The following is a 57,671-nucleotide window of genomic DNA, read 5'->3' as shown; positions in this document are numbered from 1 at the left end:
CGTCCACGCTGTCGTCACCGGCCAGCGCGAAGACGTCGAAGTACGGCCAGCAGGCCGCCGACAGCAGCGCCGCCGCCCCCGTCAGCGCCCACCGCCCGACGACCGCGCCGTGCCGGCCCCGCTGCCACCCGGCCACCAGCGCCACGCCGCCCAGTGCCGCCGCCACCGCAGTGATCGGGTGGATCAGCAGGATCAGCCCGTACAGGACGCCCAGCCCCGCGTAGCCGCCGAAGCCGTGCAGCCCGCTGGGCCCCACGTACCGCACCCGGTGCGCGTCGCGGGCCAGCGTTCCGGTCAGCGCCCAGGCCCAGAAGGTGAGGCCGATCGCGAAGGCGGACGGGTAGCCGAGGTTGCCGGTCATCGACATCAGCCCCAGGTAGCCGCTCCACCAGGCCCGCTCGGTGCCCCACAGCAGCGTCATCGCGCCCAGCGCCAGTACGGGCGCCCACGGCCGCGGGCTCAGCACCCGCACGAAGCGGCCCAGGCCGGTCAGCAGCACCACCAGATTCAGCGGTCCGGCGAGCCGCACCACCTCCCAGCCGCCCAGCCCCGCGAACCGGGCGAACAGGCCCTGCGCCACCGCGTACGGCGAGTAGTAGGCGCTGCCCGCGCCCGGCAGGTCGGCCATCGGGTGACGCGGACGGAGGAGGTCGGCCTTCAGGCGTTCCACCACCGCCGCGTGCTGGCCGGCGTCGCAGCACAGCGGCACCCGCCAGTACGCCAGCGACATCACCAGGAAGAACAGGAAGCCGGCGGCCTGGAACGGGGTGGGACGCCAGGAGCGGCCGCCGCGCAGCGCCGTCGCGCCGCGCACGGCCCGCCGGACGAGGACGCCGGCGCTCACTGGAGGACGGAAAAGGGGGACATCCGGGGCATTTGCCGTATGTTCCCGCCGACGTCAACGGCTTGACGTCACTTCACCTCAACGGGTGAGCGCCGGGTTCAGCTGACCGCGCGCTCCCGGTCGGCGTGGCCCTGCGCGGGCACGGCCACCCGGCTCCGCAGCACCGGCTCCAGCAGCAGCGGGACGCCCACCACCGGCAGCAGCCAGGCCAGCACGATCAGCCGCTCGCCCCAGATGTTGATGTCCGGGTGCGCGGCCTGGGTGAGGACGCCGGTGAACGCCGCCGCGACCACGAAGACACCGACCGTGCGCCCCCGCCGCAGCGAGCCCCACGCCCCGGCGCCCAGGGCCGCGACGAACAGCGGCTCCCACGCCTGCCGCCGCAGCCACTCCACCCAGAAGTTGCCCTGCAACTGCCAGAACTCCGGCCACGGATCCTCCCGGTCCGGCCGCGCGAAGTGGCCGGTGAGCAGGTCCTGGAGGCTGTCGGACTCGGACGGGTAGTGCAGCAGCCGGGCGAGCGTCATCGTGACCAGCGCCCCGGCCAGGCCCAGGGCCGCGAGCGCCAGCACGTCCCGGCCCGGGAGCCGGCCCCGCCGGCGCCGCCGCAGCGCGATCGCCGCGCCGGCCGCCGCCAGACACACCCCGAGGAACAGCGCCTGGGAGTGCTTGACGGCGAACAGCGCGAGCAGCGATCCGGCGACCAGGGCGAGACCCGCCCGCTCGCGCCCCGCCCGCAGCACCAGCGCACAGCCCCACACCACCGCCAGCGTCAGCGCCATCAGCAGCCCCTCGGCCATCGGGCGCATGGCGGTCGTGCCGCTCGGCAGCACGTAGTACAGGGCCTGCCCGGTCAGCGCGAGGGGCACCGGCACGGACAGCGTGCGCAGGATCAGGAAGGCGAGGACGCCGCCGGCGCACGCGATGACCACGCCCGCGGCCCACAGCCCCCACGTCGCCCCCAGCGTGGTGACGAACGGCACCAGGAACACCGGATAGCCGGGCCGCACCTCGAAGATCCGCATGAAGCGCTCCGGCATGTACGGCACGGTGTGCCCGCCGGTCTGCCCGGCCGCCAGCCGCGGCTCCACCTGCCCCCACTCCCGCTTCCGGCAGTCCGCCACGACCCGGTCGGTGGGGTCGGGGCGGTGGAAGCGGACCACGTGCACGCCCTGGTCGCGGCGGGCCACCGACGCCTGGCTCGCGCACACGTAGTCGATGGTGGCCGCCGCCGCCCCGCGCTTGCTCTCGCCGGACAGGCTCAGGGCGTACGCCAGGTAGTTCTTGGTGTCGGGCGTGTCCCGGCCGGTGACGTTCGCGAGCTGGAGCACGGAGAACACCGCGGCCAGGGCCAGCACCCAGGTGCGCGGCCTCACGAGAAGGTCAGCAGGTCGCGGCCGTCGGCGGGGACGGCACGGGCCGCGGGGACGGTGACCGCCGGGTCCGGTGCCGGCATCGCCTCTCCCAGCATCAGCGTCCGCACGACCCGCTCGGCGGCCCGCCCGTCGTCGTACTCGCCGAACCGCGCCCGGAACGCGGACCGCAGCCGCGTCGACTCCTCGTCGCGCCACGCCCCCGACTCCAGCAGCCACGCCAGCTCCCGGTAGGAGCGCGCCACATGGCCCGGCGCGTCGGCGGTGATGTCGAAGTAGGCGCCGCGGCTCGCCGCGTAGGCGCCCCAGTCGTCGGCGTGCACGACGATCGGCCGGTCCAGGAGCGCGTAGTCGAACATCAGGGCGGAGTAGTCGGTGATCAGCAGGTCGGAGGCGAGCATCACGTCCTCGACGTGCGGTTCGTCCGTCGCGTCGACGACCACGCCCCGCCGGTGCAGCTCGGACAGGCCCATGCCGCGGGCGTGCCCGGTGGCGAGCGAGGGATGCAGCCGGACCACCAGGGTGTGGTCCTCGCCCAGGTCGGCGGCGAGGCGGGCCAGGTCGATCCGGTCGACGTGCCCGCCCCGCCGGTAGTCGCGGCGGGTCGGCGCGTACAGCACCACCGTGTGGCCCTCGGGCACACCGAGCCGCTCGCGCACCCGGCGGCCGTGCTCGGGACCGGCGCCGACCAGGACGTCGTTGCGCGGACTGCCGGTCCGCACGGACGTGAAGTGGCACGGGTACGCCCGCTCCCACACCAGCTCCGAGTGCCGGTTGGCGACCAGGCTGTAGTCCCAGCGGTCGGCGCGGCGCAGCATCTGCGGCACGTCCAGGCCGTACCGGGCACCCGGCTTGCCCAGCAGGTCGGCGCCCATGAACTTGAGCGGGGTGCCCTGGTGGGTGTGGATGTGGACGCTGCCGGGACGCTTGGCCAGCGAGCCGGGCCAGTTGACGTTGTTGACGAAGTACGTGGCCCGCTCGGTCACCCGGCGGTAGGCCGAGCTGCCCAGGAGCACGTGCTCCGTGCCCGGCGGCAGCAGCCTGACGTCCTCCTCGTCGCGCACCACCCACACCCCGCGCAGGTGCGGCGCGATCTCGCGGGCCTTGTGGTAGACCGCCGCGGGGTCGCCGAGCACGCCCCGGTGGGAGAACGCCGAGTACACGGCGAGGTGCGGGTCCAGGGGACGGCGGCTGTTCACCGCGGAGCGGACCCGGCCCAGACGCCCGGCGGCGGCGCCGCCCGCCTGCCGCGTCCGCCGCACCAGTTCCCGGCCGACCCGCCCGGACTGCCGCCGCAGCCGGTACGCCGTCCAGCCCCGCTCCAGCACCCGCAGACCGGGCGGGACCGGGGCCCCCTCCGGCCGGTGGGCGCGGAACATCTCGGCGGTGCGGCGGAAGAACTCGGCCTTGTCGGACGGGGGCAGCCGGTCCGGCTTGGACAGGATGTCCAGGCAGTGCTCGCCCATCTTGGCGTGCAGGAACGGCCGCCAGCCGGCCAGCTCCGGGCGGGCGTCGACGAACGCGAAGACCCGCTCGTACTGCTCGTGGATGTCGAAGTGCTTGCGGCTGGTGGTGGACAGGATGTTGCCGCTGCGCCGCTGCCGGTAGTTCAGGCAGATGCGGTCCAGCGCGGCGATCCGCCCGGCGCTGAACATCACCGGGAACGTCCAGGGCGTGTCCTCGTAGTAGCCCGGCGGGAACGTGAAGCCCTCCCGCTCGGTGAAGTCGCGCCGGTAGACCTTGTTCCACACCACCATCAGCAGCTCGAGGATCTCCGGGTGCTCGGCGGCCGTGAAGGTGCCGCCGCCGGCCTCCGCGAGGACCCGGGCGAGGACGTTGCGGCGGGTGCCGCCCCACCAGTAGGTGCGCGCGTAGTCGAAGACCAGGACGTCCGGGTCGTCCGTCTCCGCGAGCCGGTCGGCCATCGCCCGCAGGGCGCCCGGCGTGAGGGTGTCGTCGCTGTCCAGGAAGAAGAGGTAGTCGCCGGTGGCGTGCGGCATCCCGGCGTTGCGGGCCCGGCCGAGGCCGACGTTCTCCTCCAGGTGCAGCACGCGCATCCGGTCGTCGCGGGCCGCGTACTCGTCGAGGATGGCGCCGCAGCCGTCCGGCGAACAGTCGTTCACGGCGATCACCTCGATGTCCCGGTAGGACTGGTCCAGGACCGAGTCGAGGCACTCGCGCAGGAAGCCCTGCACCTTGAAGCAGGGGATGATGACGCTGAAGCGGGGCACTGCGGGGTCAGCTCCTTACGAGGGTGGCGGCGGCGGGGGCCGGGACGCGCTGCGCGAGCGGGGTCACGGGCGCGATCGCCTCCGGCGGCTCGCCGAGCAGCACCCGGCGCACCACGCGCTCGGCGGCCCGGCCGTCGTCGAACTCGCAGAACCGCTCCCGGAACGCCGCCCGCAGCGCCGCCGACTCGGCGCCCGCGTACGAGCCGTCGCGGAAGACGCGGGCCAGCTCCTCGGGCGTGTGCGCCACCGGTCCGGGCGGGGCCGCGGTCAGGTCGAAGTAGACGCCGCGGGTCTCCCGGTACACGTCCCAGTCGTCGGCGTACACGACGATCGGCCGGTCGAGGTTGGCGTAGTCGAACATGATCGACGAGTAGTCGGTGACCAACGCGTCGGCGGCCAGGCACACGTCCTCCGAGGAACGGTGCCCGGTGACGTCGATGATCCGGCCGCTGCCCTGGCGCCGGTCGCCCCGGTCGTAGAAGTAGTGGGCGCGCAGCAGCACCACCACGTCCTCGCCGGCCGCCTCGCAGAACGCCTCCAGATCCAGGCCGCCCGCGCCGAACCCGGTCTCGTGGTCGCGGTGCGTGGGCGCGTACAGGACGGCCGTCTTCCCCTCCGGCACGCCCAGTTCGCGCCGGACGCGGGCGACGTCGTCGGCGGTCGCCGTGTAGTAGACGTCGTTGCGCGGATAGCCGTACTCCAGGTGCTCGTACGAGCCGGGGAAGGCGCGCTCCCACATCTGGGTGGAGTGGCGGTTGGAGGACAGGTTGTAGTCCCAGCGGTCCACGCGGCCCAGCAGCTTGGCGAAGCTGCCGCTGGCCGCCGCCACCACCGGGTACGTCGACTGGTCCACGCCCATCGTCTTCAGCGGGGTGCCGTGCTGCGTCTGCAGGTGCACGCTGCCGGGGCGCTTGACGACGCCCTCGGCGAAGTTGGCGTTGTTCACCAGGTACGTCGCCCGGGCCAGCACCTCCCAGTAGCGCCGGCTGCCGATGACGGCGTGCTCGACGCCCTCCGGCAGGGTGTGCGCCTGGTCGGGCTCGACCAGGAACACCCCGCGCAGGTGCGGGGCGAGTTCACGGGCCTTGGCGTGGATCGCGGCCGGATTGCAGGCGTAGCCGCGGCCCCAGTACGCGCAGTACACGACGAGGTTGGGGTCCAGCGGACCGCGCAGCCGGCGCCGGTAGCGCAGGCGGGTCCGCAGCCCCTGCGGGCGGGGCACCCGGCCGAGGAGCCCGGCCGCCGCGCGGTTGGCGGCCCGCAGGGCACGAAACGCCGTGTACGACCCGGACGCCAGCAGCCGGTGCTGCACGCCGAGCCGGCCGCCCGGCGCGCGGAAACCGGCGGGACGGTGACGCCGGTACAGGCGGCTCGCCCGCCGGAAGAAGACGCGGCGCCCCCGGGTCAGCCGCCTCGGGTGGGCGGCCGTCTTCAGGATCAGGGCGAAGAGATGCTCGAACAGTGGCCCGCGCCGCTCGGCCGGCAGCCCCCGCCCGGCGGCGTACGCGAGCGCCAGCTCGGCCTGGTCCAGCAGCTCGGCGTGGTGCTCGCCGGGCTGGTTCAGCCGGCTGCCCTGGCGCCGCACCAGGTGCCGTACGACGACGGAGCGCAGCACCGTCATGCGGTCGGCGTCCGCCGCGGCCCGGGTGGCGAAGCCGATGTCCGTGTAGTGCCCGGCGGGGAACTCCAGCCGCCGTTCGGCAAGGAAGGCGCGGCGGTAGACGGCGCTCCAGGCGGGCAGCTGCACGCCGGTCAGGTGCGGGGCGCGGCCGGGGGAGAAGGCCCCGTCCGGGGCCTTCGCCAGCAGCGGGGCGGCCGGGTTGGCCGGCTCGCCCTCCCACCAGGGGACGCGCTCGTGCTCGAAGTACAGCACGTCGGCGCCGCCGGTCTCCGCCAGCCGCGCGTCCAGCGCCGCCAGCGCGCCCGGCACCAGGACGTCGTCGCCGTCGAGGAACAGCAGATAGGCGCCGGTCGCCGCCCGCGCCCCGGTGTTGCGCGCCCCGGCGGGGCCCGCCGACGGCGGTGAGTGCACGGGCGCCACCCGGGAGTCCCGCTCGGCGCGGTCGGCGGCGATGTCCGCCGCGGCGCAGTCCGGGGCGTCGCAGACGGGGATCAGCTCGAAGTCGCCGAAGGACTGGGCGAGGACCGAGTCCAGCGCCTGGGACAGCCGCCCTGCGACCCCATGGGACGGGACGATGATGCTGAAGCGGGGCATACTGCTCTTTCTCTCGTTGTCCTGGTCCGACGGGAGACCCCCGCCGCTCGGGCCGCCTGGCGGCCCGGCCGTCCGGTCGGCCGCCAGGTGGGCGGCCGGGTCGGAGTGGGCCGCGACGAGCTGCGGGGCATGCGAACTCCCAGTGGACAAACGGCGATCAGAGGCTGTCGGTGACGGTGCGCGGCCCGGCGGGTTGCGGCACGGTGGCGAGCGGGGGCCGGGAGAGGGCCGATGCGGAGGAGGGGGCGGGGCGCCGTTCGGCGAGCGGCACGACCGGCGGGAGGTCCGTCTCCTCCAGCACGACGCGGCGGACGACGCGCTCGGCGACGCGGCCGTCGTCGTACGGGCAGAACCGCTCCCGGAAAGCGGCCCTGAGCTGGGCGGACCGCGGACCGCACCAGTGGCCGCCGGCGAAGACGCCGATCAGCTCGTCCTCGTCGCCCGCCACCGCGCCCGGCGGGAAGGAGCGGAGGTCGACATAGGTGCCGACGGCTGCCTCGAACGCCTCCGGTTCGTCGGCGTGGAGCACGATCGGCCGGTCCAGGCCCGCGTAGTCGAACATCAGTGTCGAGTAGTCGGTGATCAGCGCGTCCGAGGCGAGGCACAGCGCTTCCACGCTCGGATGGCCGGTGACGTCGACGATCCGGTCGTGCCGGGCGGTGGTGAGGGGGCCGCCGTGCCGGGGGTGGGCGCGGGCCAGCACCATGAAGCGCGGGCCGAGACGGGTGACGAGACGCTCCAGGTCGAGGCCCGCGCGCTGGGTGCGGCGGTAGTCGCGGTACGTGGGCGCGTACAGCAGCGCGACGGTGCCCTGGGGGATGCCGAGCGTCTCGCGCAGCCGGGCCACGTCCGCCGCCGTCGCGCGCTGGAGCACGTCGGTGCGCGGCCGGCCGTACTCCAGCGTGGTGTAGCGGCCCGGGTACACGCGCTCGCAGGTCAGGGTGGAGTGGCGGTTCGCGGAGACCAGGTGGTCCCAGGAGTCCACGGTGTCCAGGAGCCGGGCGAGGTCGGTGCCGCGGGCGGCGGCCGGGCGCTCCCGGAGGTCCAGGCCCGTGTACCTGAGGGGTGTCCCGCCCTGGGTCCGGACCACCACCTGGCCCCGGCGCTTGACCAGGCCCGCGTCGAGACCGGTGTGGTGCACCAGGTACCGGGAGCGGGCCAGCGCCGTCCAGTACGCGGCCGTGTCCGGGGTCAGCCGGCGGGTGCCGGGCGGGACCGTGTGGTGGTGCGCCGGGTCGGCGGCCCACGCGGTGCGGACGTGCGGCGCGAAGGTGCGGAACGCCTCCTCCAGCGCGGCCGGGTCGCCGCCGTACCCCTGGCCGCCGCCGTCGGCGAAGAGGGCGCGGTCGGCACGCAGGGGGAGGCGGCGCTGGATCCGGTAGTGCAGCCGCAGGACGGCGGTGCGTGCCGTCCCCAGCAGCTTGGCGCAGCCCTTCAGCGTCCGGCGGCGCAGGGCCGACACCAGCCGCAGGGCCTCGTAGGTGCGGCGCAGGCCCAGGCGGAGCAGGCCGTGGCGCAGCCGGACGGCCGGCGGGACGGGGGCGCCGGGGACGCGGTAGCGGCGGCAGTGGACGCGGGCCCGGCGCATGAACTCGCCGCGCAGGGAGCGCGGGAGGCGGTCGGGCCGGGTGAACACCGTCGCCAGGTGGTCGGCCATGCGGCGGAACAGCACCGGCCGCCAGCGGGCCAGCTCCGGGTCGGACTCGACGTACGCGAAGACCCGGTCGTACTGGGCGAAGACGTCGAGGTGGCGTTCGCTCGGGGTGCCCAGGATGCTGCCCCGCCGGCGCTGCCGGTAGTGGACGCAGACCCGGTCCAGCGTGGCGATCGACTCCGCGGCCATCAGCACCGGGTAGGACCACGGGGTGTCCTCGTAGTGGCCGGGCGGGAAGACGAAGCCCTCGCGCTCGGCGAACTCCCGCCGCACGGCCTTGTTCCAGGCCACCATCAGCAGCTTCATGAGCCCCGGCCGGTCGGTCAGCCGGAAGGGTGCCGGTCCCTGCTCGGTGAGGTGCGCCGCGGCCCGGTTGCGGACCGTCTCGCCGGTCCAGTGGGTGCGGGCGTAGTCATAGACCAGGACGTCCGGCTCGCCGGTCTCCTTGATCCGGTCGGCGATGCTCCGCAGCGCGTCCGGGGCGAGGGTGTCGTCGCCGTCGAGGAAGACCAGGTAGTCACCGGTCGCCCGCTCCATCCCGGCGTTGCGGGCGGGGCCCAGGCCCTCGTTGCGCGGCAGGTGCACGGGCCGCACCCGCGCGTCGCGCTCCGCGAACTCGTCGGCGATCTCGCCGCAGGCGTCCGGGGAGCAGTCGTCGACCACGATCAGTTCGAGATCCGGGCAGGACTGGGACAGCACCGAATCCAGGCACTCGTGCAGATACGCCTGAACCTGGTACGCGGGGACGATGACACTGAACCGGGGCACGGGGACATCCATGGGTCGGCGCGGGCGTTCGGCCCGGGAACGGCCCGGAGGGCGCCTTGGTTACGGCCGTCGCGGCATTCGGGGGACCTCGCGCGCGCGAAGAGGGGGCGGACCGGTTTCCGGCCCGCCCCCTCAAGGGTGATGCGACGGCGGCTACTTGACGGCGCCCGCCATCACGCCGGAGACGAACTGCCGCTGGAAGGCGAAGAACACGGCCAGCGGAATCACCATGGAGATGAACGCGCCCGGTGCCAGCACGTCGATGTTGTTGCCGAACTGCCGTACCTGCGTCTGCAGGGCGACCGTGATCGGCTGGCTCCCGGAGTCCGAGAAGATCAGCGCGACCAGCATGTCGTTCCACACCCACAGGAACTGGAAGATGCCGAGGCTCGCGATCGCGGGCCCGCCGAGCGGCATCACGACCCGCACGAACAACCGCAGTTCACCCGCTCCGTCGAGCCTGGCCGCCTCCAGCAGCTCCCTCGGGATCTCCGCGAAGAAGTTCCGCAGCAGGAACACCGCGAACGGCAGTCCGAAACCGACGTGGAACAGGATCACTCCCAGGATCGACCCGAACAGGCCGATCTTGCCGAAGAGTTCGGCGATCGGGATCAGCGCCACCTGGACGGGGACGACCAGCAGCCCGACCACGGCCAGGAACCACCAGTCGCGGCCCGGGAAGTCCATCCACGCGAACGCGTAGCCCGCGAGCGAACCGATGACGACGACCAGGACCGTCGCCGGGACCGTGATCAGCACGGTGTTGACGAGGGAGGACGTGATGTCGCCGTTCTTCAGCAGCTCCTCGTAGCTCTGGAAGGTGAGCTGCGACGGCTCGGTGAAGACCTTCCACCAGCCACTGGCCGCCATGTCCCTCGGGGTGCGCAGCGAGGACAGCAGCAGTCCGATGGTCGGGACCAGCCAGAACAGGCCCACCACGATCAGGAACACCCGGACCAGACCGCCGCTGACGCCCTCGGCGAGCCGCGAGCCCAGCGACGGCTTCGCCTTCACGGTGGTCCCGGACGGCTCGGCGGCCGCCTTGGTGAGAGAACCCGCGTCCGCGGTCATCGCCGCACCTCCCGCCGCAGCCGCCTTACGTTACTGCGTCCTCCCGGGGGACGACCCCCGGACCCCCAGCCGTCACACGGCGGACGCTCCGTCATCGCCGCACCTCCCGCCGCAGCCGCCTTACGTTGAACCACATCACCGGGATGACCAGGAGCAGCAGGAACACCGCGATGGCGCTGGCGACGCCCGGCTGGTCCGAGGCGAAGCCCTTGCGGTACAGCTCCAGGGCGAGCACGTTCGCGTCGTCCTGGGAGGAGCCGGGGGCGATGATGAAGACCAGGTCGAACACCTTCAGCACGTTGATCATCAGGGTGACGACCACGACCGCGAGGACCGGCGCGAGGAGCGGCACCGTGACCCGGCGGAAGACCTGCCACTCGTTGGCGCCGTCCACCCGGGCGGCCTCCAGGAGTTCCCGGGGGACGCCCGCCAGCCCGGCCGCGATCAGCACCATCGCGAAGCCCGCCCACATCCACACGTACGACCCGATGATGGCCGGGGTGACGAGCGAGGGGCCGAGCCAGTTCAGGCCGTTGTAGGCCTCCTTGAAGTTGTCGGCGGGCAGCCTGAGCAGCGCCCCGTCGGCCTCGGCGGGCAGCGTGAACGTGCCGTCGCCGGCGGCCTTCGTCGACGCGACGACCTTGCCGTCCTTGACGGCCTCGATCGTCATCCCGGCATAGCCCAGCTCGGCGGCGTCGACTCCGTTGAGTTTCCCGACGCCCTTGCCGCGGGTGAAGTCCTGCCAGGTGGTGCCGGTGATCTTCCCATCCTCGGGCCGGGCGGGTACGGCCTTCTCCGCGCCGTCCGGCATCTGGTCCGGGGCCACGCCGACGAGCGGGAGCGTGACGACCTGGCCCGCGCTGACCGGCTGCTTGGTGACGAACGCGCCCCCGCCGGCAGGCTTCAGCGGCGACTCGCGGCCCGGGTGCGCCTTCGGGAACGCCGAGGACTCGGCGAAGGTGTCGTGCACCCCCACCCAGACCGCGTTCGCCACGCCCTTCTCCGGCGCCTGGTCGTACACCAGGCGGAAGATGATCCCGGCGGCCAGCATCGAGATCGCCATCGGCATGAAGACGACCAGCTTGAACGCCGTGCCCCAGCGCACCCGTTCGGTCAGCACCGCGAAGATCAGACCGAGCGCGGTGGCGACCGTGGGCGCGAACACCACCCAGATGACGTTGTTCTTCAGGGCGGTGCGGATGCCGTCGTCGGTGAACAGCGCCTGATAGTTGTCGAGTCCGGCGAACGAGTCGCCGGACTGGTCGTAGAAGCTGCGGACCAGCGAGTACCCGATCGGGTACACCACGAGCGCGCCGAGCAGCACCAGGGCGGGCAGCAGGAACAGGGCCGCCACGGTCCGGCGGGTGCCGGTCACGCTCTTGCGCGACTTGGGAGCGGCAGGGCCCGGTGAGGACCCTGCCGCCGTGGCCGACGCCATCGCGTCAGCCTCCGTAGGCGGCGGCCGCGTCCGCCTCCAGCTTCGCCTGCGCGCCGGCGACGTCCTTCGGGTTCTTCAGGAAGTCCTGCAACGCCTTCCACTCGCCCTTGCCGGGCGTGCCGCCGAAGGCCTGCGGGGCCTGGTCCGACATGTCGAAGCGGAAGTCGTCACCGGCCGCGATCAGCGCGTCGGCCATCTTCTTCTGCACCTCGTTCGGGTACGCGCTCGTGTCGATGGCCTTGTTGGGCGACAGGAAGCCGCCCAGCTTCGCCTGGATCGACGCCGAGTCCGGGGAGGCCAGGAAGGTGGCCAGCGCCTGCGCCGCCTTCGAGTCCTTGAGGATCACGGCCGCGTCGCCGCCCGAGACCACCGGCGCGGTGTCACCGACGGCCGGGAACGGGAACACCTTCGCGTCCGTGCCGACCTTCGCGTCCGTCTCGCCGATGTTGACCTGCACGAAGTCGCCCTCGTAGACCATGCCGGCCTTGGGCTGGTCGCCGCCGGTGAAGGTCTGCGTCACCGAGGCCGGGAACTCCGTCTGCAGCGCGCCGGACGCGCCGCCCGCGACGTAGTCCTTCTTGCCCCAGATCTGGGCGAGTGTGGTCAGGGCCTCCTTCACGGAGGGGTCCGTCCACTTGATCTCGTGCTTGGCCAGCTGGTCGTACTTCTCCGGGCCCGCCTGCGAGAGGTAGACGTTCTCGAACCAGTCGGTGAGCGTCCAGCCGTCCGCGCCGCCCACGGAGAACGGCGTGACGCCCGAGTCGTAGACCGTCTGCGCGGTGCTCAGGAGCTCGTCCCAGGTCTTGGGCTCGGCGGCGCCCGCGTTCTCGAAGACCTGTGCGTTGTACCAGATCAGGGACTTGTTGGCGGCCTTGTAGTAGACGCCGTACTGCTTGCCGCCGACCTTGCCGATGTCCTGCCAGCCCGGCGAGTAGTTCTTCGTCAGCTCCTTGGTGGCCTCCGCGCCCAGCGGCTTGGCCCACCCCTTGTCGACCGCCTGCTTGATGGCGCCCGGCTGCGGGAGCATCGCCACGTCCGGCGGGGCGCCGCCCGCAATCTTCGAGCCGAGGAAGTTGATGATCGGGTCCTGGGCCGGCACGAAGGTCACCTTGGCGCCGGTGCGCTTCTCGAACTCGGCGAGGACCTTCTTGAAGTTCTCCTGCTCGGCGCCGGTCCAGACGGCGGCGACCTCCAGGCTCTCGCCGTCCAGCTTGGGAAGGGTGAGGGTGGCGGGCTTCTTGGTGCCGTTGCCCTGACTGCCCCCGTCGCCACCGCCGTTGTCGTCATCGCCACCGCCGCACGCGGTGAGCGAGAGCGCGAGGGCTCCCGCGGCGAGGGCGGCGGCCGCCCTGGTGGTCCTCTTCGCGGCGCTGCCTGTCCGCATGGTGCTGCTCGTGCGCATCACTGCCCCGTTCTTCGTTCCTCGTCGAACGTCCGGCGCTGTCCCGTGCGCTCTGGTGTACGCCAGGGGGGTGAGGGCGGCAAGAGCGCGTCCGCGGTGGGGCCGAAGATCGTAATCGCGTCGTGACTCGCGGCGGCGGGCTGCCGCCGGCTGCGCCGCAGCCCGCGGGCGCGTATGCCGCAGGCCCGGCCCCAGCCTGCGGGCAGTCGTGCCTCCCCCCGTGCCTGAACGGCCAGGAAAGTACCCCCAGGGGGCAGGGGTGGGCGGTGGGGGCCCCGCTCATGGGCCCCCCGCGCGAGCGAAGCCGAGCGTGGGGGAGAAGCCGAGCCTGGGGGAGGCACCCCGCAACGCCGGGCAGCGCACCCACCCCGAGCGGCAACGCCGGGCCACGACTCAGCCCCGAGCCGGCACGACTGCCCGCAGGCTGTGTTGCGGCGCCCCCGTCACAGCAGCGACGGCACCTCCGCTGCCGAGACCTCCCGGGCCGCCCGCTCCAACGCACTGGCCAGCAGCGCCAGATCCGTGGGCCCGTTCCCCAACTCCCGTACGGGACGCCGGGCGGGGGGATCCCCCATCCGATGCCACTCCAGCGCCACGACGGTGGGCCGCAGGGTCGCGGTACGAGGGATGCGGCCCGTGACCCGACCCGCCTGGAACGGCACACTCCGTCCGTCCGCCCAGTCCAACCGCCCCCGCCCCGGCAGCGGTTCGTCCGGCCCCGCCGCCGGCGCGTCGAGCACGGCCCGCAGCGACGCCCTGCGGGCCGGCTCCGTCTGGGCCGTACGGCCCCCCGGCCCGGCGGCCGCCACCAGGTGCACCCCGAGCCGCTCGCCCTCCCGCGCCACCGCCTCCAGAGCCCGCATCACCGACCCCGCCGCGGGGCGCCCCGGCGACCCGAGCGGGGGTGTGACGAGCGCGTCCAGATCGTCCACGACGACCACCAGCCGGGGCAGCGGCGGCACCGCTCCCGCCCGCCGCCGGGCCGCGCCCGGCCGCAGCCGCAGCGTCGAACTGGGCGGCGACTCGACGTCCCCGGTCTCCGGCATCGTCCCGGCCCCGCCCGCGGGCGTGCGCTGACTGACCATCCGTCCCGACACCTCGCGCCCGGTGTGCCACTCGGCGAAGTCGGACCGCCCGAGCAGCTCGGCACGCCGCTTGAGCTCGGCGCTCAGCGACTGGGCGAACTCCCGCATGCGGACGGGGTCGTTGGCGGTGAGGTGCGTGGTGACGTGCGGGACGTCCGTGCAGACACGCAGGCCCTCGCCGTGTCCGTTGCCCGCGCCCACGTTGTCCCGGCCGTCCATCAGGACGATGCCGAGCCGGTCGGGGCGTTCCGCCGAGGCGAGCGAGGCGACGAGCGCCCGCAGAAGCTCCGTACGGCCGCTGCCGGGCGGGCCCTCGATCAGCAGGTGCGGCCCCTCGGCGGCGAGGTCCACCGCCACCGGGCCGCGCGGTCCCGCGCCCAGCACGGCGTGCGCGCGGCCGCCCAGGGCCTCCGCGTCGTCGGCCGCGTCCGCCCAGCGGGCCATCAGGGAGGCCGGGGTGGCCCGGGCGAGGCCCAGCTCGTCGAGGAGCCGGGCCGCCTGGGGCAGCGGCGCGGACACGCGCGCGTGCCGCTCGCCTCCCGCGCCGTCGGTGCGCAGCGGTGCCAGGGCGCGCGCGAACCGCTCGGCCCAGGCGGGGGAGACGGCGTCCACCGTGCCGACGGTGCCGTGGCCGACCGGGCCGCTCGGGGACGATCCGCTGCGCGCGACGCGCAGCAGCCGCAGGGTCGTCGCCACGTCACCGCTGAGCAGCGCCACGGCGCCGCAGTCGCGGAAGACCGGCGACGCCGCGCAGGCCGCCTCGTACGTCTGCATCACCGGCGAGGTCGGGGAGGCGGCGGCCGTCTCGGCGAGACACACGACGTGGATGCCGGCCCGGGGCCCCTCCAGGGCCAGCCGCGCCATCACCTCGCGCACGTCGGCCCCGCCCGGGTCGCCGTCCACGACGACCACGGTGTACGGCCCCGCGAAGCCGTCGGCCGGGTCGCTCCCGTCGTCCGCCCGTGCCCAGGAGGGCCGCCGGGCGCTCCCCGTGACCGCACCGGACCCGCCCGGGGGATCGGACGCGTCCGGTCCGCCGTGCCGCAGGTCCTGGACGGGAGCCGTCGGCTGGGCCGGGATCGTGCCGGCCGGGGCCGGCGGCCGGGCTCCGCTTCGAGCGTCCGTCAGGTGATCCTCCAGGCGGCGCAGGAGTTCCTGGGCGCGGGCCATGGCCTGGTCGCGGTCGTAGGCGAGCAGCAGGCGGCAGTCCTGACCGTGCCCCGGGCGCACCTGCGGCAGCCAGCCCAGCCACGACCACTCGGCGGTCCGCTCCGCGAGGGGTCGGGAGCGGTCCGCGCTGATCAGGACGATCTCCAGCAGGTCGGGGGAGTGCAGCGCGGCGAGCTGGGCCAGCACCGCGCGGGCCAGCCCGGTGAGCCGCGCGCGCGGGCCCGCCAGCCCGAGCGCCCCGGCCTCGCGCAGCCCGACGGTCACCGGGACCGCGGGCAGCGGTGCGTCACTGCCGGGCGCCATCCGGTCGGCGGTGCCGAGCCGCACGGCGAGCACCTCGGGGTGCCCCGGCCCGCGCTCCCACAGCCGCGGCCCCGGGCCCAGCGCCGTCAGCAGGAGCGAGGCGGAGTCCGGCCATGTCTCCGGCACGGGGCAGGCGCCGGCGGGGGGCGCCGTCCGCGCCGGACCGGCGGCCTCCTCGTCGTAGACGTACGCGTCGGGCCCGGCGGCGTCCTGCACACCGCGCCCACCGGTCAGGCGCCGCGCCCACGCCCCGAGCCCACCGCGCCTGCGCACGCCCTGCGGTACGTCGGTGCCCCGCAGCGGCGTCCCCTTGCGACCGGCGCCCGCCGGGTCCGCGCCCGCGGTCGGGCCCTCCGCAGCGAGCCGGCCGCCCATGCCGGACACCCGGGCGCCGGTACCGGACGCCCCCGCCTCGGCACTCCCCGCGCCGTGGGCCCGTCCCTCGCCGCCCCGGTCCGTGCCGTAGGCCTCTTCGTGCCCCCGGTCCGTCCCGGAAGCCCCCGTACGGCCCGCGCCCCGCGCATCGGCCGCCCCCGCGCGGCCGGGACCGCCCGCGTCAGCCACCCCCGCGTAGCCCCAGCCCGCGCCGGTCGCCCCCGCGGGTGCGCTCCCCGCCCCGGGAGCCCCGGCGTGCGTGTCGTTCACCCCGGCCGCCCCGGACCGCGGACCGCCCGCCCCAGGGAGCGAGCGCGGCGCGTCCCCCGGGAAACCGGTGCCGTGGCTCTCGATGCGGGGCGCGGCGCCCTGGCCGGGCACCAGCGGGGGGCCGGCCGGTGCCGCGACGGCGCCGTACGCCGCCGTGCCGTGGGCGTGGTGCGTGCGCTCGGCGGGAATGTCCGCGCCGTCGCCCACGCGTCCGTGGGCCACCTGGTCACCGTCGGTCACCGCGCCGGGCAGGCGCACGTACCCCTCGCCGTCCGGTGTCGTCGCCACCCGTATCGCGGCCCCCCGGGCGGCCGGGACCAGCCGCAGCGCCGACTCGCCGATCCGCAGCAGCGCCCCCGGCGCGAAGCGGACCGGACGCTCGCCGACGCGGGTGCCGTCCAGGGTGGTGCCGTTGGTCGAGCCGAGGTCGGCGACCGAGACGCGGCCGTCGGCGGCGACGGTCACGGCGCAGTGCATCCGGGAGACGTCCGGGTCGTCGAGCGCGACGTCCGCGTCGGCGGACCGGCCGAGCCGGATCTGCCCCCCGTGCAGCAGGTGGACGCCGCCGGCGTCGGGGCCGGCGACCACGTGCAGCTGGGCCGGGACCTCGGCGGGCTCGGTGTGCGGGTCGGGCTCGCCCGGGGCGCCCAGGCAGAGCACGGCGCCGTCGATCAGCGGGGGCTCGCCCAGGGTGCTGCGCTGGGCGTCGAGCCGCTGCGCGCCGGCGTAGAGGACCACCTGGCCGGAGCCCTGGCCGTCACTGCCGGGGACCACCGAGGCCAGCGCGGAGGCGACCGCGGCCAGGGCCGTGCCGGCCGGCGCCGTGACCAGCACGTCGCAGCTCGCGGCGGGTGCGCTGCCCCCCGTGGATAGGTGCGGGCCCAGCGGATCTACGACGGTCAGCCGGATCTGCATCGCCGTCAGCGGTCCCTTCGCGCGGGCGCCCGCGATCGCGTGGGACGAAGCCTTCTCTCCGCGGTCCCCCACCGCGGACTTCCCCCACCGCCACACGAGCACGTCGGCCAGTACTGGAGGCATCCTCGCACCTGCCACTGACAACGCGCCCGCCCGCCGCCGCCAAATGATCTTGATTGGTCGGCTCTGCCCGTAAAAGTGCCTGACGGGCGGCCTGCCGATGATCGAGGAGTGACCGCTTGAGATCGGTCACGTCCGGGCCCGGCAACCAAGGGACCGGGTGGAGCGTCTTTCCTTCGAACACGCGCCGGAAGCGGAACGTAAGACGCACCGGCGGACCAAAGGGAACCACAGGGCGACGACAGCCCGGGCCGCACACCGCGGCACTACAGTGGGTCGGAACAGCCAGCAAGCAACAGGGAGCGCATGACGTGCGGCCGGTAGGCAGCAAGTACCTCCTCGAGGAGCCCCTCGGTCGCGGTGCCACGGGCACCGTCTGGCGAGCCCGCCAGCGGGAGACCGCGGGCGCCGAGGCGGCCGTGGCCGGACAGCCCGGCGAGACCGTCGCGATCAAGGTCCTCAAGGAGGAGCTCGCGAGCGACGCCGACATCGTGATGCGCTTCCTGCGGGAGCGCTCCGTCCTGCTCCGGCTGACCCACCCCAACATCGTCCGGGTCCGCGACCTGGTCGTCGAGGGTGAGCTGCTGGCGCTGGTCATGGACCTCGTCGACGGCCCCGACCTGCACCGCTACCTGCGGGAGAACGGGCCGTTCACCCCGGTCGCCGCGGCTCTGCTCACCGCCCAGATCGCCGACGCGCTCGCCGCCAGCCACGCCGACGGCGTCGTCCACCGCGATCTGAAGCCGGCCAACGTCCTGCTGAAGCAGACCGGCGGCGAGATGCACCCGATGCTCACCGACTTCGGGATCGCCCGCCTGGCCGACTCGCCCGGCCTCACCCGCACCCACGAGTTCGTCGGCACGCCCGCGTACGTCGCCCCGGAGTCCGCCGAGGGCCGCCCGCAGACCTCCGCCGTCGACATCTACGGCGCCGGCATCCTGCTGTACGAGCTGGTCACCGGCCGCCCGCCGTTCTCCGGCGGCTCCGCCCTCGAGGTGCTGCACCAGCACCTGAGCGCCGAGCCGCGCCGACCCTCCACCGTCCCCGGCCCGCTGTGGACGGTCATCGAGCGCTGCCTGCGCAAGAACCCCGACGAGCGCCCCAGCGCGGAGAACCTCGCCCGCGGCCTGCGCGTCGTCGCCGAGGGCATCGGCGTGCACGCGAACAGCGCCCAGATCGGCGCCGCCGAGGACGTCGGCGCGCTCCTCGCCCCCGACCCGGCCCCCGCGCAGGTGCCTGGCGCCCCCGGCGCCGCCGACCCGACGCAGGTCCTGCCGCAGAACCCGAACGGCGCCTACGACCCGAACGGCGCCACGAGCGTCCTGCCGCACACCGGCAACCCCGCGGGCGCCGCCGACCCCACCGCCGTACTGCCCCACCGCGGCGCGGCCGACCCGACCGCCGTGATGCCGCCGGTGCCGCCGGGTCAGCCTGGGCAGCCGGACGGGCCCGAGGATCCGCACCCCTGGCAGAACCAGCTGCGCGCCGCCCGCGACCGCAACGAGCAGACGCAGGTGCAGTACCTCGACCCGAACGAGGACCCGCTGCGCCGCCGCCCCCAGCGGCAGGTCGCCCGCCCGCAGCAGCAGCCGCGCCCTCAGCAGCACCGGCCCCAGCAGCCGCCGCAGGGCTACGGCTATCCGCAGCAGCCCCAGCCGCAGCGCTACGCCACGCCCCAGCCCCAGCAGCCCCAGCCGCAGCGCTACGCCCCGCCGCCCGCGCCCGAGCCCCAGCCGCCCCGGCGGGAGCCCCGGCCGCCGCGGCAGCGCAGCGCCAACCCGATGCGCATCCCCGGACTCGGCTGCCTCAAGGGATGCCTGGTCACTCTCGTCATCCTGTTCGTGGCCGGCTGGCTGATCTGGGAGCTGAGCCCGCTCCAGGACTGGATCGGCACCGGCAAGGGCTACTGGGACCAGCTCAGCGACTGGTTCGGCACCGTGACCGGCTGGATCGGGGACCTGGGCGGCTCGGGCGGCAACTGACCTTCCGACGGGCCGCGCGACCGCGACTCTGGAGATTTGTCGACAACTGGCGGGTGATTTCCGCCTCCACGGTGAAGGTCGGCTCTCGGGACGCGTAGTTTTGTGCGCAACACGCGTCGGTAGGAGCAGTCTTGGCACGGAAGATCGGCAGCCGGTACACCGCCCACCAGATCCTCGGGCGGGGCAGCGCCGGCACGGTGTGGCTGGGCGAGGGGCCCGAGGGCCCCGTCGCGATCAAGCTGCTGCGCGAGGACCTGGCGTCCGACCAGGAACTCGTCTCACGCTTCGTCCAGGAGCGCACCGCCCTGCTCGGCCTGGAGCACCCCCATGTCGTCTCCGTGCGCGACCTGGTCGTCGACGGCAACGACCTCGCGCTGGTCATGGACCTGGTCCGGGGCACGGATCTGCGCACCCGCCTCGACCGGGAGCGGCGCCTGGCGCCCGAGGCCGCCGTGGCCATCGCCGCCGACGTCGCCGATGGCCTGGCCGCCGCGCACGCCGCCGGGGTCGTGCACCGCGACGTCAAGCCCGAGAACGTGCTGTTGGACATGCAGGGTCCGCTCGGCCCCGGCGGCTCGCACCCCGCGCTGCTGACCGACTTCGGTGTGGCCAAGCTCATCGACACGCCCCGGCGCACCCGCGCCACGAAGATCATCGGCACCCCCGACTACCTGGCCCCGGAGATCGTCGAGGGCCTGCCGCCGCGCGCCTCGGTCGACATCTACGCCCTGGCCACGGTCCTGTACGAGCTGCTCGCCGGCTTCACGCCCTTCGGCGGCGGCCACCCCGGCGCCGTCCTGCGCCGCCACGTCACCGAGACCGTCGTCCCCCTCCCCGGCATCCCGGACGAGCTGTGGCAACTGCTCGTGCAGTGCCTGGCCAAGGCGCCGGCGTCCCGGCTGCGCGCCTCCGAGCTGGGCGCCCGGCTGCGCGAGCTGCTGCCGATGCTGGCCGGGATGGCGCCGCTGGACGTGGACGAGCCCGACGCGGACCAGGAGGAGGACGAGCCCGAGGAGGCCACCGCGTCGCCCGCGCCCGCCGGCCGGCCGGTCCGGCGCCGGGGGGCGGTGCCGCTGGTGCCGGGCGCGAAGCCGGCCGACTCCAACCGCGACACGCACACCTCCATGCGCGTACCGGCCCCCGACGAGCTGGCCGGCGGCGCCCGCGGCACCGCCCGGGCCCCGCGCGCGTCCGGCGCCCCCCGCCCCGGCTCGGCCCGCAACCGCGCCACCGCACGGCGCCGCCGGCTCGCGCTGGGCGCGGGCACCGTCGCCCTGGTCGCGGCGATCGGTGTCGGTACCTGGCTGGCCACGAGCGGTGACGAGGGCGACGCGGGCCCCCAGGACACGCGGAACTCGGCACCGGCCTCTCCCTGAGGCCGGGCACGCCGTCACCGCCGCCGTCCGCCACGGCCGGGCGTGGACCGCCCGGCGGAGCCGTTACGCTGGTTGCGTGGCAGTCGTCGATGTATCCGAAGAGCTGAAGTCCCTCTCCTCGACCATGGAGTCGATCGAGGCCGTCCTGGACCTCGACAAGCTGAGGGCAGACATCGCCGTGCTCGAGGAGCAGGCGGCAGCGCCCTCCCTGTGGGACAACCCGGACGAGGCGCAGAAGATCACCAGCAAGCTCTCCCACCTCCAGGCGGAGGTGCGGAAGGCCGAGGCCCTGCGCGGCCGGATCGACGATCTCGCCGTGCTCTTCGAGATGGCCGAGGAGGAGGACGACCCCGACACCCGTGCGGAGGCCGAGTCCGAGCTCACGGCCGTGAAGAAGGCGCTGGACGAGATGGAGGTCCGCACGCTGCTCTCGGGCGAGTACGACGCGCGTGAGGCGCTCGTCAACATCCGCGCCGAGGCCGGTGGCGTGGACGCCGCCGACTTCGCGGAGAAGCTCCAGCGCATGTACCTGCGCTGGGCCGAGCAGCACGGCTACAAGACCGAGGTCTACGAGACGTCGTACGCCGAAGAGGCCGGCATCAAGTCGACCACCTTCGCCGTGCAGGTGCCGTACGCCTACGGCACCCTCTCCGTCGAGCAGGGCACCCACCGCCTGGTGCGCATCTCGCCCTTCGACAACCAGGGGCGCCGCCAGACCTCCTTCGCGGGCGTCGAGATCCTCCCCGTGGTCGAGCAGACCGACCACATCGAGATCGACGAGTCCGAGCTGCGCGTGGACGTGTACCGGTCCTCCGGCCCCGGCGGCCAGGGCGTCAACACCACCGACTCGGCGGTGCGCCTGACCCACCTCCCCACCGGCATCGTCGTCTCCTGCCAGAACGAGCGCTCCCAGATCCAGAACAAGGCCACGGCGATGAACGTCCTCCAGGCCAAGCTGCTGGAGCGGCGCCGCCAGGAGGAGCAGGCCAAGATGGACGCCCTCAAGGGCGACGGCGGCAACTCCTGGGGCAACCAGATGCGTTCGTACGTGCTGCACCCGTACCAGATGGTCAAGGACCTGCGCACCGAGCACGAAGTGGGCAACCCCGAGGCCGTGTTCAACGGCGAGATCGACGGCTTCCTCGAGGCCGGAATTCGCTGGCGCAAGCAGCAGGAGAAGTAGCGGGAGGAATCCGCACCGCTTTGTCGACAAGGCAACTGCCGCCTCACGGGCGGCGGTTGCCTTTTCTTCGTCGGTGATGTCCGGGTTTTACATCACACTCACACCCTTTGTGTCCGGCATACGTTCCTTACCAGGACATCGCGTACGCAATGACCTTGACGATGCTTTGAACATTCGTAAGGGTGAGGCGCGGCATGCGTATTTCTGGGGCGCATGTGAACCGGGGGACTTCGCTTCAGCGCTGCCACCCCCCGTCGATCACGGCCCCTGGCGCCGCCTCACTGACGATTTCAGCTACTGGGGGTAGCAACCACATGACCAAGAAGACGCGGATCCGTGTCGCACGCATAGCGGCCGGTGCCGTGATCGCGGCCGGTGCCTCGCTGACCGCCGCGGGCGCGGCCTCGGCGCTCGAGATCGGTGTCAGCGCGAGCGCCGACGACCAGGGTCTCGGGCTCGGCCTGAGCGTCACCGGCGGCGAGGACGAGGACCCGTCGACCCCGCCGACCACCATCCCCGAGGACCCCGAGACGCCTCCGACCCAGGAGCCGCCCACGGAGGAGCCTCCGACCGAGGAGCCGCCCACCGAGGAGCCCCCGACCGAGGAGCCGCCCACGGAGGAGCCTCCGACCGAGGAGCCGCCCACCGAGGAGCCCCCCACCGGGACCCCGTCCACCGACCCCACCGAGGCCCCCGGCAACGGGAACGGCAATGGCAACGGGAACGGCAACGGCAACGGCAACGGTGGCGGTGGCAACAACACCAACCCCGACGGCGGCTCCAACGCCTCCACCCAGGAGCAGGGCTCCTCGGCCCTGACCGAGACCGGCGAGCAGGCCCAGGCCTCCGACACCGCTGCCCAGGGCAGCGGTGAGGAGCTCGCCGAGACCGGTGCGGCGGAGACCACGTTCCTGCTGATCGGTGCCGCCACGATGATCGCCGGCGGCATCGGCTTCCGCGTCCTCCCGCGCATGATGGGCGGCCGCGGCGCCGCCGCCTGACGGCAGCGCCTGCGCACAGCGCGTACACACAGGGGCCCGGAGCGCAACCGCTCCGGGCCCCCTGTCGTGTCTTCGCGGGCTCTACACCGTCTGGTGGGCCAGCAGCGCCACCGCCGCCACCAGGACCGCCAGCAGGGCGATCAGCGCCATCGGATTCAGCCCCGAGAGGAAGTTGTCCTGCTGCAGCCGCTCGCGGTTCGCGCGGCACACCGGGCACCGGCCTTCGTTCACGGGCGCCGCGCAGTTCGCGCACACCAACCGGTCGTACGTCATGCGCCTCGCCCTCCTTGCAGCCGGTTCACTCGGCACAACGCCCACGAAGCCGTGAACGTTCCCCTTCCACTGTGCCAGGTTCCGGGGGGCCCTGCGCGCGGTCCCGGTGGGGCGGCGGCCGGGACAAAACGCGCAACTACCGCGCAACCCCGACCGGTGACTGCGGTCGGCTCCCCGGTTCGCGTATGGTCACGCTCATCTACCCCCGGCGACCCGTGGTGCATCCGTGATCCGATTCGACAACGTCTCCAAGGTCTACCCCAAGCAGAACCACCCAGCCCTCAGGGATGTCTCCCTGGAGATCGAGAAGGGCGAGTTCGTCTTCCTCGTGGGATCCTCCGGCTCCGGAAAGTCCACCTTCCTGCGGCTGGTCCTCCGCGAGGAGCGGTGCACCCATGGGCAGGTGCACGTTCTGGGCAAGGACCTCGCGCGCCTGTCCAACTGGAAGGTGCCGCAGATGCGGCGCCAGCTGGGGACGGTGTTCCAGGACTTCCGCCTGCTGCCGAACAAGACGGTCGGCGAGAACGTCGCCTTCGCGCAGGAGGTCATCGGCAAGTCCCGCGGCGAGATCCGCAAGTCCGTGCCGCAGGTGCTCGACCTCGTCGGGCTCGGCGGCAAGGAGGACCGCAGGCCGGGCGAGCTGTCCGGCGGTGAGCAGCAGCGCGTCGCCATCGCGCGCGCCTTCGTCAACCGGCCCAAGCTGCTGATCGCCGACGAGCCCACCGGCAACCTCGACCCGCAGACCTCCGTCGGCATCATGAAGCTGCTCGACCGCATCAACCGGACGGGCACCACCGTGATCATGGCCACGCACGACCAGAACATCGTGGACCAGATGCGCAAGCGCGTCATCGAGCTGGAGAAGGGTCGCCTCGTCCGCGACCAGGCGCGCGGCGTCTACGGCTACCAGCACTGAGACCGCAGACCGCACCGGCTTCCACGGAAAGGCTCAACCACTCGCCATGCGCGCCCAGTTCGTGCTCTCGGAGATCGGCGTCGGTCTCCGCCGCAACCTGACCATGACCTTCGCGGTCATCGTCTCCGTCGCCCTGTCCCTGGCCCTGTTCGGCGGCTCGCTCCTGATGAGCGACCAGGTCAACACCATGAAGGGCTACTGGTACGACAAGGTCAACGTCACGGTCTACCTCTGCAACAAGAGCGACGCCAAGTCCGACCCCGCCTGTGCCAAGGGCGCGGTCACCGAGGACCAGAAGAAGCAGATCCTGGCCGACCTCGACGAGATGAACGTCGTCGAGAAGGTGACGTACGAGTCGCAGGACGAGGCGTACAAGCACTACAAGGAGCAGTTCGGCGACTCGCCGCTGGCCAGCTCGCTCACGCCGGACCAGATGCAGGAGTCGTACCGCGTCAAGCTGAAGGACCCGGAGAAGTACCAGGTCATCGCGACCGCCTTCGACGGCCGGGACGGCGTGCAGTCCGTGGCGGACCAGCGCAGCACCCTCGACAACCTCTTCGAGCTCCTCAACGGCATGAACTGGGCCGCGCGGGCGGTGATGGCGCTGATGCTGGTCGTCGCGCTGATGCTGATCGTCAACACGGTCCGCGTCTCGGCGTTCAGCCGCCGGCGCGAGACCGGCATCATGCGGCTGGTCGGCGCCTCGGGCTTCTACATCCAGGCGCCGTTCATCATGGAGGCGGCGGTCGCCGGGCTGATCGGCGGCGCGGTCGCCTGCGCCTTCCTGGTGACCGCGCGGTACTTCATCATCGACCACGGACTCGCGCTGTCCGACAAGTTGGCCCTGATCGACTTCATCGGCTGGGACGCCCTGCTGACGAAGCTCCCGCTCATCCTGGCCACCAGTCTGCTGATGCCCGCGTTGGCCGCGTTCTTCGCGTTGCGCAAGTACCTGAAGGTGTGACACATGCCAAGGGGGCCGAACGGTCAAGCGACCGTTCGGCCCTCTCGCGTTGTCCTAGACTCACCGGCATGTCAGGTCGTGACCTGTTCTGTCAGCCCCGTCGCGCACGCCACGGGGCCGCCCTGACCTTGGTGTTCGCGAGCGTACTCGTCGCCGGGGCGGCCACCGGATCGTTCCCGGCGTCCGACCGGAAGTCCACGCCGGACGCGGCCCGTTCGGCCGCGCCCGCCGGTCACCACGAAGACGTGGCCCGCGCGGCGGCGGAGGCGATGGCCGACGGCAAGTCCCCGGTGGAGGCCGCCGAACGCGCCGTCAGCCGCAGCGGGGACCGCTGGGGCGCCGTCTACTCCCAGAGCGAGTACGAGGAGTTGGAGGAGGCCCTCGACGGCCAGTACACCGGCGTCGGCCTCTCCGCGCGCCGCGAGCGCGACGGCCGCATCGAGGTGACCAGGGTGCGCTCCGGGTCGCCCGCCGCCGCCGCCGGGGTCCGCGAGGGCGACCGGCTGCGCAGCGTCGACGGCGAGCGGGTCGACGGGCGCCCGGTCACCGAGGTCGTCTCGATACTGCGCGGCGACGCCGAGGAGGACCCCGCCGGCACCGCCGTCCGGCTCGGCCTGGAGCGCGGCACGCGGGCGTGGACCGAGACGGTCCGCCGGGCCAGGCTGTCCACGGACCCCGTGGCCGTCCGCACCCTCGCCGACGGCGTCACCGTCGTCAAGGTCACCTCCTTCACCAAGGGCGTCGGCCGGCAGGTGTGCGCCGCCGTCGAGCGGGTGCCGTCCGGCGCCGGCGTCGTCCTCGACCTGCGCGGCAACTCCGGCGGACTGGTCGCCGAGGCCGTCACCGCGGCCTCCGCCTTCCTCGACGGCGGCCTCGTCGCCACCTACGACGTCGACGGCGACCAGCGCGCCCTGCACGCCGAACCCGGCGGCGACACCACCAGACCCCTGGTCGCGCTCGTCGACGGCGGCACCATGAGCGCGGCCGAACTCCTCACCGGAGCCCTCCAGGACCGCGGACGGGCGGTCGTCGTCGGCTCCCGCACCTTCGGCAAGGGCTCGGTGCAGATGCCGAGCCGACTTCCCGGCGGCTCGGTCGCCGAACTGACCGTCGGGCACTACCGCACCCCCTCCGGCCGCGGCGTCGACGGCACGGGCATCACACCCGACCTGGACGTCGACCCGACGGACCCGGCCGCCCTGGGACGGGCGCGGACCGTGCTCAGCGGACTGGGACGGTAGGCCCCGCCCCCGCCCCGCCCCGCCCCGCGTAAATCGGCTTCCCGCGCACCCCCTCCGTAGTGCCAAAATGGGCTGCACTATGGCTAAGGAAAAAGGGCGCAAGCTGATCGCGCAGAACAAGAAGGCGCGGCACGACTACCAGATCCTCGACACCTACGAGGCCGGACTGGTCCTCACCGGGACCGAGGTGAAGTCACTGCGCCAGGGGCGGGCGTCGCTGGTCGACGGCTTCGTGCAGCTGGACGGGCACGAGGCCTGGCTGCACAACGTGCACGTGCCGGAGTACAGCCAGGGCACCTGGACCAACCACAGCGCCCGCCGCAAGCGGAAGCTGCTGCTGCACCGCGTGGAGATCGACAAGCTGGAGTCGAAGTCCCAGGAGACCGGGCACACGATCGTGCCCCTCGCGCTGTACTTCAAGGACGGCCGCGCCAAGGTCGAGATCGCGCTGGCACGCGGCAAGAAGGAGTACGACAAGCGCCAGACCCTGCGCGAGAAGCAGGACCGGCGCGAGGCGGAGCGGACGATCTCCGCGATCCGCCGCAAGCAGCGGGCCTGACCCCGCGGGAATAGGCTGGCACCCTCGTGCGTTGGTCACGTACGATGGGCCCTGCACCGCCTGGACGGTGCGGCTTTTGAAAACACAACATGGGGATGATCGGTTTCGACAGCGGCTGTCGAAGCAGGGGAAGCGTGTCGAGGAAGCGGCCATGATCTCGTAAACCACAGGCCGAAAAAAATAATCGCCAACTCCAAGCGCGATTCCTCCCAGCAGGCCTTCGCCCTCGCTGCCTGATCTCAGGTAGCGAAGCGAGCCTCCTACAAAGGGAGTGTCAGCCCGGGGCTGTTCCCGACCCGGATCCTGGCATCAGCTAGGGGACTAAACCTTGATCCCGGTCACGGGGTGAAGAGGGAAACCAAACAGTGACTGAGCCCGTCGGAGACTTGTCCGCGTGATCTCCGGGGCTGAGAAAATCGAAGCGGACTGCACACGGAGAAGCCCTGATTCCACACCGTTGGACGCGGGTTCGATTCCCGCCATCTCCACAATTCCCATGTGGGCCAAGGCCCCGTCGCTCCCGAGCGGCGGGGCCTTCGTCATGCCCGGGCGCCGGCCGGACGGGACCGGCCAGGGAGGGCCGACAGGGTGAGCAGCAGGGCGAGCGCGGCCGCGGTGACCGGCACGCCGTAGCCGGCCGTGGGCGACACGTGCTCCACCGTCCAGCCGCCCGCAGCGCTGCCGCAGGCGATGCCACCGAGCAGCCCGGTCACCGCGAGGGTCATGCCCTCGTTCAGCCGGCCCTCGGAGGTGCGGTGCTGGACCAGCGTCATCGTCGTGACCATCGTCGGGGCCGTCGCCATCCCGGCGGCCAGGAGCGTGAGCGCCAGCAGCGGCAGCGAGCCCGTGAGGGCCGCGGCCAGCAGGGGCAGCGTCATCAGGGCCGTCATCGCGGCCACGCACCACGGCAGGCGGACCTCGGCCGGCCCGGCCGGCTTCAGCGCGCCGTACAGCAGGCCCGCCGCACAGGAACCGGCCGCCTGGAGCGCCAGGACCACGCCGGCCGCCGAACGGTGCCCCTGTGCGTCCGCGAAGGCGATCGTGACGACCTCCATCGCGCCGAACACCGCGCCCGTCGCCAGGCACATCGCCAGCAGCGGCGGTATGCCGGGCGCGCGGAAGGGCGCCTTCGCGGCGGGGCGCGGCCGGGCCGGCGGTTCCGTCGCGCGCTGGGTGGCGAACACCAGGATGCCGGTCACCAGCAGGACCACACCGGCCAGCGTGCCCGCCTCCGGGAACACCGTCGTGCACAGGAAGGCCGCGAGGACCGGCCCGAGCATGTAGCACAGCTCGTCCGTGGCCTGCTCGAAGGAGTTCGCCGTGTGCAGGGCGCCGGCGTCGCCCTGCAGCAGGTGGGCCCAGCGGGCGCGGGCCATGCCGCCGGTGTTGGGGGTCGTGGCGGTGGCGGCGTACGCGGCGAACAGGGTCCAGTCGGGGGCTCCGGAGCGCACGCACAGCACCAGCGCGAGTGAGCCGAGCGCCGCGAACAGCGTCGCCGGCACCGCCACCCGGGCCTGGCCGTGCCGGTCCACGAGCCGCGCGGTCCACGGCGCGACCAGCGCGGTCGCCGCCAGCCCGGTCGCGGTGACGGCACCGGCGAGGGCGTACGAGCCGCGCGTGCCGGCGATCATCACGACCGCGCTGACGCTGAACATGCCCATCGGCAGCCGGGCGATGAGATTCCCGATCGTGAACGCGCGGGCGCCGGGCACGGACAGCAGACGCCGGTACGGGCCCGGCGGCCGGCGCGGGGTGCGCGGGGTGCGGGGACGGAAGTCGGCGGCGACCAGGGCGTCGGCGGTGACGGTGAGCAAGGGGGCCTGGCGAAGGGCGCGTTCAGGAGTCGGTTGCGGCATGCGCCCACCGTCACCCGCGGCCGATCACGGGGTCCAACACCTTCTCCGTACGCATTCACGCACTCCCGTTGTAAATTCGCCGGATGCCCGCACCCGCCCACCTCGATCCGCGTCTCCTGCGCGCCTTCGTCACCGTCGCCGAGGACCTGCACTTCACCCGCGCCGCGGCCCGCCTGTACGTCGCCCAGCAGGCGCTCAGCCGCGACGTGCGGCGCCTGGAACGCGAGCTGGGCGCCGAGCTGTTCGTCCGGTCCACCCGGCAGGTGACGCTGACGGCCGACGGCGAGCGGCTGCTGCCGTACGCCCGCCGCGTGCTCCAGGCGCAGGACGACCTCCTCACCGCCTTCGGGCAGGCCCGCCCGCTGCTGGTCGACCTCAACTCGCCCGGTCTGGTCACCGGACGCCTGGTCCTGGAACGGGCCCGCCGGCTCGCACCCGAGCTGGAACTCATGGCCCGCTACGAGAGCGGCCTGACCGGCGCCGCCGCCGAGCTGCTCGCGGGCCGGCTCGACGCCTCGTTCGGCCGGTTCGCGGGCCTTCCCCCGGCGCTGCGGGCGGGACTGGGCCACCAGCCGGTCCGCTACGAGCCCATGGCGGTCGTCCTGCCCGAGGACCACCCCCTGGCCCCGCTGCCCGAGGTGCCGCTCGCCGCGCTGGCGGGCGAGGCCGTGTACGCCGGGGCCGGCAACCCGCGGACGCCGGAGTGGACCGACCTGGGGCACCGCCTGTTCGAGGGACGCGGCATCGTCGTGGCGCCACCCCTTCCGCTGGCCGTCGGGGACGAGGAGTTCCAGCGGATCATGGACAAGACGCGCAATCCGATCCTCGCCGTGGCGAGCTTTCCGGCCATGGCCTCGACCGTGGTCCGTCCGCTCGTCGATCCGGTCCCGCTGTCGCCGGTCTCACTGGTCTGGAGAAAGGGGCTGGTGCACCCCGCCTTCGACGCGCTGCGCCGGGCCGCCGCCCAGGTCGCGGCCGAAAACGGGTGGCTCCACCGGCCCGCCGAAGCGTGGCTTCCGGACACTGACGCCGCTGTGATGTCCGTCCATTAACCGACACGCGGCAACCACACGTCCTCCGCGTGCGCTACATTCTTGGCCTGAGCACGGTGTGGTACAGGGGGCGCTCGAACCTGGTGGGGGCCGGTTCGGCCGACGGGTGCTCGGAGTCGTACGCGCACCCGGAACTGTCCCTCGGGGGGAAGTGCGTGCGCGTGAAGAACTGGCAGAAAGACGCCCAACCGGAGTGGCCCGGCGCCACGTCCGGTGCTCGTGATGTTGTCGCGGGGCACGACCCGCAGCAGGACGCCACCCAGGTGCTTCCCGCGGCCGGTGCCTTCCCGGGCACCGGCGCCGCGGCGGCCCCGGCGCCCGGCACGGTGTCCGGTGGATCCGGCGCGCCCGCGGGAGCCGGATGGTTCGGAGGAGCCCGGGAGTTCCCCAGCGGCGCGGGCACGGACGTCCCGCGCACCGACACCGGTGCCGCCGAGACGGAGGTCCTCCGCCCCCAGCCGGGCGTCGACCTCTTCGGCGGCACGACGCGCCAGGACCGAATAGGCCAGGGCCGAGCGCCCCGGCACGACGGGCACCGGCTCGGGGACGCACCGCGCCGCGACACCGACCGGACGGACATCCTCCCGTTGGCGGCCCCGGCGGCCCCGACCCGCGCCTTCCCCGCGCCCGGCCCAGCCACCGCCGCCCTCCGCGACCCCTGGCAGGAGACGCCGGGCGCCCTGGACGCGGACGCACCCGACGCCATCGACCCGCGCCCGGCCGCCGGTGCCGACCACACCCACGACCCCCACGAGGTGACGGTCCAGCTCGACGCCGTCCAGCTCGGCGACGGCATGATCCGCCGGGCGGCCGCGAACGGCACCGGCAAGCACGCCGCCTCCGACGCCTCCGACGGACCGGTCTTCGTCGACGAGTCGGGCCGCCGCAGCCGCCGCTTCCGCCGGATCGGCATCGCCCTCGGCGGCGCCTGCGCCATCTACGCCGTCGTCATCGTCTCCACGCTCCTGTCGGGCAACTCCAACGCACCCTGGCTGCCCGTACCCGGCCAGGAACAGGGCAAGCCGGCCGGACAGGTCGACACCACCCCGCTGCCCTCGCAGTCCGCGCAGCCCTCCGTGAGCGGCAGCGCCGCCCCGCAGACCAGCCCCACGGCCGGCACCGGCGCGGCGACGACCCCCGGCGCCGACGCCCCGGCGCCCGGCGCCTCCGGCACCGCGCGGCAGCCGGGCACCAGCACCGATCCCGAGCCGTCCACGTCCGCGACCGCCCCGAAGCCGGGCGGCGGCGGCGCGGCCGAGCCGGACCCGACGGTGACGACGCAGCAGCCGCCCCCCGCGACCACGGACCCGTCGACCCCGGCGGGCGGCGGCGAGACCACGGTCGACCCGACCGCGCCCACGGACGGTGGCACCGCCACGACCGACCCCGGCGGCGGCACCACCGTGAACGGCGCGAGCGACACCTCCCCGGTGGCCGCCGGAGCCGAGGCCGCGCCCGCCGTCGACACCGCGCCGGCCGACTCCTCCACATCCCCTTCCCTGTCCCCGGAGTACACCCTCTGATGGCCTCCCGCACCCGCCGTCACGGCGCCGCCCGCGGCGCCCGTGACGGCGCTCGGCGCCGCCGCGTGCCCTTGCGCCTGCTGCTGCCGCTGCTCGTCCTCGTCGCCCTGGTGGCGATGCTCATGCTGCGCGGCTACGTGCACAGCGAGATCCTCGCCGACCACCGCGTCCAGCCGCCCGCCGCCACCGACCAGGTCCCGGACAAGATCCTCGAGGGCGGCCCGGTCATCGACGCCCGCGGCGGCCAGACCAACAGCCTGAGCGTGCCCGACCACCGCCTCGTCCTCACCTTCGACGACGGCCCGGACCCGGAGTGGACCCCGAAGGTGCTGGACGTGCTGAAGAAGCACGACGCCCACGCGGTCTTCTTCGTCACCGGCACGATGGCCTCCCGCTACCCGGACCTCGTCGAGCGCATGGTCGACGAGGGCCACGAGGTCGGCCTGCACACGTTCAACCATCCCGACCTCTCCTTCCAGTCCAAGAAGCGCATCGACTGGGAGCTGTCGCAGAACCAGCTGGCGATCACCGGCGCGGCCGGCGTGCGCACCTCGCTCTTCCGCCCGCCGTACTCCTCCTTCGCCGACGCCATGGACAACAAGTCCTGGCCGGTCACCCAGTACATCGGCTCCCGCGGGTACATCACCGTCGTCAACAACACCGACAGTGAGGACTGGCAGAAGCCCGGCGTCCAGGAGATCATCCGCCGCGCCACCCCGCACGGCGGCAAGGGCGCCATCGTCCTGATGCACGACTCCGGCGGCGACCGCCACCAGACCGTGCAGGCCCTGGACGAGTTCCTGCCCGGCCTGAAGAAGCAGGGCTACGAGTTCGACAACCTCACCGAGGCCCTGGACGCGCCCAGCGCCATGACGCCGGTGACCGGCGTCGACCTGTGGAAGGGCAAGGCGTGGGTCTGGCTGGTCCAGGCCTCGGAGAAGCTCACCGACGGCCTGGTGGTGGGCCTGGCGATCATCGGCACCCTGGTCATCGGCCGTTTCGTGCTGATGCTGCTGCTGTCCGGCGTCCACGCCCGCCGGGTGCGCCGCAGGAACTTCCGCTGGGGCCCGCCCGTCACCGAGCCGGTGACGGTGCTGGTGCCGGCGTACAACGAGGCCAAGTGCATCGAGAACACCGTCCGTTCGCTGATGGACAGCGACCACCCGGTCGAGGTCATCGTCATCGACGACGGCTCCAGTGACGGCACGGCCCGGATCGTGGAGGCGATGGGCCTGCCCAACGTCCGGGTGATCCGCCAGCTCAACGCCGGCAAGCCCGCCGCGCTCAACCGCGGCCTGGCGAACGCCAGTCACGACATCGTCGTCATGATGGACGGCGACACGGTCTTCGAGCCGTCCACCGTCCGCGAACTCGTCCAGCCCTTCGGCGACCCGAAGGTCGGCGCCGTCGCGGGCAACGCGAAGGTCGGCAACAAGGACAGCCTCATCGGCGCCTGGCAGCACATCGAGTACGTGATGGGCTTCAACCTGGACCGCCGCATGTACGACGTCCTGCGCTGCATGCCGACGATCCCGGGCGCCGTGGGTGCCTTCCGGCGCTCGGCGCTCGAGCCGTTCGGCGGCATGAGCGACGACACCCTCGCCGAGGACACCGACGTCACCATGGCGCTGCACCGCGCCGGCTGGCGCGTCGTCTACGCCGAGAACGCCCGCGCCTGGACCGAGGCCCCCGAGTCCGTCCAGCAGCTGTGGTCCCAGCGCTACCGCTGGTCCTACGGCACCATGCAGGCGATCTGGAAGCACCGCCGCGCGGTGATCGAACGAGGCCCCTCGGGCCGCTTCGGCCGCGTCGGCCTGCCCTTCGTCTCCCTGTTCATGGTCGTCGCCCCGCTCCTGGCGCCGCTGATCGACATCTTCCTGCTCTACGGCATCGTGTTCGGCCCGACCCAGAAGACGATCGTGGCCTGGCTGGGCGTCCTGCTCCTCCAGGCGGTCTGCGCGGCGTACGCCTTCCGCCTCGACCGCGAGCGCATGACCCATCTGATCTCGCTGCCCCTGCAGCAGATCCTCTACCGCCAGCTGATGTACGTCGTGCTGCTCCAGTCCTGGATCACCGCGCTCACCGGTGGCCGTCTGCGCTGGCAGAAGCTGCGCCGCACCGGTGTCGTCGAGGCCCCGGGCGGCGGGGTCCCGAGCCAGCGATCGCGCAGCGGCAATGATCGGAGGCCCGTGGCATGACCCACGGATACACGACCGGTACGGGGACGAACCCGGAACCGGCCGGCCCCTACGGCACCCCGTACGCGGGGGCCCCGGGCGGTGCCCCGTACGGAACTCCGTACGCGGGGGCCCCGGGCGGTGCCCCGGAAACGCCGTACGCCGTCCCGCAGCAGCGCACGACGGAGCCCGAGGCCGCCGCGCCGCCGGCCGTCCCCGCGGCCAAGAAGCCGGGCCGCGACCGCTACCTCGACCTGCTGCGTTCCATCGCGCTGGTCCGCGTCGTGGTGTACCACCTGTTCGGCTGGGCCTGGCTGTCGGTGCTGTTCCCGTCGATGGGCGTGATGTTCGCGCTGGCCGGTTCGCTGATGGCGCGTTCGCTGAAACGCCCGGCGCTGAGCGTGATCCGCAGCCGCGTCCGCCGTCTCCTGCCGCCCATGTGGGCGTTCGGCGCGGTCGCGCTGTCGCTGATGTTCGCGAGCGGCTGGAACCCGGCCGAGGACCCGGACCACGGCGACACCTGGGGTCTGCTCTCGCTGTTCAACTACATCGTCCCGATCGGTGCGCCGCCCTACCCCTGGCACAGCGGGTCCGCCTCGGGGCTGCTGGACGACACCTGGGCCGTGCAGGCCGCGGGACCGCTGTGGTACCTGCGCGCCTACCTGTGGTTCGTCCTCGCGTCCCCGCTGCTGCTGTGGGCGTTCCGCCGGGCCCCCTGGCCGACGCTGCTCGCTCCGCTGGGGCTGACGGCGATCGTCGGCACGGGCCTGGTGAAGATCCCCGGCGAGACGGGCAACGCGGTCACCGATTTCGCGGTGTACGGCAGTTGCTGGGTGCTCGGCTTCGCCCACAACGAGGGCCTGCTGAAGCAGATCCCGCGCTACGTCACCGTCTCCGGCGCCTCGCTGGTGATGGCCTTCGGCCTGTGGTGGGCCTCGGGCCACCTGGGCCCCGACGGCTGGGACCTGAACGACATCCCGATGGCGCAGGCCGCCTGGTCGTTCGGCTTCGTCGTGATCCTCCTCCAGTACTCCCCGTCCTGGCAGGAACTCCCGGGCCGGCTGGCCAAGTGGGACAAGCTGGTGACCCTCTCCAACAACCGCGCGGTCACCATCTACCTGTGGCACAACCTGCTGATCATGCTGACGGTGCCGATCATCGACCTGCTGTACCGGCTCCCGTTCATGCAGAGCGAGCGGGCGGCGGACGCCCTCTCGGACGCGTACTCGCTCTGGATGTTCGCGCTCGTCTGGCCCCTGATCGGCCTGATGGTCCTCGCCGTCGGCTGGATCGAGGACATCGCGGCCAAGCGCAGCCCGCGGCTGTGGCCGAACGGCACGAAGCGCTCCGCCGGGAAGCGGGGGACGGCCGGCGCGGCGCACCGGGGCTGACGCGCTTAGCTCCCCCGTGCGAGACTGCCCCGGTTGCGGACGTGAACGGGGTGGCGTGAGCCGGCCCGGGGGAGCGGTGGGATGAGCAAGCGCCAGATACAGAAGATGCTGCGGCTGATGGCGAGCGGCGAGCCGGTCGAGGTCACCAGCGCGATGGCATCTGTGAAGAAGCTGGCCCGACTCGCCTTCGTCGCCCAGCAGTTCGGGTACGAGTACGCCGACGTGCGGCAGGGCGGCGGGAACAACAGCCAGCTCAAGATGCTGATCGTGCCCGACCCCAGCCCGCAGGCACGGGCGCGGGCCGCGCAGAACTGGGCGCAGTACCCGCAGGCCGGCGACGGGGTGTCGGTGCCGCCGCTGGTGCCGGACGCCTTCGAACTCCTCAAGGCGCGCATCAACTTCGACCTCACCGGCAAGAGCGCCGAGAAGCGGATGGGGTACGGCGCCCTCGGCGTCACCGTCGGCTGCGCCGTCCTCGCCTTCCGGGCCGGCGGGCAGTCCGACGACTTCGTGATGGCCGCGATCGTCTGGGTGGGCGTCCTGGCGCTCCTGGGCGTCGGTCTGCTCGTCACCCGCAAGCGCAACGCCAAGTTCGCGGCCCGTCTCCAGGCCGCCGGGTTCCTGCCGGTGGCGGACGAGACCGGGCGGGTGAGGTACCTGCCGCCCGGGGCGCACCTGCCCGGGCACGGCAATCCCTTCGGTGGCGCCGCCCCCGTGGCCGCAACGCCGTACGGCCACCCGGCGCCCGGCGGCCACCCGGCGCCCGGCGGCCCCGCCGCGCCCGGTGGCTACGGTCAGCCCGCCCCGGGCGGCTATGGCCACCCCGCTCCCGGCCCGTACGCCCCGCAGCAGCCGTACCCGGCCCAGGGTCCCTACGGACAGCCGTACCCGCCGCAGCCCCGGGCGCCTTACGCCCCGCCCCAGCAGCAGCCGTACCCCCAGCAGAACCCCCACTGGCAGCCCCAGCCCCCGCAGGGCTGACCGACCCGACCTCTCACCCCGTCGCCGCGCCGGGTGAGAGCAACGTTCCCTGCCGGTCACCCGCAGCCCCACCGGCCCGAAACGCGCCCTTCCTACCTTCGGTGCAACCGAGCCCCGGAGCGCGTGGAGGCGTCATGACAGTCCCTGGTGGCCGCTGGATCCAGCACTGGGATCCCGAGGACGAGACCTTCTGGAAGGAGACAGGAGAGCCGATCGCCCGGCGCAACCTGTTCTTCTCCGTCCTCTCCGAGCACATCGGGTTCTCGGTGTGGACGCTGTGGTCCGTGCTGGTGCTCTTCATGGGGCCGGAGTACGGGCTGACGCCGGCCGACAAGTTCCTGCTGACGTCCGTGGTGACGCTGGTCGGGGCCGTCGTGCGGGTGCCCTACACCTTCGCCGTGGCGGTCTTCGGCGGACGGAACTGGACGATCATCTCCGCCGGGCTGCTGCTCGTACCGACCGTCGCGGCCTTCACGGTCATGGAGCCGGGGACGTCCTTCTCGACCTTCCTCCTGGTCGGCCTGCTGGCCGGCATCGGCGGCGGCAACTTCGCGTCCTCCATGACCAACATCAACGCCTTCTTCCCGCTCCGGAAGAAGGGCTGGGCGCTCGGCCTCAACGCCGGGGGCGGCAACATCGGCGTGCCGGTCATCCAGCTCGTCGCGCTGGCGATCATCGGGGCGAGCGGCGGGCCCCGGGTGCTGCTCGGCATCTACATCCCGCTGATCCTGGTGGCCGCCGTCCTCGCCGCCCGCTTCATGGACAACCTCGCGTCCGTCAGGAACGACACCGGGGCAGCCAAGGACGCCGCCCGGGACGCGCACACCTGGATCATGGCCGTGCTGTACATCGGCACGTTCGGCTCGTTCATCGGCTACAGCTTCGCCTTCGGGCAGGTGCTGCAGACCCAGTTCGGGCGCACCCCGCTCCAGGCCGCGTACCTCACCTTCATCGGCCCGCTGCTCGGCTCCCTGATCCGGCCGCTCGGCGGCAGGCTCGCCGACCGGTACGGCGGCGCGCGGATCACACTGGGGAACTTCGTCGCCATGGCCGCCGCCACCGCCGTACTCGTCGCGGCCAGCATGGCGAAGTCGCTCCCGCTGTTCGTGGCCGTGTTCGTGGTGCTGTTCGTGCTCAGCGGGCTCGGCAACGGGTCGACGTTCAAGATGATCCCCGGGATCTTCCAGAACAAGGCGCTCGCCCAGGGGCTGACGGGGGAGGAGGCCGTGGCGTACGGGCGGCGGCTCTCCGGTGCCTCCATGGGGCTGATCGGCGCCGTGGGCGCGCTCGGCGGCGTCGCCATCAACCTCGCCTTCCGGCAGTCCTTCCTCTCCCTCGGCTCCGGCACCGGCGCCTTCGTCGCGTTCCTCGCCTACTACGCCGTCTGCTTCGCCGTCACCTGGGCGGTATACCTTCGCCGCCCTGCCGTGCGGGTGCCGGACGGAGCGGCGGACCCGGCGGAGGCGAAGGAGCGGCTCGGCTACGCCCAGGTATGACGTAACACTGGTGACATGCGGTGGAACCGAGCCCGTCACGCGCCGTTGACAGGCTCGGTCGCCGTACAGGCAGGTACGACGACCGGGACGAGAGCGATGGACGACGAACAGCAGCAGCCGGACCACGGCCCCCTCGCGGGGTTCACCGTGGGCGTGACCGCCGCCCGCCGCGCCGACGAGCTGGGCGCGCTGCTCCAGCGGCGCGGCGCCGCCGTCCTGCACGCCCCGGCGCTGCGGATCGTGCCGCTCGCCGACGACAGCGAGCTGCTGGCCGCGACCAAGCAGCTGATCGACCAGGCGCCGGACGTCGTCGTGGCCACCACCGCCATCGGCTTCCGGGGCTGGGTGGAGGCCGCGGACGGCTGGGGCCTCGGCGACGCCCTGCTGGAGCGGCTGCGTGCGGTGGAGCTGCTCGCGCGCGGCCCCAAGGTCAAGGGCGCGGTGCGCGCCGCGGGACTGACGGAGCGGTGGTCGCCGTCCTCCGAGTCCATGGCCGAGGTGCTGGACCGGCTCCTGGCGGAGGGCGTCGACGGCCGCCGGGTCGCCGTACAGCTGCACGGCGAACCGCTGCCGGGGTTCGTGGAGGCGCTGCGGGCGGCCGGCGCCGAGGTCGTCGGGGTGCCCGTCTACCGGTGGCTGCCGCCGGAGGACCTCGGGCCCGTGGACCGCCTGCTGGACGCCGCCGTCTCGCGTGGCGTGGACGCGGTGACGTTCACCAGCGCGCCCGCCGCCGTCTCCTTCCTGGGCCGCGCCGAGGAGCGCGGCCTGCTGCCCGAACTGCTCGCCGCCCTCGGCCACGACGTGCTGCCCGCCTGCGTCGGCCCGGTCACCGCGGTGCCGCTCCAGGCGCAGGGCGTCGACACGGTCCAGCCCGAACGCTTCCGGCTCGGCCCCCTCGTGCAGTTGCTGTGCCAGGAGCTGCCGGCCCGGGCCCGCTCGCTGCCCGTCGCCGGGCACCGGGTGGAGATCCGCGGTCACGCCGTACTGGTCGACGGGGAGCTCAAGGCAGTGCCGCCCGCCGGGATGTCCCTGCTGCGGGCGCTGTCCCGGCGGCCGGGCTGGGTCGTGCCCCGCGCCGAACTGCTGCGGGCGCTGCCGGGAGCCGGGCGCGACGAGCACGCCGTGGAGACGGCGATGGCCCGCCTGCGCACCGCACTCGGCACGCCGAAGCTGATCCAGACGGTCGTCAAGCGCGGCTACCGCCTGGCCCTGGACCCGGCCGCGGACGCGAAGTACGCCGCCGACTGACCCGCGCCGCGCTCCCGGGGCCGGCCAGGTGCTGCGGGCGGGCGCTGTGACGCGGGCGGGGAGGCCCTGGCGCTGGTGTCGTCGGTCCCTGACCCTGCGTCTCCCTGGTGGCCGCGGCCAGTACCCCGCGCCGGCCCGCGCGGCCGTCCGCCGTCGTGCTCCGCCCCCGTCCCTCACGTGCACGCCGTCTGCCATGCGTCCGGTCGACGGGCGCCCGGACGCGCCGACGCATGCGTGAGCGTCCAGGCCTGGGCGGTACGAGGGGTTCCGGGCGGGGGAGCGGGCAGGCACTGTAGAGGGAGCGGTCCACCTGCTCCCCTTCCCAGCCCGCTCCACCGTGGGCAACCCCTAGGCGGTGACAGGAACATGGCACTGGGTACGGCGACAGACCCGTACGAGCTGCGGTTCGACACCGGACGGATCTGTCTGGACCTCCTCGCCACCACCCACCCCGTCGAACGGCTCGACTCCGTCGCGGCGCTGCGCGCCTGGATCACCGGCTCCGGGATCGTCCCGCCGGGCACGCCCCTGGCCCACGCCGACGGTTCCTGGCTGGCCGGTTTCCGCGAACTGCGCTGCCAGACCGCCCGTCTGGTGCGCGCCCGCGCCCCGCGCGGCCCCGGCCAGGCCCCCGGCGGGCCCTACGAGCTCGCGCTCGCCCGCGTCAACGACCTGGCCCGCGCCGCACCCCCGGCGCCCCGCGCCGTGCGCGGCGAGGACGGCGCGCTGGTACGGGAGCTGACGGCGCCTCCGGAGTGTGCCGCGCTGCTCGGCGCGCTCGCCCGGGACGCCGTGGAACTGCTCACCGACCCCGTCGCGCGGGCGAGCCTGCGCCAGTGCGCGGGCGACAACTGCCCGATCGTGTACGTGGACACCTCCCGGGGCCGCCGCAGGCGCTGGTGCTCCAGCGAGATCTGCGGCAACCGCGAACGGGTCGCCCGGCACCGCCGCCGCGCGGCCCTCGCCCGCTGAGGCGTGCGGGATGTGCCCCCATGTCCGCCCCTGCCCCCTTCGTCGCCCCGTCCCGGAGAAAACTGTCACCTCACTTTGAACACCCCGCACCCCGCGTCCGTACCGGATGGACGAGCGACCGACTGGGGGAACCCCCGGACATCGGAGGTGGGCGTGCGCAAGGATTCCGTCGTGGCCGGTGAACGTGGTGCGAGGGCCCGACATCGCATGTCCCAGACCTCCTCGGAGCCCGACGAGGAGCTGATGCGCGCCCTCTACCGGGAGCACGCCGGCCCCTTGCTGGCGTACGTGCTGCGGCTGGTCGCGGGGGACCGGCAGCGCGCCGAGGACGTCGTCCAGGAGACGCTCATCCGTGCCTGGAAGAACGCCGGTCAGCTCAACCGTGCGACCGGATCGGTACGCCCCTGGCTGGTGACGGTCGCCCGGCGCATCGTCATCGACGGCCACCGCAGCCGGCAGGCCCGGCCGCAGGAGGTCGATCCGTCGCCGCTGGAGGTCATCCCCGCGGAGGACGAGATCGACAAGGCGCTGTGGCTGATGACGCTGTCGGACGCGCTCGACGACCTGACCCCGGCCCACCGGGAGGTTCTCGTCGAGACGTACTTCAAGGGGCGTACCGTCAATGAGGCGGCGCAGACACTGGGCATTCCCAGCGGCACCGTTCGCTCCCGGGTGTTCTACGCCCTGCGTTCGATGAAGCTGGCACTGGAGGAGCGGGGGGTGACGGCGTGATGAGCGGGTACGGGGGTTTCCAGGGATTCGGCGCGGGTGATTCGGGTAATTCTGCCCCCATGCAGGGATCATCGGTGCCGAACGAACACGAGACGGTAGGCGCCTACGCCCTAGGGATTCTCGACGACGCCGAAGCAACCGCTTTCGAGGCGCATCTCGCGGGCTGCGAGTGGTGCGCCCAGCAGCTCGACGAGCTGGCCGGCATGGAGCCCATGATGGCCGCCCTCGCGGACCTGCCGGGCGCGGGCACCCCCGCGATCGCCGAGTCGCTGACCGCCAGGCCGAGCCCGCGGCTGGCGGAGAGGCTCGTCGACGAGGTCGCCGAGCGCCGCGCGAGCAAACGCCGCCGCAACTTCTACCTGGTGGGCACCGCGGCCGCGCTGATCATCGGCGGCCCGTTCGCCGCGGTGGCGACGACCAGCGGCGGTGACGACGGCGGCGGCCACCGGACCGAGGCCCAGCAGACCAGCAGCCCCGCCGCGTCCGCCTTCGCCGCCATGCCCGACCGGGTCACCGCGACCGACCCGGCCACCAAGGTCAGCGCCACCGTGGCCCTGGAGAAGAAGGCCTGGGGCACCGACGCCGTCCTGGAGCTCAAGAACGTCAAGGGGCCCGAGAAGTGCTCCCTGATCGCCGTCGGCAAGAACGGCGAGCGCGAGACGCTCAGCTCCTGGTCCGTCCCGAACTGGGGCTACGGCATCCCGGGCGCCGCCACCGACAAGGCCAAGGAGCCGCTCTACGTGCACGGCGGCGCCGCCCTCCAGCCCAACCAGATCGACCACTTCGAGGTCATGACCTTCGACGGCGACCGCCTGGTGGAGGTGGACGTGTAGGGCCCGTCCGGCGGATCACGCCGCGGACGCGGGGTCCGGCACGCCCGTCCGCGGCGTTGCCGTCGGCTGTCGGCCCCCCTCGCTCGGCTGCGCTCGCGCGGGGGACCCGATCGCGTTGCGGCCCTCCTCCGCCTTGCCTCCGGACGCCCTCGATCACCGGCGCCGATCGAGGGCCGCGGCTGTGCTGCGACCTGATCCTCCGGACAGGCCCCGGCCCCACCGGACCGCCCCGTGGCCTCCCGGCCCCCCTTCGCGTACGGTTGACGGCTGCCCAGCACGTCAGAAGGGGGCCCGGTGGCCGCACAGGCACAACAGGATTCGGCGGTCGACTCGGTGCACGATTCCGTACGCGACCGAGAGATCAGCGTGGAACAGGCACACCTGGACCGGGTGTACCGCCGACTCGAGGAGAAGATCCACGAGGCCGAGTTCCTCATGCAGGACGCGGCCCGGCGCGGCCACGTCGGCACCCCCGGCGCGCTCGCCGAGCGCGACGCACAGGTCTTCCGGGCGGGTATCCACCTGAACCGGCTCAACAACGAGTTCGAGGACTTCCTCTTCGGCCGTATCGACCTGCTCCTCGGCAAGGACGGCAAGAAGGGCGCGGACGGCGCGTACACGGCCGTCGAGCCCGCCGAGGGCACCGTACGGCCCGACGACACCGCCGACATCGCCGAGACCCTGCACATCGGCCGCATCGGCGTCCTGGACGAGGACTACGCGCCGCTGGTCATCGACTGGCGGGCGCCCGCCGCCGCGCCGTTCTACCGTTCCACGCCGGTCGACCCGGGCCGGGTCGTGCGCCGCCGGGTCATCCGGTCCAAGGGGCGGCGCGTCCTCGGCGTCGAGGACGACCTGATGCGGCCCGAGATCACGGCGTACCTGGACGGCGAGGCGCTGCCCGTCGTCGGCGACGGCGCCCTGATGGCCGCCCTCGGCCAGGCCCGCACCCACAGCATGCGGGACATCGTCGCCTCCATCCAGGCCGAGCAGGACCTGGTCATCCGCGCCCCCGCCGCCTCCGTGACGTACGTCGAGGGCGGCCCCGGCACCGGCAAGACCGCCGTCGCCCTGCACCGGGCGGCGTACCTGCTCTACCAGGACCGGCGCCGCTACGCGGGCGGCATCCTGATCGTCTCGCCGACGCCGCTGCTCGTGGCGTACACCGAGGGCGTGCTGCCCTCCCTCGGCGAGGAGGGGCAGGTCGCCATCCGCGCCATCGGCTCCCTCGTCGACGGCGCCGAGGCCACGCTGTACGACTCCCCGGCCATCGCCCGCGCCAAGGGCTCCTCGCGGATGCTCAAGGTGCTGCGCAGGGCCGCGCGCGGGGCACTGGAGCCCGAGGGTTCCCCGACCCTGCTGCGGGTCGTCGCCTTCGGCCGGCGGCTGGAACTGGAGGCGGAGGAGCTGGCCGCCGTCCGCCGCACCGTGCTCGGCGGCACGGCGCCCGTCAACCTGCTGCGTCCGCGGGCCCGCCGGCTGCTGCTGGACGCCCTGTGGGCCAAGTCCGGCGCCGCCGGCCGCCACAGCGACCCGGAGCTGGCCGCCGAGCTGCGGTCCTCCTTCGACGAGGACGTCAGCTCCGAGGACCCCTTCATCGCCTTCATGGACGCCTGGTGGCCGGAGCTGACGCCCGGTGCCGTGCTGGCGGCCATGGCGGACGAGAAGCGGCTGGGCCGCTGGGCGCGGCGGGTCCTCAACCCCGGCGAGGTCCGCAAGGTGGCCCGGTCGCTGCGCCGCGACGGCCACTCCGTGCACGACATCGCCCTGCTCGACGAGCTCCAGGCCGTCCTCGGCACCCCGGCCCGCCCCCGCAAGCGGCGCGAGCTGGACCCGCTGGACCAGCTGACCGGCCTCGAGGAGCTGATGCCGCAGCGCGAGGAGACGCAGTGGGAGCGCGCCGAGCGGCTGGCGCAGGAGCGCACCGAGTACGCGCACGTCATCGTCGACGAGGCGCAGGACCTCACGCCCATGCAGTGGCGGATGGTCGGCCGCCGCGGCCGGCACGCCACCTGGACCGTCGTCGGTGACCCGGCACAGTCCTCCTGGTCCGACCCGGACGAGGCGGCGGCGGCCCGGGACGAGGCCCTGGGCACCCGTCCGCGGCGGCGCTTCGAGCTGACCGTGAACTACCGCAACCCGGCCGAGATCGCCGAGCTGGCGGCCAAGGTGCTCGCCCTCGCCATGCCGGGCTCGAAGGCGCCGACGGCGGTCCGCTCGACCGGTGTGGAGCCGCGCTTCGCCGTCGTCGGGGACGCCCTGGCCTCGACCGTGCGGGCGGAGGCGGCCCGGCTGCTGGACCTCGTCGACGGCACCGTCGGCGTCGTCGTGGCGATGAACCGCCGCGAGGAGGCCCGGCGCTGGCTCGCCGGGCTCGGCGACCGGGTGGTGGCGCTGGGCAGCCTGGAGGCCAAGGGCCTGGAGTACGACGCGACCGTCGTCGTCTCGCCGGCCGAGATCGCGGACGAGTCGCCCGCCGGGCTGCGTGTGCTCTACGTCGCCCTGACCCGGGCCACGCAGCAGCTGACGATCGTCTCGTCCGACCGGGACGAGCCGGACGCGGCCGGGGTGCCGGACCTGCTGCGCGACTGAGCGCACCGGGATGTGAGTGAGGCCCGCGCCGTCGTCCGGCGCGGGCCTCACTCGATGTCCAAGTGGCACCGACCCGCCATGCTCGCCTCGCGGCAAGTGGTCGCTCGTAGCGACGAAGGTTGGGCCCGGGGGCTTGGATCGAGCCGGTGCCACATCCAAGGTAACAAACGATCCCCGCAAGACAATTCCCGTCCCGCGAGTTCTTTCCCGGGGCCGGACCGCCGCTCCCGGCAGCCTCTTCCGCCCGCGCCCAACTTCTCGTATGGTGGAAGTCGTTTTCCGAAAGTAGCTCTCCTCCGGTCGGCCGGCGCGCGAACAAAACGTTCGCAATCCGGGGCGGCTACCACGTACCCGGTGGTAGGTGCGACGATCGGACGGCACAACACGCGACACGGTGAAAGCAGAGGAAGTCGGCCATGGCAACGGCGCCCAGCGTCTCCTACTCGATGACCATCAGGTTGGAGGTGCCCGCGAGCGGAACCGCCGTCTCGCAGCTCACCACCGCCGTGGAGTCCTCCGGCGGCTCGGTGACCGGCCTCGACGTCACCGCGTCCGGCCACGACAAGCTGCGTATCGACGTCACCATCGCGGCCGGCTCGACCTCCCACGCCGACGAGATCGTGGAGCAGCTGCGCGGCATCGAGGGCGTCATCCTCGGCAAGGTCTCCGACCGTACGTTCCTGATGCACCTCGGCGGCAAGATCGAGATGGCGTCGAAGCACCCCATCCGCAACCGTGACGACCTGTCCATGGTCTACACGCCCGGCGTGGCCCGCGTCTGCATGGCGATCGCCGAGAACCCCGAGGACGCCCGCCGCCTGACCATCAAGCGCAACTCCGTTGCGGTCGTGACGGACGGCTCCGCGGTACTGGGCCTCGGCAACATCGGCCCGAAGGCCGCGCTGCCCGTCATGGAGGGCAAGGCGGCCCTGTTCAAGCGCTTCGCCGGCATCGACGCCTGGCCGATCTGCCTCGACACCCAGGACACCGACGCGATCGTCGAGATCGTCAAGGCCATCGCCCCGGGCTTCGCCGGCATCAACCTCGAGGACATCTCCGCGCCGCGCTGCTTCGAGATCGAGGCCCGGCTGCGCGAGGCCCTCGACATCCCCGTCTTCCACGACGACCAGCACGGCACCGCGATCGTCGTCCTCGCCGCCCTGACCAACGCGCTGCGCGTGGTGGACAAGCCCATCGAGAACGTGCGCGTCGTCATGTCCGGCGCCGGCGCCGCCGGTACGGCCATCCTCAAGCTGCTGATCGCCGCGGGCGTCAAGAACGCCGTCGTCGCCGACATCCACGGCGTCGTCCACTCCGGCCGCGCCGACCTGGTCGACGCCGCGCCCGAGTCGGCGCTGCGCTGGATCGCCGACAACACCAACCCGGAGGGCCTGACCGGCACCCTGAAGGAGGCGGTGCACGGCGCCGACGTCTTCATCGGCGTCTCCGCCCCCAACGTCCTGGACGGCGACGACGTGGCCGCCATGGCCGACGGCGCGATCGTGTTCGCGCTCGCGAACCCCGACCCTGAGGTGGACCCGGCAATCGCCCGTCAGACGGCGGCGGTTGTGGCCACCGGCCGCTCCGACTTCCCGAACCAGATCAACAACGTGCTGGTCTTCCCGGGCGTCTTCCGCGGCCTGCTGGACGCCCAGTCCCGCACCGTCAACACCGAGATGATGCTGGCCGCCGCGCAGGCCCTCGCGGACGTGGTGAGCGAGGACGAGCTGAACCCGAACTACATCGTCCCGAGCGTCTTCAACGACAAGGTCGCCGGTGCCGTCGCGGGCGCCGTACGCGAGGCGGCGAAGGCCGCCGGCGTGGCGTCGTAGGGCCCCCGGAGAGGGACTCGGCGGCCCGTGCGACGGCTGTGAGGATCGCCACGACGGGCCGCCGTACCGGCGCGTCGCGGAACGGAGCGCCTCGGACCGCCCTCTAGGGTGGCGCCAGACCAGGGCCCCGGCCCTCTCCGTATGACTCCCAAGGGTGTTCTCACGACTCCTGGGGGTGCCGGATTGGCATTACCGCCGCAGGTGCAGGCAGGATGCCTGTCTGGGCGCGAGGGCCCGACGACGGACCCGGGTGAGGGAACTGTCCGAGGTCCCTGGCAGCATCGGCTTTCGCTGTGCCTGCATGCGGCTCCGCCGCGTGGCACGCCTCAACGGCAAGAAGAACACGGGAGTAACAACATGAACCGCAGTGAGCTGGTGGCCGCGCTGGCCGACCGCGCCGAGGTGACCCGCAAGGACGCCGACGCCGTTCTGGCCGCGTTCGCCGACGTCGTCGGCGACATCGTCTCCAAGGGCGACGAGAAGGTCACCATCCCCGGCTTCCTGACCTTCGAGCGCACGCACCGTGCCGCTCGCACCGCCCGCAACCCGCAGACCGGCGAGCCGATCCAGATTCCGGCCGGCTACAGCGTGAAGGTCTCCGCGGGCTCCAAGCTCAAGGAAGCCGCCAAGGGCAAGTAAGCGCTCCGCTTCGAGCGCCGGGTGACTGCGGGCCCGTCCTGTGGCCTGCGGGCCGCCTGTGGCTGGTCGCGCAGTTCCCCGCGCCCCTTTCGGGGCGCGCTCAGCACACGCCGATGGGGCGGTCACCCGGACTCGGGTGACCGCCCCATCGGCGTTGTCGCTGTCGGCTAGCCGAGGGCCTTGCCCGGGAGTTCGACCTTTGCGCCGAGTTCCACGAGCTTCTCCATGAAGTTCTCGTAGCCCCGGTTGATCAGGTCGATGCCGTGGACCCGGGACGTGCCCTGGGCCGCGAGGGCGGCGATGAGGTAGGAGAAGCCACCGCGCAGGTCGGGGATGACCAGGTCGGCGCCTTCCAGCTTGGTCGGTCCGGAGACGACGGCCGAGTGGAGGAAGTTGCGCTGGCCGAAGCGGCAGTCGGAGCCGCCGAGGCACTCGCGGTAGAGCTGGATGTGGGCGCCCATCTGGTTGAGCGCGGAGGTGAAGCCGAGCCGGGACTCGTAGACCGTCTCGTGGACGATGGACAGGCCCGTGGCCTGCGTCAGGGCGACCACCAGGGGCTGCTGCCAGTCGGTCTGGAAGCCGGGGTGCACGTCCGTCTCCAGGGCGATGGACTTCAGCAGGCCGCCCGGGTGCCAGAAGCGGATGCCCTCGTCGTCGATCTCGAAGGCGCCGCCCACCTTCCGGAAGGTGTTCAGGAACGTCATCATCGAGCGCTGCTGGGCGCCGCGGACGTAGATGTTCCCCTCGGTCGCCAGCGCCGCCGACGCCCAGGAGGCGGCCTCCAGCCGGTCGGAGAGGGCGCGGTGGGTGTAGCCGCCGAGCTGGTCCACACCGGTGATGCGGATCGTGCGGTCGGTGTCCATCGCGATGATCGCGCCCATTTTCTGCAGGACGCAGATCAGGTCCTCGATCTCCGGCTCCACGGCCGCGTTGGACAGCTCCGTGACGCCCTCGGCGAGCACCGCCGTCAGCAGCACCTGCTCGGTCGCGCCGACGGACGGGTACGGCAGGTTGATCTTCGTGCCGCGCAGCCGCTGCGGGGCCTCCAGGTACTGGCCGTCCGCCCGCTTCTCGATCTTCGCGCCGAACTGCCGCAGCACGTCGAAGTGGAAGTCGATGGGCCGGCCGCCGATGTCGCAGCCGCCGAGGCCGGGGATGAACGCGTGCCCGAGGCGGTGCAGCAGCGGGCCGCAGAACAGGATCGGGATGCGCGACGAGCCCGCGTGGGCATCGATGTCGGCGACGTTCGCGCTCTCCACGTGGGTCGGGTCGAGCACCAGCTCGCCGGGCTCCTCGCCCGGACGGACCGTGACCCCGTGCAGCTGCAGCAGTCCGCGTACGACCCGCACATCGCGGATGTCCGGCACGTTGCGCAGCCGGCTCGGCGCACTGCCCAGCAGGGCGGCGACCATGGCCTTCGGCACGAGGTTCTTCGCACCGCGGACCCGGATCTCGCCCTCCAGCGGGGTTCCGCCGTGGACAAGCAGTACGTCATCAGTGCCGTTGACGGTCATGAATCTCGCGTTCCGTGGGGTGGGGCAGGGGCCAGAAGGGAAAGGGTAGTCGCCCCGCACCCCCCTTCAGTAAGCCCGAGGAGGGTCCGGCAACGTCATAGGTGTGTCACAACACGAAGGGTCCCGCGGCGGGCACGTGCGGTCACCGTGCGGGAGCGTGCGGGGGCGCCCGTTCACCCCCGTGCCCCCGATTGCCTCCCCACGGGAGGGGAACATGCGGGATCATGTCTGGCATGACCGAGGTGTCCTCGCTCACAGGGCGGCTGCTCGTGGCAACGCCCGCCCTGGCGGACCCGAACTTCGAGCGTGCGGTGGTGCTCCTTCTCGACCACGACGAGGAGGGCTCCCTCGGTGTCGTCCTCAACCGCCCCACGCCGGTCGACGTGGGCGACATCCTGGAGGGCTGGGCGGATCTCGCCGGCGAGCCCGGGGTGGTCTTCCAGGGCGGCCCGGTGTCGCTGGACTCGGCGCTCGGTGTCGCGGTCGTCCCCGGCGGCGCGTCCGGGGAGGCGGCCCCGCTGGGGTGGCGCAGGGTGCACGGCGCGATCGGTCTGGTCGACCTGGAGGCACCGCCGGAGCTGCTGGCCCCCGCCCTGGGCGCCCTGCGCATCTTCGCCGGATACGCCGGCTGGGGCCCCGGTCAGCTGGAGGACGAGCTGACGGAGGGCGCCTGGTACGTGGTGGAGTCCGAGCCGGGCGACGTCTCCTTCCCGTTCCCGGAGAGACTGTGGCGCGAGGTCCTGCGCCGCCAGCGCAGCGAGCTGGCGATGGTGGCGACGTATCCGGACGACCCTTCGCTCAACTGAAGCGTGTGAGCTTCAGTACCCTTGGCGTTTATGAGCACTCTCGAGCCCGAGCGCGGGACTGGTACGGGGACCCTCGTAGAGCCGACGCCACAGGTGTCCCACGGCGACGGTGACCACGAGCGCTTCGCCCATTACGTCCAGAAGGACAAGATCATGGCGAGTGCCCTCGACGGCACCCCCGTCGTGGCGCTGTGCGGCAAGGTCTGGGTACCGGGCCGCGACCCGAAGAAGTACCCCGTGTGTCCCATGTGCAAGGAGATCTACGAGTCCATGAGCGCCGGGGGCGACCAGGGCAAGGGCGGCGACAAGAAGTAGCTAGCCCGGCCCGACCGGTCTTCCCGAGGCCCCCGGAGCGTGCCCGCGCGCGCTCCGGGGGCTTTCGCATGCCCGGGGACCCTCGCGCGCCCGCGTGTCACGAAGTGGTGGAGACCTCTTGTGGACATGTTCATGTAGTCCATAACCTCCAGGGTGTTGTGCAGAGCGAAACCGTCATTGCATATGTTGCAACGCACGTCCGGAGGATCACTCCATGAAGCTCTCCCCCCGGCTGGCCGTACTGCTGGCCGCCACCGCGGTCGTCACGGCGGCCTGCGCGCCCCAGACGTCCGACAACTCCTCCTCCGGCAAGGACGAGAAGAGCGGCACCCTGCGGGTCTGGCTCTTCCAGGAGGTCAACAACAAGCCCAAGGAACAGGTCGTCGACCAGGTCCTCGCCGGCTTCGAGAAGGCCCACGAGGGCACCGAGGTCTCCGTCGAGTACATCCCCGTCGAGACCCGCGCCCAGCGCATCAAGGCCGCCTTCAACGACCCGAAGAGCGCCCCCGACGTCATCGAGTACGGCAACACCGACACCGCCGGCTATGTGAAGGACGGCGGACTCGCCGACGTCACCGAGGAGTTCGGCGCCTGGGACGAGGCCAAGGACACCGACCCGACAGCCCGGCAGTCGGTCACCGTGGACGGCAAGGTCTACGGCGCCCCGTACTTCGTCGGCGTGCGGGCCCTGTACTACCGCACCGACGTCTTCAAGGAGCTGAACCTCGAGCCCCCCACGTCGCTGGACGAACTGGCGTCCACCGCGAAGACGATCCGCGCCGCGAAGCCCGGCCTGTACGGCATCGCGGTCGGCGGCGCCTACACCTACGGCGCGATGCCCTTCATCTGGGCCAACGGCGGCGAACTCGCCACCGGCAAGGGCGGCTCGTACGCCTCGGCGATCGACAGCGCCGCCGCGCGGAAGGGCATCGAGGCGTACACCTCCCTCTTCGGCGACGACAACTGCCCGGCCGCCAAATGCGCCGGCATGGGCGGCAACGACACCGTCACCGCGTTCGCGTCCGGCAAGGCGGCCATGGCGATCGGCGGCGACTTCAGCCACCAGGCCGTGGAGGCCGGCACGGTCAAGGGCACGTACGCGGTCGTGCCGCTGCCCGGCGTGAAGCCCGGCTCCATCGCCCCGGCCTTCGCCGGCGGCAACAACCTCGGCGTCCTCAGGAGCACCTCGCACCGCACCCTCGCCGTCGACCTGATGAAGCGGCTGGCGTCGAAGGAGGCCCAGGGCGAGCTGTTCGACGCGATGGGCTTCCTGCCGACCTTCACGGACGTGCGGCAGGGTGTCGCGGCGAAGGAGCCGTTCGTGAAGCCGTTCGTCGACACACTCGCCGCGGGCACGAAGTTCGTTCCGGCGTCGGCCGCGTGGGCGACGATCGACTCGTCGCTGGTGCTGCCGACGATGTTCCAGGAGGTGGTCAGCGGCAAGAAGGGCGTGGGCGCTGCCGCGGGGGACGCGGCGCGGAAGATGAACGAGGCGTTTGGCTCCGCCGGATGAGCGTGTCGCCTTCCAGCGCGGGGGGTGCGGTGAGTGGGCGAGTGCGGGTGCTTCGTGGTTCCTCGCGCAGTTCCCCGCGCCCCTGGCGGGGCGCTTCCCGTACCCCTTGGATATATCTCGCGCCCGCTCTTGTCGTTCTCGGTGGGTTGCTCGTCTACCCCGTTTACCAGCTCGGGCTGATCTCCTTCCTGGAGTACACGCAGGCCCAGGTCAGTGGTGGGGAGCCGACCAGTTTTCAGGGGTTGGGGAACTACGCCGAGCTGTTCGCGGACGGGGAGTTCTGGCGGGTGCTGGCCGCCACCGTCGTGTTCGCGGGGGCCTGTGTGGTGTCCACGCTGGCCGTCGGGTGCGCGCTCGCCGTGCTGCTGACCCGGGTGCGGGCGCTGCCCCGGCTCGCGCTCATGCTGGCCGGGCTCGGTGCCTGGGCGACTCCGGCGGTCACCGGGTCGACGGTGTGGCTGCTGCTGTTCGACCCGGACTTCGGGCCGGTCAACCGGATGCTGGGCCTCGGCGACCACTCCTGGACGTACGGACGCTACAGCGCCTTCCTGCTCGTCCTGCTCGAAGTGGTCTGGTGCTCCTTCCCGTTCGTCATGGTCACCGTCTACGCCGGGATCCGCGCCGTCCCCGCCGAGGTGCTGGAGGCCGCCGCGCTCGACGGTGCCTCGCAGTGGCGGATCTGGCGTTCGGTGCTGGCGCCCATGCTCCGGCCGATCCTCGTGGTCGTGACCATCCAGTCGGTCATCTGGGACTTCAAGGTCTTCACCCAGATCTACGTCATGACGAACGGCGGCGGCATCGCCGGCCAGAACCTCGTCCTCAACGTCTACGCCTACCAGAAGGCGTTCGCGTCGTCGCAGTACAGCCTCGGCTCCGCGATCGGCGTCGTGATGCTGCTGATCCTGCTCGCCGTGACGCTGGTCTACCTGCGGCTGCTGCGTCGCCAGGGGGAGGAGCTGTGAATCTTCCGCGCGCGCGGGTGCGCCGTCCGTGGCGGCTGGCGGCCGAGGCGTCGGCGCTGCTGATCGCGGTCGTGGTGGCCTTCCCGCTGTACTGGATGGTGCTGAGCGCGTTCAAACCGGCCGGGGAGATCGAGTCGAGCGAGCCGCGGCCGTGGACGCTGACGCCCACGCTGGATTCCTTCCGGCGGGTCTTCGGGCAGCAGGAATTCGGCCGTTACTTTCTCAACAGTCTGCTCGTGGCAGTCACCGTCGTGGTCGCCTCGGCGCTCATCGCGTTTCTCGCCGCGACCGCCGTGACGCGTTTCCGGTTCCGTTTCCGGACCACCCTGCTGATCATGTTCCTGGTGGCCCAGATGGTGCCCGTGGAAGCGCTCACGATCCCGCTGTTCTTCCTCATGCGGGACCTCGGCCAGCTGAACACCCTGGGGTCGCTGATCCTTCCCCACATCGCCTTCTCGCTGCCCTTCGCGATCTGGATGCTGCGGGGCTTCGTGAAAGCGGTGCCGGAAGCCCTGGAGGAGGCCGCGTACATCGACGGCGCGAGCCGGGCGCGCTTTCTGTGGCAGATCCTTTTCCCGCTGGTCTTCCCGGGGCTGGTGGCGACCAGTGTCTTCTCCTTCATCTCGACCTGGAACGACTTCCTGTTCGCCAAGTCGTTCATCATCAGCGACACCTCCCAGTCGACGCTGCCGATGGCGCTGCTGGTCTTCTACAAGCCCGACGACCCCGACTGGGGCGGGGTCATGGCGGCCTCCACCGTGATGACGATCCCGGTGCTGGTCTTCTTCGTACTCGTGCAACGACGACTCGTCTCCGGCCTCGGCGGAGCGGTGAAGGACTGACGTGACCGAACTGATTCCGGCGCCGCGCGCCGTCGAAGGCCCCCTGCGCAGCGGCATCCCCCTCGACGGCGACACCACCCTGTGGGCCGCTCCCGGTACGGAGACCACCGAACGCTGGCTGCGGGCCACGCTCGGCGCCGCCTTCGCGCTGCCTCTGCGGACAGGAGCGCAGGACAGCGCCGGCGTACGGCTGCTGCTGGACGACGCGCTGGAGCCGGAGGCGTACCGGCTGAGCGTGCTTCGCGACCGGTGCGTCGAGATCCGCGGCGGCGGCCCCGCGGGCGTCTTCTGGGGTGCCCAGACCCTGCGGCAGCTGCTCGGGCCGGAGGCTTTCCGGCGGGCGCCCGTGCGGCCCGGCGTCACCCTCGCCGTCCCGCACCGGATCATCGACGACGCGCCCCGTTTCCGCTGGCGCGGCCTGATGCTGGACGTCGCCCGGCACTTCCTGCCCAAGGAAGGCGTCCTGCGCTACCTGGACCTGATGGCCGCCCACAAACTGAACGTCCTCCACTTCCACCTGACGGACGACCAGGGCTGGCGCATCGAGATCAAGCGGTATCCGGAACTCACCGGGACCGGCTCCTGGCGGGCGCGCACCAAATACGGGCACCGGGCATCGCCGTTGTGGGAGGACAAGCCGCACGGCGGCTTCTACACCCAGGACGACATCCGGGAGATCGTCGCCTACGCCGCCGAACGGCACATCACCGTCGTCCCCGAAATCGACGTCCCCGGGCACTCGCAGGCCGCCATCGCCGCGTATCCGGAACTCGGCAACACCGACGTCGTCGACACCGCCTCCCTCACCGTCTGGGACACCTGGGGCGTCTGCGAGAACGTCCTCGCGCCCACGGACGGGACCCTGCGCTTCTACGAGGGCGTCTTCGAGGAACTCCTCGAACTCTTCCCCTCGGAGTTCGTCCACGTCGGCGGTGACGAATGCCCCAAGGGGCAGTGGCAGCGGTCACCCGCCGCACAGGCGCGCATCAAGGAACTCGGGCTCGCCGGCGAGGACGAACTCCAGTCCTGGTTCATCAAGCACTTCGACCGGTGGCTGACCGCGCGCGGGCGCAGGCTCATCGGCTGGGACGAGATCCTCGAGGGCGGACTGGCCGAGGGTGCGGCCGTGTCGTCCTGGCGTGGGTACGCCGGCGGGGTCGCCGCCGCGCGCGCGGGACACGACGTGGTCATGTGCCCCGAGCAGCAGGTGTACTTGGACCACCGGCAGGACGCGGGCGAGGACGAGCCCGTACCGATCGGTTTCGTGCGCACCCTGGAGGACGTCTACCGGTTCGAGCCGGTTCCACCGGAGTTGACGCCCGAGGAGGCCGCGCGTGTGCTCGGCACCCAGGCGAACGTGTGGACCGAGGTGATGGAGAACCAGGCGCGGGTGGACTACCAGGTCTTTCCGCGGCTCGCCGCCTTCGCGGAGGTCGCCTGGAGCGTCCTGCCCACCCCGGACGAGCGGGACTTCGCCGACTTCGAGCGGCGGATGGCCGCCCACTACCGGCGGCTCGACGCCCTGGGTGTCGCCTATCGGCCGCCCGCCGGTCCCCTGCCCTGGCAGCGGCGGCCCGGGGTGCTCGGCCGGCCGATCGACGGACCGCCGCCGAACAAGTAACACGTAAGGAGAACGCCCCGAAACGCCACTGAAGAGTGGCAACGCGCGCACACCGTCGACCAACGGGAATCCCGTACGAAAACGGACCATCTCACCGACGAGGTGGGCGAATGCCTCCTAGCGGACCCCCGCGTTCGGGCCCTGCGAAGATGTGCCAGAGTTGCCACGTCCGCCCTGTCAGGTCGTACCGTACGGCAACACGGGCGGGACCAGGTGGGACAGCGGGAAGGGGCAGTCGGTTTGACCACGCACGCACCGCAGGCGGCGCAGGCCGTCACGCTGCCCACGACACTGGACGAGGCCGTGGCGGCCCTCGCGGCCATGCCCGCCGCCGTTCCGGTGGCGGGCGGCACCGATCTGATGGCCGCCGTCAACTCCGGGCAGCTCAGGCCCGCCGCGCTGGTCGGCCTCGGCCGCATCAGCGAGATCCGCGGCTGGCAGTACCAGGACGGTCACGCCCTGCTCGGCGCCGGGCTCACGCACGCGCGCATGGGCCGTCCCGACTTCGCCGCCCTCATCCCGGCGCTCGCCGCCGCCGCGCGTGCCGCCGGCCCGCCGCAGATCCGCAACGCGGGCACCCTGGGCGGCAACATCGCCTCCGCCGCCCCCACCGGGGACGCGCTGCCCGTGCTGGCCGCGCTGGAGGCGACCCTGATCATCGCGGGCCCGGGCGGGGCCCGCCGCGAGATGCCGGTCTCGCACCTGTTGGCCGGCATGGAGATGCTCCGTGCGGGCGAGCTCATCGGTTACGTGCGCGTGCCGCTGCTGCACGCCCCGCAGGTCTTCCTCAAGGCGACCGGCCGGACCGGGCCGGGACGGGCGATGGCGTCCGTGTCCCTGGTCCTCGACCCCGCCCGCCGCGGCGTGCGCTGCGCGGTCGGTGCCATCGCGCCGATGCCGCTGCGGCCGCTGGAGGCCGAGCAGTGGGTGGCCTCGCTCATCGACTGGGACAACGGCCGCGCGATCGTCCCGGAGGCCCTGAGCGCCTTCGGCGAGTACGTCGCCGCCGCCTGCATCCCCGACGCGGCCCCGGCCGAGGACGGCTCCGTGCCGCAGCTCCCGCCCGCCGTACTGCACCTGCGGCGCATCGTCGCCGCGCTGGCCCGACGAGCACTGGGGAGGGCGCTGTCGTGACCGACGACCAGCACGGAGAGGGCACGCCCCGCAGCGGCGGACGCTGGGACCCGCTGCCCCAGGGCGACTACGACGACGGCGCGACCGCCTTCGTGAAGCTCCCCGAGGGCGGCATCGACGCGCTGCTGGCCTCCGCCGACAGCCCGCTCGCCGCGCCCGGCCACGGCTACGTGCCGCCGCAGATCACGGTCGCGCCCGCCACCACCGCCGGGACCGACCCGGCGGCCACCGGCAGCTGGGCGATGCCGTCCGCACCCGTCGACGGCACGCAGTGGCACGTCCCGGACGCCGGGGAGCAGCACGGCGATCCGGGGCACGCCGGGCAGCAGCACCCGGGGCACCAGGAGCACGGCGGGTACGCGCAGCAGGACCCCTACGGCCAGGCCGCGGGGTACGACGCGAACGCCGGGCACGGCGACCGGTTCACGTACCACCCGGGCGCCACCGGACAGTGGGACTTCTCCGACACCGCGGCGGACAACGCGGCACCGGCCGCCGAGGCGGGGCACGAGGCGCCCGGCCAGGACGTCACCGGGCAGTGGTCCATCCCCGTCGCCGGCGGCGACCTGCCGGACGAGTCGGGCGAGTTCACCGCGTCGTCGCTGGCCGAGCAGTGGGGCGGCACCGCACCGGCCACCCTCCCCGGCGGCGCCCCGGCGCCCTGGGCGACCCAGCCGTGGGCACAGGGACCGGCCGAGCCGGACCGGACCGACGACGCCCCGGCCACCGGGAGCGCACCGGCGCCCGCCCCTTCCGCCGGACCCGCGTCCGCTCCCGCCCCGGCGGGCGACGCGTACCCGGACGAGCCCGCCGAACCCGGCGCCGGGACCGAGCCGTCGGCGCCGCCGGAGGGCGGGCCGGTGACCGAGGAGGCGCCGGCCGACGGGACGGCCTCCCAGGACACTGCCCCCGACGGGACGGTCCCCGACGCGACGGTCCCCGACGCGACGGCCCCCGGCCAGGAAGCGGCCGACGAGGCGGCGACCGGCGGGGCGGAAGAGGCCGAGGAGGCCCCTGAAGGCTCCACGGAGCCCCCCGTGGCACCCGCCGGGGACGAGGAGACGGCACCAGGACCGGAGGCCGTCGAGGAGCCCCTCACCGACGCGGACCCGGACCCGGTGGCGCACGAGGGGGAGGACGAGCCGCGTCCGCAGCCCCCGGCGGACTCCGCCGCCCCCGCCGAGCCGGGCCCCGCCGGCCCGCAGGACGAGCACCCCCTCGCCTCCTACGTGCTCCGCGTCAACGGCGCCGACCGCCCCGTCACCGACGCCTGGATCGGCGAGTCCCTGCTGTACGTGCTGCGCGAACGCCTCGGCCTCGCGGGCGCCAAGGACGGCTGCTCGCAGGGCGAGTGCGGGGCGTGCAACGTCCAGGTCGACGGCCGGCTGGTCGCCTCCTGCCTGGTCCCGGCCGTCACCGCCGCCGGCAGCGAGGTGCGCACCGTCGAGGGCCTGGCCGCCGACGGGCAGCCGTCGGACGTGCAGCGGGCGCTCGCCCGGTGCGGCGCGGTGCAGTGCGGTTTCTGCGTGCCCGGCATGGCGATGACCGTGCACAACCTCCTGGAGGGCAACCCCGCGCCGACCGAACTGGAGGCCCGGCAGGCCCTGTGCGGCAACCTGTGCCGCTGCTCCGGCTACCGGGGCGTCCTGGAGGCGGTCAGGGAGGTCGTCGCCGAGCGCGAGGCCCACTCCGCCGCCGACGCGGCCGAGGCGGAGGCCGGCGAGCCCCGCATCCCGCACCAGGCGGGCCCGGGCGCCGGCGGCGTCCACGCGTCGGCGTTCGAGTCCCCGGGACCGCCCGGGGCACCGGACGCACCCGCGCCGCACGAGCAGCCCTACGGTGATCAGTCCTACGGCGATCACCCCTACGGCGACCAGCCTTACGGGGACCAGCCCTACGGGGACCAGCCCTACGGCCAGGACGGAGGCCACGCGTGACCAACGAAGCCGCCACCGCCGAGGCCGCGGGAACGGCGGAGGCCGCCCCCGCCCCCGAGCCGGTCCCGCACGGCCTCGGCGTCTCCCTGCCGCCCGCCGACGCCCGCGCCAAGACCGAGGGCACCTTCCCGTACGCCGCCGACCTGTGGGCCGAGGGCCTGCTGTGGGCCGCCGTCCTGCGCTCACCGCACCCGCACGCGCGCATCGTGTCCATCGACACCACCCACGCGCGCGAGATGCCCGGCGTCCGCGCGGTCGTCACCCACGAGGACGTGCCCGGCACCCCGCTGCACGGACGCGGCCGGGCCGACCGCCCCGTGTTCGCCTCCGACGTCGTACGCCACCACGGCGAGCCCATCGCCGCCGTCGCCGCGGACCACCCGGACACCGCGCGGATGGCCGCCGCCGCCGTCATCGTCGAGTACGAGGTGCTCGACCCGGTGACCGACCCGGAGCAGGCTTTCGAGGCCGAGCCGCTGCACCCCGACGGCAACCTGATCCGGCACATCCCGCTGCGGCACGGCGACCCGGAGGCGGCCGGCGAGGTCGTCGTCGAGGGCCTGTACCGCATCGGCCGTCAGGACCCGGCCCCCATCGGCGCCGAGGCGGGTCTCGCGGTGCCGCGTCCCGACGGGGGCGTGGAGCTGTACCTGGCCTCCACCGACCCGCACGGCGACCGCGACACGGCCGCCGCCTGCTACGGCCTCGAACCCGAACGGGTGAAGATCGTCGTCACCGGTGTGCCCGGGGCCACCGCCGACCGCGAGGACCAGGGCTTCCAGCTGCCGCTCGGCCTGCTGGCGCTGAAGACCGGCTGCCCGGTGAAGCTGACCGCCACCCGCGAGGAGTCCTTCCTCGGTCACACCCACCGCCACCCCACCCTCCTGCGCTACCGCCACCACGCGGACGCCGAGGGCCGGGTGGTCAAGGTCGAGGCGCAGATCCTGCTGGACGCGGGCGCGTACGCCGACACC

Annotated in this window: 42 protein-coding genes and 1 other RNA gene (2 of these 43 only partly in view); 31 read left to right on the top strand and 12 right to left on the bottom strand. The window is 73.1% G+C overall.

Going from position 1 to position 57,671, the window contains the following annotated elements; all coding sequences use genetic code 11:
* From IEZ05_RS17530 to IEZ05_RS17490, 9 genes are all read right to left on the bottom strand, one after another.
* Positions 1-844, bottom strand: the 5' portion of a protein-coding gene (locus tag IEZ05_RS17530) for a hypothetical protein (protein ID WP_189231053.1). It extends 713 nt beyond the left edge of the window; 844 of the gene's 1,557 nt are visible here — the first part of the coding sequence; its start codon is at positions 842-844; its stop codon lies off the left edge, out of view.
* A 98-nt stretch (positions 845-942) separates the two neighbouring features.
* Positions 943-2,220: a hypothetical protein gene (locus IEZ05_RS17525; protein ID WP_189231052.1), complete on the bottom strand. Its 1,278-nt coding sequence runs from the start codon at positions 2,218-2,220 to the stop codon at positions 943-945.
* Positions 2,217-4,448, bottom strand: coding sequence for a bifunctional glycosyltransferase/CDP-glycerol:glycerophosphate glycerophosphotransferase (locus IEZ05_RS17520; protein ID WP_189231051.1), 2,232 nt, complete (start codon positions 4,446-4,448; stop codon positions 2,217-2,219). The genes IEZ05_RS17525 and IEZ05_RS17520 overlap by 4 nt, the downstream gene beginning before the upstream one ends.
* Positions 4,449-4,455: 7 nt before the next feature.
* Complete coding sequence (locus tag IEZ05_RS17515) at positions 4,456-6,663, bottom strand: bifunctional glycosyltransferase family 2 protein/CDP-glycerol:glycerophosphate glycerophosphotransferase (RefSeq protein ID WP_189231050.1); 2,208 nt, start codon at positions 6,661-6,663, stop codon at positions 4,456-4,458.
* Between the two features lie 157 nt (positions 6,664-6,820).
* A complete protein-coding gene (locus IEZ05_RS17510; RefSeq protein WP_189231049.1) occupies positions 6,821-9,085 on the bottom strand; it encodes a bifunctional glycosyltransferase/CDP-glycerol:glycerophosphate glycerophosphotransferase in 2,265 nt (754 codons plus the stop codon).
* 153 nt (positions 9,086-9,238) lie between these two features.
* The gene (locus tag IEZ05_RS17505; RefSeq protein ID WP_189231048.1) at positions 9,239-10,156 is read right to left on the bottom strand and encodes a carbohydrate ABC transporter permease; all 918 of its coding nucleotides are present in this window, start codon (positions 10,154-10,156) and stop codon (positions 9,239-9,241) included.
* Positions 10,157-10,247: 91 nt separating this feature from the next.
* Complete coding sequence (locus IEZ05_RS17500) at positions 10,248-11,594, bottom strand: carbohydrate ABC transporter permease (RefSeq protein ID WP_189231047.1); 1,347 nt, start codon at positions 11,592-11,594, stop codon at positions 10,248-10,250.
* 4 nt (positions 11,595-11,598) lie between these two features.
* Entirely contained in the window at positions 11,599-12,996 is a 1,398-nt protein-coding gene (locus IEZ05_RS17495) for an ABC transporter substrate-binding protein (protein WP_189231046.1), read from the bottom strand.
* Between the two features lie 443 nt (positions 12,997-13,439).
* Entirely contained in the window at positions 13,440-17,114 is a 3,675-nt protein-coding gene (locus tag IEZ05_RS17490) for an FHA domain-containing protein (RefSeq protein WP_189231091.1), read from the bottom strand.
* Between the two features lie 431 nt (positions 17,115-17,545).
* Here IEZ05_RS17490 and IEZ05_RS17485 point away from each other — a divergent pair, with 431 nt between their 5' ends.
* The 4 genes from IEZ05_RS17485 (at position 17,546) to IEZ05_RS17470 (ending at position 22,776) form a co-directional block, all read left to right on the top strand.
* Positions 17,546-19,216, top strand: coding sequence for a serine/threonine-protein kinase (locus IEZ05_RS17485; protein ID WP_189231045.1), 1,671 nt, complete (start codon positions 17,546-17,548; stop codon positions 19,214-19,216).
* Positions 19,217-19,347: 131 nt separating this feature from the next.
* Complete coding sequence (locus IEZ05_RS17480; RefSeq protein WP_189231044.1) at positions 19,348-20,592, top strand: serine/threonine-protein kinase; 1,245 nt, start codon at positions 19,348-19,350, stop codon at positions 20,590-20,592.
* A 76-nt stretch (positions 20,593-20,668) separates the two neighbouring features.
* Positions 20,669-21,775, top strand: a complete 1,107-nt coding sequence (prfB, locus tag IEZ05_RS17475) for a peptide chain release factor 2 (protein WP_189231043.1) — start codon at positions 20,669-20,671, stop codon at positions 21,773-21,775.
* A gap of 314 nt (positions 21,776-22,089) precedes the next feature.
* Complete coding sequence (locus IEZ05_RS17470; protein ID WP_189231042.1) at positions 22,090-22,776, top strand: hypothetical protein; 687 nt, start codon at positions 22,090-22,092, stop codon at positions 22,774-22,776.
* An 81-nt stretch (positions 22,777-22,857) separates the two neighbouring features.
* Here the strand turns inward: IEZ05_RS17470 and IEZ05_RS17465 are convergent, their stop codons facing one another.
* A complete protein-coding gene (locus tag IEZ05_RS17465; RefSeq protein WP_189231041.1) occupies positions 22,858-23,049 on the bottom strand; it encodes a hypothetical protein in 192 nt (63 codons plus the stop codon).
* Between the two features lie 226 nt (positions 23,050-23,275).
* Here IEZ05_RS17465 and ftsE point away from each other — a divergent pair, with 226 nt between their 5' ends.
* The 5 genes from ftsE (at position 23,276) to ssrA (ending at position 27,220) form a co-directional block, all read left to right on the top strand.
* Positions 23,276-23,965 (top strand): cell division ATP-binding protein FtsE, encoded by a 690-nt coding sequence (ftsE, locus tag IEZ05_RS17460; protein ID WP_189231040.1) that lies wholly within the window; start codon positions 23,276-23,278, stop codon positions 23,963-23,965.
* 46 nt (positions 23,966-24,011) lie between these two features.
* The gene (gene ftsX, locus IEZ05_RS17455; RefSeq protein WP_189231039.1) at positions 24,012-24,929 is read left to right on the top strand and encodes a permease-like cell division protein FtsX; all 918 of its coding nucleotides are present in this window, start codon (positions 24,012-24,014) and stop codon (positions 24,927-24,929) included.
* A gap of 68 nt (positions 24,930-24,997) precedes the next feature.
* Positions 24,998-26,170: a S41 family peptidase gene (locus tag IEZ05_RS17450; protein WP_189231038.1), complete on the top strand. Its 1,173-nt coding sequence runs from the start codon at positions 24,998-25,000 to the stop codon at positions 26,168-26,170.
* Positions 26,171-26,249: 79 nt separating this feature from the next.
* Positions 26,250-26,729 (top strand): SsrA-binding protein SmpB, encoded by a 480-nt coding sequence (gene smpB, locus IEZ05_RS17445; RefSeq protein WP_189231037.1) that lies wholly within the window; start codon positions 26,250-26,252, stop codon positions 26,727-26,729.
* A gap of 91 nt (positions 26,730-26,820) precedes the next feature.
* Positions 26,821-27,220, top strand: a transfer-messenger RNA (tmRNA) gene (gene ssrA / locus IEZ05_RS17440).
* A 48-nt stretch (positions 27,221-27,268) separates the two neighbouring features.
* On the opposite strand, the gene IEZ05_RS17435 is transcribed toward ssrA, so the two are convergent.
* Complete coding sequence (locus IEZ05_RS17435) at positions 27,269-28,585, bottom strand: MFS transporter (protein ID WP_189231036.1); 1,317 nt, start codon at positions 28,583-28,585, stop codon at positions 27,269-27,271.
* Positions 28,586-28,668: 83 nt separating this feature from the next.
* Here IEZ05_RS17435 and IEZ05_RS17430 point away from each other — a divergent pair, with 83 nt between their 5' ends.
* The 13 genes from IEZ05_RS17430 (at position 28,669) to IEZ05_RS17370 (ending at position 46,053) form a co-directional block, all read left to right on the top strand.
* On the top strand, positions 28,669-29,637 hold the full coding sequence (locus IEZ05_RS17430; protein ID WP_189231035.1) for a LysR family transcriptional regulator: 969 nt from the start codon (positions 28,669-28,671) through the stop codon (positions 29,635-29,637).
* Positions 29,638-29,798: 161 nt separating this feature from the next.
* A complete protein-coding gene (locus IEZ05_RS17425; RefSeq protein ID WP_189231034.1) occupies positions 29,799-31,160 on the top strand; it encodes a hypothetical protein in 1,362 nt (453 codons plus the stop codon).
* Positions 31,160-33,358 carry a glycosyltransferase gene (locus IEZ05_RS17420; protein ID WP_189231033.1) on the top strand — a complete coding sequence of 733 codons (2,199 nt, stop codon included), beginning with the start codon at positions 31,160-31,162 and terminating at the stop codon, positions 33,356-33,358. Before IEZ05_RS17425 ends, IEZ05_RS17420 begins: the two co-directional genes overlap by 1 nt.
* The gene (locus IEZ05_RS17415; protein WP_189231032.1) at positions 33,355-34,728 is read left to right on the top strand and encodes an acyltransferase family protein; all 1,374 of its coding nucleotides are present in this window, start codon (positions 33,355-33,357) and stop codon (positions 34,726-34,728) included. Before IEZ05_RS17420 ends, IEZ05_RS17415 begins: the two co-directional genes overlap by 4 nt.
* Positions 34,729-34,809: 81 nt before the next feature.
* Entirely contained in the window at positions 34,810-35,709 is a 900-nt protein-coding gene (locus IEZ05_RS17410) for a hypothetical protein (RefSeq protein ID WP_189231031.1), read from the top strand.
* Between the two features lie 134 nt (positions 35,710-35,843).
* A complete protein-coding gene (locus tag IEZ05_RS17405; protein ID WP_189231030.1) occupies positions 35,844-37,205 on the top strand; it encodes a nitrate/nitrite transporter in 1,362 nt (453 codons plus the stop codon).
* A gap of 96 nt (positions 37,206-37,301) precedes the next feature.
* Positions 37,302-38,453, top strand: coding sequence for a uroporphyrinogen-III synthase (locus IEZ05_RS17400; RefSeq protein ID WP_189231029.1), 1,152 nt, complete (start codon positions 37,302-37,304; stop codon positions 38,451-38,453).
* 366 nt (positions 38,454-38,819) lie between these two features.
* Positions 38,820-39,425 (top strand): CGNR zinc finger domain-containing protein, encoded by a 606-nt coding sequence (locus IEZ05_RS17395; protein WP_189231028.1) that lies wholly within the window; start codon positions 38,820-38,822, stop codon positions 39,423-39,425.
* Positions 39,426-39,632: 207 nt separating this feature from the next.
* Positions 39,633-40,157, top strand: a complete 525-nt coding sequence (locus IEZ05_RS17390) for a sigma-70 family RNA polymerase sigma factor (protein ID WP_166661591.1) — start codon at positions 39,633-39,635, stop codon at positions 40,155-40,157.
* Positions 40,158-40,216: 59 nt separating this feature from the next.
* Positions 40,217-40,990 carry a zf-HC2 domain-containing protein gene (locus tag IEZ05_RS17385; RefSeq protein WP_189231027.1) on the top strand — a complete coding sequence of 258 codons (774 nt, stop codon included), beginning with the start codon at positions 40,217-40,219 and terminating at the stop codon, positions 40,988-40,990.
* Between the two features lie 294 nt (positions 40,991-41,284).
* The gene (locus IEZ05_RS17380) at positions 41,285-43,582 is read left to right on the top strand and encodes a HelD family protein (RefSeq protein WP_189231026.1); all 2,298 of its coding nucleotides are present in this window, start codon (positions 41,285-41,287) and stop codon (positions 43,580-43,582) included.
* Positions 43,583-43,998: 416 nt separating this feature from the next.
* Entirely contained in the window at positions 43,999-45,414 is a 1,416-nt protein-coding gene (locus IEZ05_RS17375; RefSeq protein ID WP_189231025.1) for an NAD-dependent malic enzyme, read from the top strand.
* Between the two features lie 357 nt (positions 45,415-45,771).
* Positions 45,772-46,053 (top strand): HU family DNA-binding protein, encoded by a 282-nt coding sequence (locus tag IEZ05_RS17370; RefSeq protein ID WP_003990598.1) that lies wholly within the window; start codon positions 45,772-45,774, stop codon positions 46,051-46,053.
* A gap of 167 nt (positions 46,054-46,220) precedes the next feature.
* On the opposite strand, the gene murA is transcribed toward IEZ05_RS17370, so the two are convergent.
* The gene (murA, locus tag IEZ05_RS17365; RefSeq protein WP_189231024.1) at positions 46,221-47,567 is read right to left on the bottom strand and encodes a UDP-N-acetylglucosamine 1-carboxyvinyltransferase; all 1,347 of its coding nucleotides are present in this window, start codon (positions 47,565-47,567) and stop codon (positions 46,221-46,223) included.
* 233 nt (positions 47,568-47,800) lie between these two features.
* Between murA and IEZ05_RS17360 the strand changes: the two genes are divergently transcribed.
* From IEZ05_RS17360 to IEZ05_RS17320, 9 genes are all read left to right on the top strand, one after another.
* Positions 47,801-48,373 carry a YqgE/AlgH family protein gene (locus IEZ05_RS17360; RefSeq protein WP_189231023.1) on the top strand — a complete coding sequence of 191 codons (573 nt, stop codon included), beginning with the start codon at positions 47,801-47,803 and terminating at the stop codon, positions 48,371-48,373.
* 30 nt (positions 48,374-48,403) lie between these two features.
* Entirely contained in the window at positions 48,404-48,688 is a 285-nt protein-coding gene (locus tag IEZ05_RS17355) for a DUF3039 domain-containing protein (protein ID WP_171991040.1), read from the top strand.
* Between the two features lie 214 nt (positions 48,689-48,902).
* Positions 48,903-50,201, top strand: a complete 1,299-nt coding sequence (locus IEZ05_RS17350; protein WP_189231022.1) for an extracellular solute-binding protein — start codon at positions 48,903-48,905, stop codon at positions 50,199-50,201.
* Positions 50,198-51,163: a carbohydrate ABC transporter permease gene (locus IEZ05_RS17345; protein ID WP_189231021.1), complete on the top strand. Its 966-nt coding sequence runs from the start codon at positions 50,198-50,200 to the stop codon at positions 51,161-51,163. The genes IEZ05_RS17350 and IEZ05_RS17345 overlap by 4 nt, the downstream gene beginning before the upstream one ends.
* Positions 51,160-52,005, top strand: a complete 846-nt coding sequence (locus tag IEZ05_RS17340) for a carbohydrate ABC transporter permease (RefSeq protein ID WP_189231020.1) — start codon at positions 51,160-51,162, stop codon at positions 52,003-52,005. Before IEZ05_RS17345 ends, IEZ05_RS17340 begins: the two co-directional genes overlap by 4 nt.
* Position 52,006: 1 nt before the next feature.
* Positions 52,007-53,626: a beta-N-acetylhexosaminidase gene (locus IEZ05_RS17335; RefSeq protein WP_189231019.1), complete on the top strand. Its 1,620-nt coding sequence runs from the start codon at positions 52,007-52,009 to the stop codon at positions 53,624-53,626.
* Between the two features lie 240 nt (positions 53,627-53,866).
* Complete coding sequence (locus IEZ05_RS17330) at positions 53,867-54,760, top strand: FAD binding domain-containing protein (RefSeq protein WP_189231018.1); 894 nt, start codon at positions 53,867-53,869, stop codon at positions 54,758-54,760.
* The gene (locus IEZ05_RS17325; RefSeq protein WP_189231017.1) at positions 54,757-56,697 is read left to right on the top strand and encodes a 2Fe-2S iron-sulfur cluster-binding protein; all 1,941 of its coding nucleotides are present in this window, start codon (positions 54,757-54,759) and stop codon (positions 56,695-56,697) included. The genes IEZ05_RS17330 and IEZ05_RS17325 overlap by 4 nt, the downstream gene beginning before the upstream one ends.
* Positions 56,694-57,671 carry the start of a xanthine dehydrogenase family protein molybdopterin-binding subunit gene (locus IEZ05_RS17320; protein ID WP_189231016.1) on the top strand. 1,335 nt of this gene lie beyond the right edge of the window, so the window shows 978 of its 2,313 coding nt (coding positions 1-978); it begins with the start codon at positions 56,694-56,696; its stop codon lies off the right edge, out of view. The genes IEZ05_RS17325 and IEZ05_RS17320 overlap by 4 nt, the downstream gene beginning before the upstream one ends.

This window comes from Streptomyces flaveolus (assembly GCF_014648815.1).
Taxonomy (GTDB): domain Bacteria; phylum Actinomycetota; class Actinomycetes; order Streptomycetales; family Streptomycetaceae; genus Streptomyces; species Streptomyces flaveolus.
This window is presented reverse-complemented; position numbering and strand designations above follow the sequence as displayed.

Coding starts and splice junctions, on each gene's coding strand:
- IEZ05_RS17515 (WP_189231050.1), bottom strand. CDS start 6,663: ATGCCCCGCTTCAGCATCATCGTCCCGTCCCATGGGGTCGCAGGGCGG.
- IEZ05_RS17505 (WP_189231048.1), bottom strand. CDS start 10,156: ATGACCGCGGACGCGGGTTCTCTCACCAAGGCGGCCGCCGAGCCGTCC.
- IEZ05_RS17500 (WP_189231047.1), bottom strand. CDS start 11,594: ATGGCGTCGGCCACGGCGGCAGGGTCCTCACCGGGCCCTGCCGCTCCC.
- IEZ05_RS17495 (WP_189231046.1), bottom strand. CDS start 12,996: ATGCGCACGAGCAGCACCATGCGGACAGGCAGCGCCGCGAAGAGGACC.
- IEZ05_RS17490 (WP_189231091.1), bottom strand. CDS start 17,114: ATGCAGATCCGGCTGACCGTCGTAGATCCGCTGGGCCCGCACCTATCC.
- IEZ05_RS17470 (WP_189231042.1), top strand. CDS start 22,090: ATGACCAAGAAGACGCGGATCCGTGTCGCACGCATAGCGGCCGGTGCC.
- IEZ05_RS17465 (WP_189231041.1), bottom strand. CDS start 23,049: ATGACGTACGACCGGTTGGTGTGCGCGAACTGCGCGGCGCCCGTGAAC.
- ftsX (WP_189231039.1), top strand. CDS start 24,012: ATGCGCGCCCAGTTCGTGCTCTCGGAGATCGGCGTCGGTCTCCGCCGC.
- IEZ05_RS17450 (WP_189231038.1), top strand. CDS start 24,998: ATGTCAGGTCGTGACCTGTTCTGTCAGCCCCGTCGCGCACGCCACGGG.
- smpB (WP_189231037.1), top strand. CDS start 26,250: ATGGCTAAGGAAAAAGGGCGCAAGCTGATCGCGCAGAACAAGAAGGCG.
- IEZ05_RS17435 (WP_189231036.1), bottom strand. CDS start 28,585: ATGCCGCAACCGACTCCTGAACGCGCCCTTCGCCAGGCCCCCTTGCTC.
- IEZ05_RS17430 (WP_189231035.1), top strand. CDS start 28,669: ATGCCCGCACCCGCCCACCTCGATCCGCGTCTCCTGCGCGCCTTCGTC.
- IEZ05_RS17420 (WP_189231033.1), top strand. CDS start 31,160: ATGGCCTCCCGCACCCGCCGTCACGGCGCCGCCCGCGGCGCCCGTGAC.
- IEZ05_RS17415 (WP_189231032.1), top strand. CDS start 33,355: ATGACCCACGGATACACGACCGGTACGGGGACGAACCCGGAACCGGCC.
- IEZ05_RS17410 (WP_189231031.1), top strand. CDS start 34,810: ATGAGCAAGCGCCAGATACAGAAGATGCTGCGGCTGATGGCGAGCGGC.
- IEZ05_RS17405 (WP_189231030.1), top strand. CDS start 35,844: ATGACAGTCCCTGGTGGCCGCTGGATCCAGCACTGGGATCCCGAGGAC.
- IEZ05_RS17400 (WP_189231029.1), top strand. CDS start 37,302: ATGGACGACGAACAGCAGCAGCCGGACCACGGCCCCCTCGCGGGGTTC.
- IEZ05_RS17395 (WP_189231028.1), top strand. CDS start 38,820: ATGGCACTGGGTACGGCGACAGACCCGTACGAGCTGCGGTTCGACACC.
- IEZ05_RS17390 (WP_166661591.1), top strand. CDS start 39,633: ATGTCCCAGACCTCCTCGGAGCCCGACGAGGAGCTGATGCGCGCCCTC.
- IEZ05_RS17385 (WP_189231027.1), top strand. CDS start 40,217: ATGCAGGGATCATCGGTGCCGAACGAACACGAGACGGTAGGCGCCTAC.
- IEZ05_RS17375 (WP_189231025.1), top strand. CDS start 43,999: ATGGCAACGGCGCCCAGCGTCTCCTACTCGATGACCATCAGGTTGGAG.
- IEZ05_RS17370 (WP_003990598.1), top strand. CDS start 45,772: ATGAACCGCAGTGAGCTGGTGGCCGCGCTGGCCGACCGCGCCGAGGTG.
- murA (WP_189231024.1), bottom strand. CDS start 47,567: ATGACCGTCAACGGCACTGATGACGTACTGCTTGTCCACGGCGGAACC.
- IEZ05_RS17360 (WP_189231023.1), top strand. CDS start 47,801: ATGACCGAGGTGTCCTCGCTCACAGGGCGGCTGCTCGTGGCAACGCCC.
- IEZ05_RS17355 (WP_171991040.1), top strand. CDS start 48,404: ATGAGCACTCTCGAGCCCGAGCGCGGGACTGGTACGGGGACCCTCGTA.
- IEZ05_RS17350 (WP_189231022.1), top strand. CDS start 48,903: ATGAAGCTCTCCCCCCGGCTGGCCGTACTGCTGGCCGCCACCGCGGTC.
- IEZ05_RS17345 (WP_189231021.1), top strand. CDS start 50,198: ATGAGCGTGTCGCCTTCCAGCGCGGGGGGTGCGGTGAGTGGGCGAGTG.